Genomic DNA, 56,928 nt, shown 5'->3' with positions numbered 1-56,928 from the left:
AGCGCAAGTTCGAGCGCCGTGCGTACGGAGGGGTCGTCTTCAACGAGGAGAATGCCAGCCACGGGCACATTATTAGTCCATGTCTCATATATCCGGGTTGTGTCACGAAACCGTGACCTGTCGGGGATGGGGCCCTTAAGTCCCTGCGGCAGGCTGGTTACGGCCCTCCCTTCGGTTACGGGAGCCCGAAGGGAGGGTCGTCTCAGTGTGACCAAAATCACAACGATCGGGAAAGTCCGGGCTAACCTGCAGGTTAGCCAACAGAAGGCAAAGTAAATCCCGCGTTTCGGTTGCGGAGTACCCCCCCAGGCAGGGCAAGCTCATGGACCGTGAGCCCAGGCCCGAAGTTGAGTGAGCGCCCAGCGCGCAGCGCCTCCCGCCCGACACGTCGGCGCTCGCGGCTGACCCTGAAGCAGATAGCGATCATCACCGTGTCCTTGGTGGTCGTCTTCGGCGGCGGCGGTTACGTCGCCAACCGCGCGATCCAGAACGCCAACGCCCCGCAGGGCGACGTGCTCTCGCTGGAGGATCTCGGCGCGTTCGCCAGCGGTGACCTCAACGCGCCGGACCCCGAGACCGACGCGCTCAAAGAGGCGGCCACGCAGGCTTACAAGGCCGCCGAGCTCAAGGCCGCGCGCGAGGGCAAGGACGCGCTCGACGTGATCGAGATCAAGAAGAAGGCGCCGGGCGGCGACGGCTTCCCGCCCGCCAACTTCCCGCCCGGCAGCGACCCGTCCCCCGGCAGCAACAAGGCCACGGCCAAGAGCATGCTGGCCTCGGCCGGGTTCGGCCTGGACCAGTGGGGCTGCCTGGAGTCGCTCTGGATGAAGGAGAGCGGCTGGAACGAGCGGGCGATGAACCGCTACTCCGGCGCCTACGGCATCCCCCAGTCCCTGCCCGGCACCAAGATGGCCAGCGCGGGCGCGGACTGGCAGACCAACGCCGCCACCCAGATCAAGTGGGGCTTGGGCTACATCAAGGGCCGTTATGGCACTCCGTGCGCGGCATGGGGGCACTCGCAGGCCAAGGGATGGTACTAGCGGGTCAGCTTTCCTTCTGTAATCGGCAAGCCGTCGCGCCCCTCCATGTATGACCGCGCACGCTGGCGGCATGGGTGTGAAGGTCAGTGTGATCGTCAATGTCCACAACCCGGGGGATCGCGCCGATGCGTGCATCCGCTCCACGCTGGAGCAGACCCTTCCGGCGGACGACTATGAAGTGATCTTCGTCGACGACGGGTCCACCGACGGGGTCGCCGAGCGGCTCGACACCGTCGCGGCCGTCCGCCGCAACGTGCGGGTGCTGCACCTGCCGCACACAGGATCACCGATGCGCGGGCGCAACGTCGGCCTGGCGTCGGCCAGGGGCGACTACGTCTACCTGCTCGACCAGTACGACAGGCTGGAGCGGGACGCGCTGGAGCGGATGCACGAGCGGGCTGCCGAGACCGACGCCGACGTGCTCGTCGGCCGCCTGGCGCGCGACGGCGGCGCGCCGATGACCGCGTTCGACCGCAGCAAGGCCCGCGCCGACATCCTGCGCGACCGGCTGCTCAGCCTGCTCACGCCGCACAAGCTCTACCGCCGCGCTTTCCTTGAGGAGCACGAGCTCGGCTTCGCCGTGCCCGGCGGGCCCATCGCCGAGCAGGACTTCGTGATGCGGGCCTACCTGCAGGCCAAGGTCATCGCCGTGCTGGCCGAGCACGTCTGCTGCCACCTCGGCGAGCGCACCGTGATCGAGGAGAACCCGCGCACCACCGTACGGGAGCTGCGGGCGCTGCTCGGCCACATCGACGCCTACGTCGGGGAGGGCCGCCAGCGCGACCGCATGTACGCCCACTGGCTGCGCACCGCCGTACTGCGGCCCTTCCTCACCACCGCGTTCGCGAGCTCCTCCATCGACCGGGGCGCCTACTTCCGGATGATCCAGGACCTGGTCGGCGAGCGTTTCCCCGACCGGCTCGACCGCTACCTGCCGGTTCAGCTCAGGGCCATCGCCACGCTGATCCGCGCCGGGCGGCTGGACCAGCTCGTCATGCTGGCCAACTCCTCACGGCGGGCGGGGCTGCGCGCCGACCTGACCGAGGTCCGCTGGGACGCGCACGTCCTGGTGCTCGGGCTGGCCGTCGAGGTGCTGGGCGGGGACGGCAGGCCCGACCGGTTCCGCACCGACGGCGAGCGCCTGTACTGGAAGCCGCCGCGGGCCATCGACGCCAAGCTGCTGCCGGACCACGTCACCGACGTCACCGACTCCGTCGAACGCGCCCGCATCGAGGTCTACGTACGGCATGCGGAGACCGGGGACGTGCACTTCCTTCCGGTGGCGTACCAGGTCGAACGGGTGCCGGAGGGACGCCGGCACGCCCGCGTTCGGATCACCGGGGAGGCCAGGATGGACGTGATCGCGGCCGCCCAGGGCGAGCCGCTCAGGCCCGGCCAGTGGGAGGTGCACGTACGCATGTTCGGCGGCGCCTACCAGGCCAGGAGCCGGGTGCGGCGGACGGACGGCCCGCTCAACTGCCTGGGCGTGCTCGCCCAGCGGCCCAGGATGCGGCTGGTGGTGCCGTGCTGGACCGACGACGGTCAGCTCGGCCTGGCCGTCGAGCCGCGCTCGTTCACCGAGTCGATCGCCCTGGTGTCCCCCGGGGTGCGGGCCAAGCTGGTGGAGGAGCACCTGTTCGTGGTGCTGCCCGTGCCGTACGTGCCGCCGAGCGGCGGGCCGCCGCTGGAGCTGGTGCTGCGCGGCGCCGGGCGGCGGCCCCGCGAGGTGTCGGCGCCCGCGCTGGTCGAGGCCGGGGTGCCGGGCAAGATGGCCGGCCAGCTCGTGGCCAAGGTGCCGGTCAAGCGCCGGATGGCGGGCCGCGACACCCTCGGCCCCGGCGCCTGGCTGCCGTCGCTGCGCAGCACGGAGGAGGAGATCGGGCTGCGCTTCGCGCTGGAGATGCGCCGGGGGCGGGTCGAGGTGTGCCCGAGCAGCGCGGTCACCCCGCAGCGGCGCTCGCCCATGGGCCGCGACACCGTCCTGCACCGCCTGGGCCGCCGCCTGCCCGGCGCGCGGCACCTGGTGCGGCTGGCCCGCGCGGGCAAGCATCGTTACCTCAAGGACTGACCCACCCGGGTCTCCCCCTATGGGGCCGGAATCCACACGCTATGGGGAAGCTGTGTGGCCCAGCCGGTGCAGGCGGAGCGCGAGCTGGATCTCCAGCGCCCGCTCGGGCTCCTGCCAGCCGTCGCCGAGCAGCTTGCCGATCCTGTCGAGGCGCTGCGTGACGGTGTTGACGTGGATGTGCATGGCCTCGGCCGTGCGCGACGGCGAGCCTCCGCAGCCGAAGTAGGCGGTCAGCGTCGCGCCCAGCGCGGTGCCCCGCTGGGTGTCGTAGTCGATGACCGGGCCGAGCACCGAGCCGACGAAGCCGCGCACGTCGCGGCCCTCGCCGATGAGCAGGCCGACGAAGCCCAGCTCGGCGGCGCTCGCCCCGTCGCCCGCGCGGCCGAGCGCGATGAGCGCCTCCGCGCAGCGGCGTGCCTCGTGGTAGGCGGTGGCCACGTCGCCGGCCTGCGACGCGCCCGCCGTGGCCGGGGCGCGCAGCGACGCGCTCAGCTCGGCGGCGACCCGGCGGGCGAGGTCGCCGGCGCGCACGCCGGGCAGCAGCAGCACCACCTCACCGGCCCGGCCGGCGGCCAGCCCGTGCCGGACGGCCGCCTCAGAAGAGGCCCAGAACGCCGCCCGCTCGCGCTGCCCGTCGTGCCTGACCACCACCACGACGTGCGGCGCGGACAGGTCGACGCCCAGCCTGCGGGCCCGGTCGTGCAGGCCGGGCGAGTCCGGCCGGGAGATCAGGTCGTCGAGCAGCTCGCCGCGTACCCGTCCCTCCGCCTCCGCGACGCTCCTGCGGAACAGCAGCAGCAGCGCGCACACCAGCGCGGCCCGCTCCAGGATGCGCTCGTCGGCGTCGTCGCTGCGCAGGACCAGCGTGCAGAGCGGCTCCCCGCCGACGTCCACCGACGCGATCCGCAGGTCGCCCTTGCGCACGGTACGGCCCAGCGCCCTGGACGCCTGCGCGGCCTCGGACACGCCGGCGTCCAGCTCGCCCGCGTCGCCGGTGAGCGGCCTGCCGAGGTCGTCGAGGACGGCCAGCGACCCACCGAGCACGTCCGTCACGACGGCGGCCACGTCCTCGATGCCGCCGCCCCGCAGCACCAGCGAGGTCATCCGGTCGTGGGCCGTCGCGGCCCGCTCCACCGCCTCGGCGTGCTCCCGGGCGGTGGAGTGCGCCCGGGAGAGCTCCTCCAGCGCGTTCCTGGTCTCCTGCAGCAGCCGGGCGTTGTCGAGCGCCACGGCGGCGTGCGCGGCCAGGCTCGCCAGCAGCGACACCTCCTCCTGCGCGAAGGGCCTGGCGCTGCGGTTGGCGGCGAACAGCACGCCGATCACCCGCTGGCCCAGCCGCAGCGGCACGCCGAGGATCGCGACCAGGCCCTCCTCGATGACGGCCTCGTCGATGTCGTGCTTGTGGCGGAAGCGCGCGTCGTCGAAGTAGTCGACCGTCGTGTACGGCACCGCCGTCTGCGCGACCAGCCCGCCGAGCCCTGCCCCCATGGCCAGCCTGAGCGACCTGAACTTGGCCGAGATCGAGCCGTCGGTCACCCGCATGTACGTGTCGCCGCGGGCGGGGTCGTGCAGCGTGAGGTAGGCGGTGTCGGTGGCCAGCAGCCGCCGGGCCCGGTGCACGATCGCCTCCAGCACCGCGTCCACGTCGCGCAGCGCCGACAGGTCGCCCGCGGTGTCGTAGAGGGCCGACAGCTCGGCCTCGCGCCTGGCCCGGCGCCGCAGCAGCGCCCGCACCTTGAGCGCCTCGACCTTGGCGAGCTCCAACTCCTCCACGGCCGCCGGATCGGCCCCGGCGGCCCTGGCCTCGATGATGGGCCCCTCGAACTCGACCGCCGAGGCCTGCCGGGCGAGCAGTTCGAGGAAGCGCCTGACCACTATCGAGCCGTCCAGCCGCCGTCGACGGGCAGGGACACGCCGGTGATGAACGAGCCGCTGGGGCCGCACAGATAGGCGACGAGCTCGGCCACCTCCTCGGGCTCGATCAGCCGCTTGATCGCCGCCGGCGCCAGCATGATGTCCGCGACGACCTCGTCCGCGCCGATGCCGTGCATCCTGGCCTGGTCCGCGATCTGCCCCTCGACCAGCGCCGTCCGCACATAGGCGGGGCACACGCAGGTGGAGGTCACGCCGTGCGGTGCCCCTTCGAGCGCCAGCGTCTTGGAGAACCCCTCCAGCGCATGCTTCGCCGTCGTATAAGCCGATTTATACGGCGAAGCGCGCAATCCATGGACGGAGGAGATGTTGACGATCCGTCCCCACCCCCGGGCGTACATCCCCGGCAGCACCCGCCGCGCGATCAGGAACGGAGCCTCCACCATGACCTTGAGGATGGTGGCGAACACCTCCGGCGGGAACTCCTCGATCGGCGCCACATGCTGGAATCCGGCATTGTTCACCACGATGTCCACGGGCTCGTCCGGCAGCCCGTCGGCGAACCCGGGCGCGCTCAGGTCGGTCACCACGGCCAGCCCGCCGACCTCCGCCGCCACCTTCGCCGCCGCCTCGCCCTGCCGGTCGACCACCAGCACCCTGGCCCCGTCCGCGGCCAATCGCCGGGCGCAGGCCGCACCGATGCCGCTCCCCGCCCCCGTCACCAGTGCGGTACGTCCAGTCAGCTCCTTCGCCATGCATCCGACCCTAGGCGCAGGCCGGCCCGTGACGCATGGCTGCCACCGACATAAATCAGCGACGCGCCATGTGTGCCCGACTCCTGGAAGGGGAATCTCCTTGACGCTGATACCGTACGGGGCATGAACGCGTATCCGTCCCGTTGGTGGCCCGCCCTCTAGGCGGTCCCACCAGCGCGCGTACGCATCCTGGCCGCCTCGACGAGGCGGCCGCCGGCATCAGCAGGACGCCCGTCGAGCACTCGACACACCGAAAGGGCGTCACATGACCGGCACGACCACTTGGGCCACCCTGCTCGCCACGCTCCTCGATCGCGAGGCCCTCACCTCCGGCCAGGCGGCCTGGGCCATGTCCCAGATCATGTCGGGCACCGCGACGGACGCCCAGATCGCCGCCTTCGCCGTCGCCCTGCGGGCCAAGGGCGAGACCATCGCCGAGGTCGCGGGCCTGGCCGACGGCCTGCTGGCCGGCACCTCCGCGATCAGGATCCCCGGCGACACCGTGGACCTCGTCGGCACCGGCGGCGACCGCGCGAACACCGTCAACATCTCCACCATGGCCGCCATCGTCGCCGCGGCGGCCGGCGCCAAGGTCGTCAAGCACGGCGGCCGCGCCGCCTCCTCCACCACCGGCGCCGCCGACGTCCTGGAGGAGCTGGGCGTCGCCATCGACCTGCCCCCGGCCGCCGTCGCCCGGGTCGCCGAGGAGGTGGGCATCACCTTCTGCTTCGCCCCCACCTTCCACCCGGCGCTCAAGCACGCCTCCCGCGCCCGGCGCCAGCTCGGCATCCCCACCGTCTTCAACTTCCTGGCCCCGCTCACCAACCCGGCGCTCCCCGCCGCCCAGGCGGTCGGCGTCTACCACGAGACCATGGCGGCCGTGATCGCCGGAGTCCTGGCCGAACGCGGCGCGTCCGCCCTGGTCTTCCGGGGCGACGACGGCCTTGACGAGCTCACCACCTCCGGCCCGTCCACCATCCACGTCGTACGCCGCGGCACGGTCGGGCGCACCCGCCTCGACCCCGCCGACCTCGACATCCCCTACTGCGACCCCGCGGACCTGCGCGGCGGCGACGCCCCGCACAACGCCGCCGTGGCCCGCGCCGTCCTGTCCGGCGAGACCGGCCCGGTCAGGGACATCGTGCTGCTCAACGCCGCCGCCGCCCTGGTGGCCACCGGCGGCGCCCCGCCCGCCGACGAGCTCACCCCCGCCCTGGCCCAGGCCTGCAAGCAGGCGGCGGAGGCCGTCGACACGGGGGCCGCCACGGCACTGCTGGCGCGCTGGATCACCGCCACCCAGCGTGCCCGCGCGGGGCGGGCCTGACCGGGCTCAGGTCCGGCCGGGCTCAGGTCGGCCGGGTCATCGGCAGGAGGTCCAGCAGGGCGTCCAGCTGCTCCTCGGTCAGGGTGCCGTTGCTGACGTGCCCGCGTTCGATGACCACCTCGCGGATGGTCCTGCGCTCGGTCAGGGCCTGCTTGGCGATCTTGGCGGCCTCCTCGTACCCGACGTGCCGGTTGAGCGGGGTCACGATGGACGGGGAGGACTCGGCGTACTCACGCATCCGGTCCTCGTTCGCGGTGATGCCGGTGACGCAGCGGTCGGCGAGCAGCCTGGAGATGTTCGCCAGCAGGCGGATGGACTCCAGGATGTTGCGGGCGATGATCGGCAGCTGCACGTTCAGCTCGAAGCTGCCCGAGGCGCCGGCGAAGGTGATGGCGGCGTCGTTGCCGATCACCTGGGCCGCGACCATGGCGGTGGCCTCGGGGATGACCGGGTTGACCTTGCCGGGCATGATGGACGAGCCCGGCTGCAGGTCGGGCAGGTTGATCTCACCGAGGCCCGCCCTGGGGCCGGAGCCCATCCAGCGCAGATCGTTGGCGATCTTGTTGAGGGAGACGGCCACCACCTTGAGCTGGCCGGAGAGCTCGACGATGGAGTCCTGGGCGCTCTGGGCCTCGAAGTGGTCCATCGCCTCCCGGAAGCCGATGCCGGTCGCCTCCCGCAGCTTGGCGATCGCCAATTCGGCGAAGCCCGGCGGGGTGTTGATGCCGGTGCCCACCGCGGTGCCGCCCAGAGGGAGCTCCAGCACGTGCCCGAGCGCGGACCTGACCCGCACCGCGCCGTGCTCGACCTGCGTGGCGTAGCCGCCGAACTCCTGGCCGAGCGTCACCGGCGTGGCGTCCATCAGGTGGGTCCTGCCGGACTTCACCACCTCCTGGAACTCCAGCTCTTTGGTACGCAGCGCCGTCGCCAGGTGCTCCAGCGAGGGCAGCAGGTGGTAGCTCACCTCGGTCGCCGCCGCGACGTGGATCGAGGTGGGGAAGACGTCGTTGGACGACTGGGAGGCGTTCACGTGGTCGTTCGGGTGCACCGGGCGGCCCAGCCGCTCCTCGGCCAGAGAGGCGATGACCTCGTTGGCGTTCATGTTGGACGAGGTGCCCGAGCCGGTCTGGAACACGTCCACGGGGAAGTGGGCGTCGTGCTCGTTCTCGGCCACGTCCGCCGCCGCCTGGGCGATGGCCTCGGCCAGGTCCTTGTCGAGCACCCCCAGCTCGCCGTTGGCCTCCGCGGCCACCGCCTTGACCAGGCCGAGCGCGGCGATGTGGGACGGCTCGAGCGGTCGCCCCGAGACCGGGAAGTTCTCCACCGCTCGCTGGGTCTGCGCACGCCATTTGGCGCCGGCCGGAACGCGCACTTCGCCCATCGAGTCATGTTCTATACGGAACTCGCTCATGCCTCCCAGTCTGGCTCACGCTTCGCCGATCAGCCGGGAGCGGCCCCAGGTTGAGCTGTCAGCTTGAGAGCAGCGCCACGATCAGGATGGCGATCACCACGGCCGCCGCGGCCGCCACGGCCATGAGGATCAGCATGCCGTTGCGGTTGCCCGTCCCCTGCGGCTCGGGCTGGCTCGCGATGGAGAACAGATCGGTGCCCAACCCGTGCGAGTCGGGCCGCTCCGGCGGGGGGCCCATCGGCGGCGGTCCCTGCTGGAAGGGCATCTGCTGCTCGCCCTGGTAGGGCATCGGGCCGGGCGGCCGGCCCTGCTGTCCCGGGTGCTGGGCGGGCGGATAGACCTGCAGGCCGGGGGAGCCGTTCTGCGGCCTGGACGGGTGGATGCGGGTGGTCGACATCGCGCCCTCGTCGCCTGGCCGCTGCGGGGGCGGGCCCTGCGGCGGCGCCCCCTGCTGGGAGGCGTCCTGCGTGGGCGGCGTCTGGGGGAGCGGGGACTTCGGGCGCATCAGGCTGACCGTCCGCTCCGGGTCCGCGGCCTGCGGCTTCTGGGCCGCGGGGCCCGTACCTTGCGCGGGTGACTCCTGCTGCGGCCACCCCGGCTGCTGCTGAGCGGGCGCGCCGGCAGGAGGGCGGCCCTGCCCGGGCGGCGCGCCGACCGGAGGACGGCCGCCCCGTCCGGGAGCACCGGCTGGGGGACCGGCTTGGCCGGGCGCGCCGGCAGGAGGACCACCGGCTTGTACGGGTGCGCCGGCGGCAGGGCGGCCCCCTCCGGGCGGCGCACCGAGCGGAGGACGTCCGGTCCGTCCGGGCGCGCCGTCAGGGAAATCGGCCCGTCCGGGAGCGCTGTCAGGGAAGCCGGTCCGTCCGGGAGCGGCGGCAGCGGGGCGGCCGGTCTGGCCGGGGGCGCCGGAGGGCGGGCCGCCCGCCTGGCCGGGGGCGCCCACTGGAGGGCGGCCCTGGGGCGGGGCGCCGGGGGCGGCTCCCGGAGGGGTGGCGGGCGGCTTCGGCACAAGGCTCTCCTCGTCGGTCAGGGCCTCAGCCGTGATCACCGGCATCTCGCTGGTAGGCGTGTCCGCGACCATCCTGAGCATGGTCTCCGCCTTAGCGGCGCTGAGCCGCTTCTTGTAGTTCTTGTTGAGCAGCCCGTCGAGCACCGGGCGCAGCTGGCCTGCCTGGGTGGGCACGTCGGCGTTCTCGCTCAGCAGCGCCGCGAGGGTCTCGGCGATCGTGGACCGCTCGTAGGCGGGCCGCCCCTCGACGGCGAAGTAGAGGGTGGCGCCGAGGGACCAGATGTCGGACTCGGGCCCGGTGTACTCGCCCCTGGCCCGCTCGGGGGCGGTGTAGCCGGGGGAGCCGATGACCATGCCGGTCTTGGTGAGCTTAGGGTCGCCCTCGGCCTTGGCGATGCCGAAGTCGGTGAGCACCACGCGGCCGGTCTCGGTGATGAGCACGTTGCCGGGTTTGACGTCACGGTGGGTGATGCCCTGGGAGTGCGCGGCCCGCAGCGCGCCGAGCAGGTCGACGCCGATCTCCGCCACCAGTCGCGGCGGCAGCGGCCCCTCCTCGTCGATCACCTGCTCCAAGGAGCGGGCCTCGATGAGCTCCATGATGATCCATGGGCTGTTGTCGTGGATGAGCACGTCGTGGATGGCGGCGACTGCCGTGTGGTTGATGCGCGCGGCGAGGCGTCCTTCGCGGACCATGCGTTCGCGCAGCTCAGCGCGCTGCTGCTCGGTCAGCCCGGGGTCCTGGCGGATTTCCTTGACCGCCACTTCGCGCCCGAGGGCACGGTCACGGGCTCGCCAGACGGTGCCCATGGTGCCCCGGCCCAGGGGCGAGATGAGCTCGTAGCGCTCCGCTAGCAGGCGTGTCTGGTGTTCCGGCATGAGAAGAAGATATCGATTCTCGGTTGGGAAGTGCTTTACCCTCGCTTGCGAAGTTCTCTTGGCCAGAACCGCCGAGGAAGGAACAACTTTATCACCGTCGCTTTCAAACGGGCATAAGCGGACGGAGCCGGTCGAGGTTCGCCTCGTTTCCGGTGGACTCCCTCACCCGGCCTGCGCTCCTGCCGTTGCATGGGCATGCTGAGCGCCGCCGCGGTGGCCTCGGCCCTGTGCAGCCCTCGATGCGAGGGCCTGCGTGGGAAAGACGGCCCGCCGAACGCCACCGCCGGGCGCTCCGGCCGGCGCTCCAGCCTGCGCGGCGGCATCGGCTCCTCCGCCGAGCCGCCTGCCGCGACCCGGGCGAGCATCAGCGAGGCGCGTACGGAGTCGAGCCTGGTGTGCGGGTCGATGCGCAGCAGGGCGTCCAGCACCGGCGCGATCGGCCCCGCCTTGGTCATCGGGATCGGCTCGCCGCTGGTCAACGCCGCGAGCGCGGCGGCTGCCGTACGGCGTCCGTGCAGGCCTCTGCCCTCGACGGCGGTGTAGAGGGTCGCGCCGAGTGACCACAGGTCGCCGGCGGGGCTGGCCTTCGAGCCGAGCACCCGCTCTGGAGCGATATAACCCGCGGAGCCCAGCACGATGCCCGCCTGGGTGATGGAAACGTCACCTTCGAGTGCGGCGAGGCCGAAGTCGGTGAGGACCGCGCGGTCCTCGGTCACCAGCACGTTGCTGGGCTTGACGTCGCGGTGCAGGATGCCCTTGGCGTGCACGGCGCGCAGCGCGCCCAGGATCTGGCGGCCGATCTCCGCGGCGCGGCGCGGGTGGAGCGGTCCCTCCTCCTGGATGAGCTGCTCCAGGGACTTGGCGCGGAGCAGCTCCATCACGATCCACGGCCGGTCGTCCTCGGTGACCACGTCGAAGACGGTGATCACGGAGGGGTGCGCGACCATCGCGGTCGCCCTGCCCTCGCGCTCGGTACGGGCGCACAGCTCAGCGCGCAGCTCCTCGTCGAGGACGGTCGGCAGGCGGACCTCCTTGACGGCCACCTCGCGGTTGAGCAGCTCGTCATGTGCCCGCCAAACGGTGCCCATGCCGCCGCGTCCGACCGGCTCCACCAGCCGGTAGCGCGCGGCGAGAAGGTAACCGGAGGGCGCACGCATGCCTGGCAGCTTACCTATTTGTGTAAACCGACCAGTAGAGGCGGGGCCGATAAATTGTTGCGAATTCAAGTCAACTGGTCTGACTTCTCGCGTCAGCGATCTCGCTGTGACGCCTCAAGGGCGCTGCGTGGCCGTACGGACGTTCCCGTGGCACGCTCCACCGTACCGTCGCGGCGGGAAAGTCGTCGGCAGGGTTGCAGAAAGGAACTCTGACGGCTGTCAGCGAGTTGTAAGGCTGTGGTAAGGGAGCGAGGGCATGCTGGATTCATCGGGAAGGAATGCTCATGAAGAGGCCGAAACTGTCGGTGCCGGTCATCACAATGAGGACATAACCCGAGGTTGGACCGCAACGGAAACCGTCAAGGACGTGATGAAGATGCGCCAGATCCAGGTTCGCCGCCGGCCCCGCAGGCCGCGCGCGACCGCGCTGGACCTTCGCACGCCGTCAGGGCGACAGCTGCCCTACTAAGATCAATTCCAGGAGCGCCATCTGAGAGGTGCACGATGTGCAGTCACCACCCCGTATGTCCCAGTGCCGATTCGCTCGACCGTGAGGCCGCGCACGTGATGCGCGCCCACCCCGACCAGGGCTGGAGCCTGCTGTGCAACGGCGTGGTCCTGTTCGAGGACACCGGTCTGCTGCTGCCCGACGGCCGGATCGTCGCCCCGCACCGGGTGTCGGTGGCCGCCTGAGCACGCCGGCCACCGCGCCGGAGACCGGGGCGGACCGCCCTGCGGCGATCCCGCCCGGCACTCCCCGGCGTCCGACGCTCTAGCGCCGTCCGACGCTCTAGCGCCGTCCGATCGACAGCACCGGGCCGGTGCTGTCGGTGAAGAAGTCCTCGCCCTTGTCGTCGACGACGATGAACGCGGGGAAGTCCGCCACCTCGATCTTCCAGACCGCCTCCATGCCCAGCTCGGGATACTCGAGCACCTCGACCTTCTTGATGCAGTCCTGCGCCAGCCGGGCCGCGGGACCGCCGATGGAGCCCAGGTAGAAGCCGCCGTGCTGCCGGCAGGCGTCGGTGACCTGCTTGGACCTGTTGCCCTTGGCGAGCATCACCATGGAGCCACCGGCGGCCTGGAAACGCTCGACGTAGGAGTCCATCCGGCCCGCGGTCGTCGGCCCGAACGAGCCGGAGGCGTAGCCCTCGGGCGTCTTGGCCGGGCCCGCGTAGTAGACGGCGTGGTCCTTGAGGTACTGCGGCATCTCGCCGCCCTCGTCCAGCAGCTCGCCGATCTTGGCGTGCGCGATGTCGCGCGCCACCACCAGCGGCCCGGTCAGCGACAGCCGCGTCTTCACCGGATAATTCGACAACTCGGCGAGGATCTCCGGCATCGGCCGGTTGAGGTCGATGGAGACCACGTCGTCCGACAGGTGCTCGTCGGTGGTCTCGGGCAGGAAGCGGGCCGGGTCGGTCTCCAGCTTCTCCAGGAAGACGCCCTCCGGCGTGATCTTGGCCAGCGCCTGGCGGTCGGCCGAGCAGGAGACGGCGATGGCCACCGGGCAGGAGGCGCCGTGCCGGGGCAACCGGATGACGCGCACGTCGTGGCAGAAGTATTTGCCGCCGAACTGGGCGCCGATGCCGAGCTTCTGCGTCAGCTCGAAGACCTTGGCTTCCAACTCCACGTCCCGGAAGCCGTGCCCGGACGCCGAGCCCTCGGTGGGGATCGAGTCGAGGTAGCGGGCGCTGGCGTACTTGGCCGTCTTGAGCGCGTACTCCGCGGACGTGCCACCCACGACCACGGCGAGGTGGTACGGCGGGCAGGCGGCGGTGCCGAGCGAGCGGATCTTCTCCTCCAGGAAGGCCAGCATCCGCTTCTCGTTGAGCACGGCCTTGGTCTCCTGGTACAGGAACGACTTGTTGGCCGAGCCGCCGCCCTTGGCCATGAAGAGCAGTTTGTACTCGTCCGGGTGGCCGTGCGGGTCCTCGGCGTAGAGCTCGATCTGGGCCGGGAGATTGCTGCCGGTGTTCTTCTCCTCCCACATGGTCAGCGGGGCCATCTGGGAGTAGCGCAGGTTGAGCCTGGTGTAGGCGTCGTACACGCCGCGCGAGACGTGCTCGGCGTCGCGGCCGTCGGTGAGCACGTGTCGGCCGCGCTTGCCCATGACGATCGCGGTGCCGGTGTCCTGGCACATGGGCAGCACGCCGCCGGCCGAGATGGAGGCGTTCTTGAGCAGGTCGAGAGCGACGAACCGGTCGTTGCCGCTGGACTCGGGGTCGTCGATGATCTTGCGGAGCTGGGCCAGGTGCGACGGGCGCAGGAAGTGCGAGATGTCGTGAATCGCGGCTTCGGTGAGCTGCCGCAGCGCCTCCGGCTCCACCTCCAGGAAGGTGCGCCCCGCCGCTTCGACCGTCCGCACCCCCTCCGCCGTGATCAACCGATATTCCGTGTCATCGGCACCCAGGGGCAGCAGATCGGTGTAGTCGAAGTCGGCCATAGTCATCCTTTCGATCGCGAAGAAACCTTACGCGCCCGGCGCCGCTCTCCCGCCGTGGGGGATGATTTTTTACGGCTCAGCCCGGGAAGGCCCGACCTCCGTACGTGGCCGGGCTCTGTCCAGGGGAACGCTTCTCCGGTTCACGGGGTCGGCCGCCGTCACGTGCGCCCGCTTGCCCGTCCGGTCGGCGCTGAGTCCCACGAGGATGCCCGCGATCACCAGGGCGGCGCCCAGAAGGTCGTAACCGGACGGGGTGGCGAGGCCGAGGACCAGGCCGGTGACGATGGCGCCGACCGGGATGAGCCCGGCGAACAGGCCCGCGCGGCCGGGGCCGAGCTTCGGCAGCGCGGTGTACCAGAGCAGGAACGCCCCCACGGTCACCACGATCGCGAGGTAGGCGAAGCCCAGCGACTCGGCGAGCGTCGGCACCCGCAGCATGCCGGTGCCCTCCCGGGCGAATCCGATGGCGGCCAGGAGGGGCGTGGCCAGGACCGTGGAGTAGGTGGACACCCTGATGGCGCCCAGCTTGGGCAGCAGGGGAAGGGCCATGAGGGAGAAGGAGATCTCGCCGACGAACGCGCCGAGCGCCCACAGCAGGCCGGTCAGGGTGCCGCTGCCCAGCCCGGCGGCCAGCGTCGCGCCCGCGACCACCACGGTGGCGCCGACGAGCAGACGGGGAGCCGGGCGGCCGCCCGCCAGGGCCAGCGCGAGCGGGACGGCGCCGAGCACGGTGCCCACCAGCGCGGGGCCGGAGGCGCGGGCGGACTCGGTCACGCAGACGTTGAAGATCGCCAGGCCGGTCAGGGCGAGGCCGCCGAGCAGCAGCCACTCGCGCGGTGTCAGGCGGACGAACCGCAGCCCGAGCGCCCTGGTCACGGCCAGCAGGACGACGGCGGCCAGCAGATAGCGCACCGCCTGCCCGCCGTACACGGGATAGTCCTTGACCAGGGCGGACACTCCGGCCAGCGTGCCGACGGTGAACATGGCGGTGGCGGCGCCGGCGGTTCCGTTTCTCATGTGACGGATGTTAGGGAGACAATGGTCCACCTAAACAGTCCAATGGCCCGCGACAAATAAGGACCAATGTGGCCGACCTCCATGTAACGATAAATCGGGAAAAAGGTGGGATCGCCGGACAGGTTGCGTCCGAGCTGCGGGCCTCCATCCGGCAGGGCCGGCTCACGCCCGGCACCCGCCTGCCCGCCAGCCGTGACCTCGCCGCCGACCTCCAGGTCTCCCGGGGCGTCGTGGTGGAGGCGTACGAGCAGCTGGTCGCCGAGGGTTTCCTCATCTCCCGCGTGGGCTCCGGCACCCAGGTGGCCCCCGTCGCCGCCCCGCCCGCCCCGCCCCCGGCGACCGGCCCGGAGCCGCACGCCCCCTTCTACGGGCACCGGCCCACCTCGCCGGATCTCGGCCACTTCCCCAGGCAGCGCTGGCTGGCCTCGGTCAAGCACGTCCTGACCACCATGCCGGGCGACGCCCTCGACTACGGCGACCCCGGCGGTGTGCCGGAGTTGCGCGAGGAGCTGGCCGGATACCTCAGGCGAGTGCGGGCGGCCGACGTGCGGCCGGAGAACCTGGTGATCGTCGGCGGCGTCGCCCAGGGCCTCAGCCTGATCCTGCGCGTGCTGGCCCGCGACAGGCGGGTGCGGCTGGCCGTGGAGGACCCCACCAGCCACCGCCAGGAGCCCCTGCTGCGCCGGGCGGGCGCCGAGCTGTTCCCGGTCCCGGTGGACGACCAGGGGCTGGACGTGGCGCGGCTGCCCGCGGCCGACGCGGTCCTGCTCACGCCGGCCCACCAATACCCGACGGGCGTGGTGCTGTCACCGGCCCGCCGGGCCGCGCTGATGGAATGGGTCCGCCAGGGGGACCGCGTGATCCTGGAGGACGACTACGACGCCGAGTTCCGCTTCGACCGTGACCCGGTGGGCTGCCTGCAGGGGCTGGCGCCGGATCGGGTGATCCTGTCCGGCAGCGTCAGCAAGGCGCTCGCCCCCGGGCTCCGGCTCGGCTGGGTGGTCGCGCCCGCGTCCCTGGCCGAGGCCGTCCGGCGGGCACGCGGCGAGCTGGACCTGGGCTCCCCGGTGGTGGAGCAGTACGCGCTGGCCCACTTCCTGCGTACCGGCGGCTACGACCGGCATCTGCGGCGCATGCGCAGGGAATATCACCGGCGCCGGGACGCCCTGGTCGGGGCGCTGGCCGAAGGGCTGCCCGAAGTCCGGGTGCGGGGCATCGAGGCGGGGCTGCACGTCTACCTGGACCTGCCGGACGGTTGGGACGAGGGGCGGATGGCGGCGGCGGCCGTCGCGCTGGGGCTGTCCGCGGAGCCGGTCGGCATCATGCGCTCGGCCGCCGGGCCGCCCGCTGTCGTGGTGGGCTTCGCCCGGCTGCCCGCACGCAAGGCTGCGGAGGCCGTACAAGGCTTAAAAGACATTATGTCTGGACATAATGTGATGTAGGAACTTGGGAGTCGGGAGTGTCATGCGTGTGGGACTGATGGGGCTCGGCAGGATCGGCGCGTTCCACGCCGCGACGCTGGCCGCGCATCCGCTGGTCGACGAGCTGATCGTGACCGATCCGGTGCGCACCTCGCCGTACGGCCGGCCGGGGGACGCGTTCGAGGCGGACGTCGTGGTGATCGCCACCCCGACCAGCACCCACGCCGAGCTCCTCCTCGAAGCCTGCCGGCGCGGCATCCCGGCCTTCTGCGAGAAGCCGGTGGCCGGCGGCGTCAAGGAGACGATCGAGGTTCTGGAGGCCGCGCGGGGCAACCGGGTGCGGATCGGCTTCCAGCGCAGGTTCGACGCCGGATACGTGGCCGCCGCCGAGGCCCTGCGCGCCGGTGAGCTGGGCGACCTGCACCGCGTCCACCTGATCACCGCCGACCCGTCGCCGCCGCCCGCCGCCTACATCCCGCTGTCCGGCGGCCTCTTCCGCGACTGCCACATCCACGACTTCGACATCCTGCGCTGGGTGACGGGCCGCGAGGTGGTCTCGGTCTACGCGACCGGCGCGAACCGGGGCGCCGCGTTCTTCGGCGAGGCCGGCGACGTCGACACGAGCGCCGCGCTGCTGACGCTCGACGACGGCACGCTCGCCACCGTCCAGGGCTCGCGCTACAACGGCGCGGGGTACGACGTGCGCATGGAACTGGCGGGCACCAAGGCCACCAGGGCCGTCGGCCTCGGCCCGCGCGCCCCGCTGTCCACGACCGAGGGCCTGCAGCCGCCCGGGGAGCCGTGGCCGGACTTCGTGGCCCGCTTCGCCGACGCGTACGCGGCCGAGCTCGACGCGTTCCTGCGCGACGCGCCCGGCCTGTGCTCGATCGAGGACGCGCTGGCCGCGCTGTACGTGGCCGAGGCGGCCGAGCTGTCCCGCCGCGAGAACCGCCTTGTCCAGGTCGCGGAGGTAAGGGGGGCGGTCAGAGCCGTGTCTTGAGGGCGGGCTCGAAGCCCCTGGCCAGGGCCACGATCGCGGCGACCAGCACCAGCGGTACGACGAAACCGGTCCGCATGTCGCCGAGGTCGGCGACCACCCCCACCAGGCCGGAGCCGACGATGAAACCGACGTAGTTGAACAGGTTGACCCAGGCGATGGCCACCCCGGTGCCCGCCGGGTCCAGCCGCCCGGCCGCGGAGAACGACTGCGGCGCCACCACGGCCAGGCCCATGCCGGTCAGCCCGAAGGCGACGATGGCCAGCGGCTGGCTGGGGGCGGCGACGATGCCGAGGAAGCCGAGCGTGGCGATGGCGCCGCCGAGCCTGACGACGGTGGCCGGGCCGTACCTCCTGACCGCCACGTCCCCGCCGAGCCGGACGAGCAGCGTCGTCGCCTGGTAGGCGGCGTAGGCCAGCGGGATCACCCGGGCGTCCGCCGACAGGATGTCCTGCATGAAGACGGTGCTGAAGTTGGAGACGGCCGCGTCCCCGACGTACAGGAAGCCCATCGCCAGACAGAGCGGGACGATCGACCGCCAGGGGAACCCCCGGGCGGCGGTCTTGGCCTCGGTCTCGGCCTTCTCCTCCGCCGCCGTGCACAGCTTGGGCCCCGCGTACAGGGAGCCCGCCACGGCCACGACCATCGGGATCGCCATGACGGCCTCCATCGGCAGGCCGTCACCGACCGCCGCCACCCAGAGCGCCCCGGCCAGGCTGAACACGCTCCACAGGCAGTGGAAGCCGTTCAGCACCGCCCGTCCGTACCTGCGCTCGACCGCGACGCCCTGCATGTTCATGCCCGCGTCCACCGCGCCGACCCCCAGCCCGAACAGCAGCAGCGCCGGCACGAGGGTCGCCACGCTCGGGGCCAGGCCGGCGAGCACCACGGCGAGGGCCACCGCGGGCTGCGCTCCCCGCAGGAGCGTCTTGCTGCCCAGGCGGGCGGCGAACGAGCCGGCGGCGACGCTGCCGATCCCGGCGAAGACCGGCACGATGAGCAGGAGCACGGTGAGCGCCCCGGTGCTGAGCTCGTGTTTGTCCTGGAGGTGGGCGACCTGGGTGAGCAGGGTGGCGAAGGACAGTCCCTGCACCGCGAAGACGACGAACGTCGCATGGCGGGCCTGACGATCACGGGTGGACGGCACGGTGGCCTCCTTGACCGGGGGGAAATCAAAGATGAGGCGGGGTCAGGTTAACCGCCTGCCGGGTGCTCCACCAGTCTTAGGCGAGGTTGTCCTCGGGGGCGCCCAGCCGCTGCCCCGCGGCCCACACGCCGAGCGCCGCCAGCGCCGCCACCTCGATCACCGCCAGACCCCGTTCGACCAGGCCGAGCGGCATCACCCGCCACCACGGCAGCCCGCTCTGCGCGCCGATCGTCATCACGGCGATCATGCTCAGCGCGAACAGCACGGAGAGCAGCCCGAACGCGAAGGCCGCCAGCGACGCGGCCCCCCGTTCCGCCCGCCGCCACGGCCTGGCGATGATCAGCGCGGCCAGCGGGAGGCTGAGGAAGGCGACGACGCTGCCCGCCCGGTGGATGCTGCCGCTGAGGCTGGGCCCCACGGTCCAGTCGTGCTTGGGGAACCACGCGATCACCAGCAGCCCGGCGCTCCACGCCATCAGCGCCACGGTGCCGACGACCCCGGCCAGCCGCCTGCGGGCCAGCGAGACGCCGATGGCCACCGACCCGGCCGCCAGCAGGGCGACGCCCAGCCCGAAGACCCACCCGTACTCGTGCAGGCCGTGCTCGCTGATGGTGCGCCGCAGCGGGTCCAGCTCGCCGAGCGCGGCCAGGTCCAGTCCGAGGATCATGGTGGCGCCGGCGCCCACGGCGCCCAGGCCCCAACGTGCCGACCGATGCACGAACGCCCCTCTCATGTTGTCGGCTTCAACGGCCGCGAACCCCGACAGATTCCGGTTTTCAGTAAACGAGGCAGCGTGACCAATAAAATCGGCTGATGGCAGGCAGACCGCGGAGCGAGGTGGCCAGGCAGGCGATCCTGCGGGCCGCGCTGGAGCTGTGCGAGCGCGACGGGTACGCCTCCGTCACGCTCAAAGGCATCGCCGAGGCGGCGGGCACCGGGCGGCAGACGCTCTACCGATGGTGGCAGACCAAGGCGGAGCTGCTGCTCGAAGCCATGACCGAGGTGGTCGGCGAACAGCTGCCGGTGCCCCCGGAGAGCGGCGACCCGCAGCGGGACCTGGTGGTCTTCCTGCGCGAGTCGTTCGCGGTCGCCCACGGCCTCGCCGGGCGGGTGGTCGTCGGGCTGATGGCCGACGCCCAGAGCGACCCGGGCTTCGCCGCCGAGTTGGACGCCCGGCTCATCGGCCCGCGCCGCCGCGCCCTGCGCGCCGTCCTCGAACGCGGCGCCCTGCCCGTGGGCGTGGACCCCGAGCTCGCGGTGGACATCGCCTTCGGCGTCATGTGGTATCGCCTGCTCAACCGGCACGCCGAGGTCGACGAGCAACTGGCCGAGGACGTCGCCGCCCTCGTCGCCCGGATCCGATGATGTGCCTCCTCAGGGGGAAGCGCTCCGGATCCTGGCGGGATATGGTCTGAACTGTGAACGAACGCCCTGGATCCTGGTTGCCACGCCTGCAGGAAGTCGGGGAGCGGCTGGCCGAAGAGTGGACCTCGGCCCGCCGAGGCGCTCAGGACGACTCGCCCAAGCCGCACGAACTGCGCGCCTCCGACGCCGACCGCGAGCGCGTCGTCCAGGTGCTCCAGGACGCCCACGCCGACGGCCGCCTCATGCTGGACGAGCTCGAGGAACGGCTCACGACGGTGTACGCCGCCCGCACGCTCGGCGAGCTCGCCCAGGTGACCGCCGACCTGCTGCCGCCCGAGGAGCAGCCGATCAACCTGGACGGCAGGCCGGTCTCGGCGATCTTCAAGAAGGAGCACCGCGGCGGTCGCTGGGTGGTGCCGGCCGAGCTGAGCGTGACGGCCATGTTCGGCACCACCAAGCTCGACCTGCGCGACGCGATCCTGCAGAACCGGCGCATCATCATCAACGCCACCCTGGTCCTCGGCGGGCTGGAGATCCACGTCCCCGAAGGGCTCGAGGTCATCCGCGTCACCAAGGACAAGACCGTCCGCCTCACCAAGCAGCCGAGCGAGCCGGACTCACCCGTGGTCGAGGTGCGCACCAGCAACTTCCTCGGCGAGGTCAAGGTCAAGGAGCCACCCCGCCGCAAGCGCCGCCGCTGACCTTCAGCCGCCGCTGTCCTTCAGTCAGCGGTGACCCTCAGCCGCGCTGACCTTCAGCCGCCGCTGACCTTCAGCCGGAGGTGACCTTCAGCCGGCGGTGTCGAAGTTGATCGCGCTGTAGGCGCGCAGCTTCCACAGCTGGTGCTCGCTCTCGACCTTGCGGATCGTTCCAGAGCGCCCGCGCATCACCAGCGACTGCGTCATCGCCACGCCACCCCGGTAGCGCACGCCGTCCATCAGCTCGCCCTGGGTGATGCCCGTCGCCGCGAAGAACACGTCGTCGGACCTGACCAGGTCGTCCGTGGTCAGCACCTGGTCCAGGTCGTGCCCGGCCGCGATGGCCTTGCGCCGCTCGGCCTCGTCCAGCGGCCACAGTTTGCCCTGGATGACACCGCCCAGGCACTTGAGCGCGCAGGCCGCGATGATGCCCTCAGGCGTGCCGCCGATGCCCAGCATCAGGTCGATGCCGGTGCCGCCGCGCGCCGCCATGATGGCGCCCGCCACGTCGCCGTCGGTGATGAACTTGATCCGCGCGCCGCTCTCCCTGATCTCCTTGACCAGCCGCTCGTGCCGGGGCCGGTCGAGGATGACCACCGTCACGTCGGAGGGCGAGCAGTGCTTCGCCTTGGCGACCGCCGCGATGTTCGCCTTCACGGGCGCCTCGATGTCCACCACGTCGGCCGCCTCCGGCCCGGTGACCAGCTTCTCCATGTAGAAAACCGCCGACGGGTCGTACATCGACCCGCGCTCGCTCAACGCGATCACCGAGACCGCGTCGGGCATGCCCAGCGCGGTCAGCCGGGTGCCGTCGATCGGGTCGACCGCCACGTCGCACTCGGGGCCACTGCCGTCGCCGACCTGCTCCCCGTTGAAGAGCATCGGGGCGTGGTCCTTCTCACCCTCCCCGATGACCACCACACCGTTCATGGACACGGTGTTGATCAACTGGCGCATCGCGTTCACGGCCGCGCCGTCGGCGCCGTTCTTGTCGCCTCGTCCCACCCAGCGGGCCGCCGCCATGGCCGCCGCCTCCGTGACCCGGACAAGTTCGAGGGCGAGGTTTCGGTCGGGGGCGCGCTCGCCCGTGGCCAGGGCGGCAGGTACGGACGTCTGATCGGACATGATGAGAGGCCTCCTAGGAACGACTACCTCGATCGTAGTTGTCCCTCTATCCCCGGTCAGCGGGGGTGGTAACTGCTGTGGGTCGTATCAGTGTTCGTCAGTCTTTATCTGGTTTCTCTAGCGCGATCGCGGTGTGTCACGTGGTGATCGGGGGGTGGCTCGGTGGCCTGCTCGCTGGTGGACGGCAGGAAAGGGGCACTGTAGGGGCCTGCGGCTTGGCGCCGTGTCTGGCCGACGCTGCCTGCCCCATCCCTCGATCGTCACGATGTGCATGCAAAGCCTTACCTAGTGTGCAGTCATGCTGCTAGAGTCGTTCGCACACACTCTCGAATACACGAAGGAAGGGTGGTCATGCGGGTCGTGCAGGCCTACCGTTTCGCGCTGGACCCCACCGCACGTCAGGCCGCCGCGCTGGCGTCGCATTGCGGGGCGGTGCGGGTGGCGTTCAACTGGGGCCTGGCGCAGGTGAAGGCGAATCTGGCGCAGCGGGAGGCCGAACGCTCCTACGGCATCCCCGACGACCAGCTCACCCCGGCCCTGTCGTGGTCCATGCCCGCATTGCGGAAACGCTGGAACCAGGTCAAGCACGAGATCGCCCCATGGTGGGCGGGCAACTCCAAGGAGTCCTACGCCTGCGGCCTCGGTCGCCTGGCCGACGCCCTGTCGAACTGGCGCGACTCCCAGAGCGGTAAGCGTCAGGGCCCGAAAGTGGGGTTTCCCCGGTTCAAGACCAAACGCCGCGCGGCCCGGTCGGTGCGGTTCACCACCGGCACGATCCGGCTGGACGGCCACACCCACGTGATCCTGCCGGTGCTGGGCCAGATCAAAACCTGCGAACCGGTCGGCAAACTCGCCCGCCTGCTCACCGAAGGGGCGCGGATCGCCTCGGCGACCGTCCGATGGCAGGAGGGCCGCTGGCACGTCAGCTTCACCGTGCACACCGAACGACCTCCGGCCGCACCTACGCGGCCGGACGCGGTGATCGGCGTGGACCTCGGCATCACGACCCTGGCGGTCTTCTCCGACGACCGCCCTCCGATCGCCAACCCCCGGCACGTGACGACGGCCTTGCGTAAGCTGCGCCGCCTGTCGCGGGCGGCCTCCCGCAAACAAGGCCCGGACCGGCGCACCCGGCAGCAACCGTCGCAGCGGTGGCGGCGCGCGAACGCCGCCCGCAACCGGGCAGAGCATCGGGTGGCTGCGCTGCGCCGCGACGGCATTCACCAACTCACCACCAGCCTGGCACGCACCTACGGCACCATCGTGGTCGAAGACCTCAACGTGGCCGGGATGATCCGCAACCGGCGACTGGCCCAAGCCGTCTCCGACGCGGGCTTCGGGGAGATCCGCCGCCAGCTCACCTACAAGACCACCTGGCACGGCGGACGGTTGCTGGTGGCCGGCCGTTGGTTCCCCTCCTCCAAGACGTGCTCATCCTGCGGTGCGGTGAAAGCCAAACTGCCGTTGCGGGTGCGCACGTATGTCTGTGAGGGGTGCGGGCTGTCGATGGATCGCGATGAGAACGCCGCGCTCAACCTCGCCTCTGTGGTGGAGGGTACGGTCGCCGGGAGTGGCCCGGAGACTCGAAACGGACGTGGAGCCGACCGTAAGACCCCGCCCGGCGGGGCAGGTGGCCGTGAAGCGTCAACCTCGCACCGGGCATCGGCTGCCCGGATCAGACGAGGACCTTCGCCCACACCGGGCGAATCACTGACCATCCTTGAAACTCAGTGAACGGATAATGTGCCACTCATGAGCAGCGATGTGGAACAGCCGGTGGCGGCGCGGACATCAGAGCGCGGAGCGGCCACCCGCACGGCGCTTCTCAAGGCAGCCAGGGACGTCTTCGTCGCCAGGGGATTCGCCGAGGCGGGCGTGACCGAGGTGGTCGCCAGGGCCGATGCCAGCGTCGGCAGCCTCTACCACCACTTCTCGGGCAAGGCCGACCTTTATCTCACCCTGTTCGAGGAGTTCCAGGGCAGGCAGACGCAGCGCACCAAGCAGGCGGCCCGGGAGGCGCGCGGCTCCGGCGAGACCGACCCCATGCGGGTCTTCATCAGCGCCGCCCGCGCCTACCTCGAAGGCTGCCTCACCGAACGCGAGCTCGCCGCGCTGTTCCTGCGCGGTGACGGCCCGCCCGGCTTCGAGGTGGTCATGCGCGATCGCCTGCGCACGTGGGCCAGACGCAACGCCACGCTCTTCGACGACGGCGAGAACGCCCTGGTCGTGGTCGTCACCGGCGCGCTGGCCGCCGCCGTGTCGGAGGTCGTCCAGTCGGGTGACCGGGAGCTGGCCGAGGACGTGCTCGCCATCATCGGGCAGATCCGGCCCGCCGCTTCGGCGACCGGCCCCTCCAGCGGGTAACCTCGCCAACTGTGCGACGGTTCACCGAAGGTTTCTACGGCTACGCGGTAGCCCTGTTCGTCTGTCTCGGGGCGGCCGGGCTCTTCTTGCTGGTCACGCCGCAGAGCAGCGGGGAGCACATCCCCAAGCTGAACTACTCCATCACGGTCGCCAACTTCAGCCGTACGGTGCCGTACCAGGTGTGGGCTCCCAGCAAGGACCCGGCGGGCTGGGTCCCCAACAGCAACAAGATCGCCACAGGGGAGGGCGGCGCCCAGGTCCTCCACCTCGGCTACGCCACCGCCAAGCGGGAGCACGCTGTGATCATCCAGAGCGACGAGAAGCCCGCCGGCGGGTTCGCCAACCGGATGGCCAACTCCGACAAGGTCGTCGGCACGGAGCAGATCAACGGCCGGGCCTGGGAGCGGCGCTTCCGCGAGGACAAGAACCAGCGCACCCTGGTCCTCCCGCTGCCGGACGTGACCGTGGTGGTCACGGGCACGGCGGACTGGCCCGAGCTCACCGAGATCGTCACCGTCCTCCAGCAGCGGCCCAAGCCGACCGACTGACGACCGACCCTGATCGGTGAGGTGGGACGCACTTGTCGGTGGCTGACCCTAAGGTGGGGCGGGTGGCAGACGAGAAGGCACCCTCATATGAGCAGGCCCGCGAGGAGCTGACCGAGGTGGTGCGCCGCCTGGAGACCGGCGGCCTCACCCTGGAGCAGTCCATCGAGCTCTGGGAGCGGGGCGAGAAGCTGGCCGCCATCTGCGAGGAGTGGCTGCAGGGCGCCCGGGTCAAGCTGGCCGCCGCGATGGCGCGCCGATCCGACCCGACCGCCGCCTCGCCGGACGACGCCCCCTTCTGACGCTTCAGCACGGCGGGCGCTTCTGACGCTTCAGCATGGCGGGCGCGCCGTCAGGCTCCGCGGGTGCGGGCCCGCCATCGGGCTTGGGGCACGGGCCCGCCATCGGGCGCGGGGTGCGGGCGCGTGGTCAGACGCGGTGCAGGGCCAGGACCGGGATGCGGCGCGTGGTCTTGGCCTCGTACTCGGCGAACCCCGGTGCGATCTCCACCGCCTTCGCGTAGAGCGTGTCACGCTCCTCGCCCTCGATGACAGTCGCCTTCACCTCGAACGTCTCCGTGCCGATCTCGGCGGTGGCCTGAGGCGTGGCGCGCAGGTTGTGGTACCACGCGGGGTGGTGGTCGGCCCCGCCGTTGGAGGCGATGATGAAGTAGCGGTCGCCGTCCTGGAAATACATCGTCGGGCTGGTGGTGCGCTTGCCGCTCTTGGCGCCGGTCGTGGTGAGCAGGACGAGGGTCGCTCCCTCGAAGGGGCCGCCGACCACGCCCGCGTTGGCCCGGAACTCCTCGATGATCTTCTGGTTGAAGTCCTGCAAGGTATCTCCCTCATTGGAATGATCTCCGTATAACGGGGCAGATTAAGCGGAAATTCCTCCGGTTGCAACGGGGCTATGCTCTGCCTGTGTCCCACCAGTTGCCGATCGTCGGGCAGCCGCAACCTGAGCGTGCCGACGCGGCCCGCAACCGACAGAAGATCATCCAGGTCGCCGCGCGCATGATCGAGCTCAAGGGGGCCGATCAGCTGTCGCTCGACGAGGTGGCCCGCGAGGCCTGCGTGGGGGTGGGCACCGTCTACCGCCGCTTCGGCGACCGGACCGGACTGGTGTTCGCGCTCATCGACGAGCGCGAACGAGTCTTCCAGGAAGCCTTCATGAACGGCCCTCCGCCGCTCGGCCCCGGCGCGGGAGCGGCCGAGCGCGTCGCGGCGTTCCTGACCGCGCTCGTGGACCGCGTCGTCGACCAGCAGGACCTGATGCTGCTGCTGGAGCTCGGCTCACCGAAGGTCAGGTTCCGGGGGCCGTACCGGCTCTACCACACGCACCTGACCAGGCTCCTGGCCGAGGTCCGGCCGGCGGTCGATCCCCGCTTCCTGGCCGACGCCCTGCTCGCGCCGCTCAACGCGCACCTGATCAGCTACCAGCGCGACGAACGCGGCCTGACCGTCGAGGCCATCAAGGCAGGCGCCAGGACCCTGGCCCAGGCGCTCACCCAGCCACGGGCCTGAAGCCGCAGCCACGCGGGGCTCTACGGTCAGGACGTTTCGGGGCTCTCGGGCTTCTTACGGGACTTACGGGGCTTGCTGGACTTGTCCTCGGCTGGCTTCTCAGCCGGTGCAATTTCGGTTGGTTCGTACTCGGCCGGTTCGGTGCGGACGGTCAGGCGGTCGTCGGGGAGGCGGAGGGTGAGCAGGGCGCCGGGTGCGACGTCCTTGGCGCGGCGGACCACCTCGCCCGACGGGCGCTGGACGATGGCGTAGCCGCGCTCCAGTGTGGCCGCCGGGGACAGGGCGACGAGCCGGCCGCGGACGTGCGTGAGGTCGTCGCCGGCCCGGTCGAGCGAGCTCGTCAGCGACCGCCGGGTGCGCTCACGCAGGGCGTCGACCTGCTCGGCGCGGCGTTCGAGCTCCCGCACCGGGTCGGCCAGCGACGGACGTGAGCGGGTCGAGGTGAGCCACGACATCTCCCGGTCGAGCCAGCCGCTCACCACCCTGCGCCCCCTGTCGCGGAGCTGACGGACCAGCGAGAGCTGCTCCCCGACGTCGGGGACGACCTTCTTGGCAGCGTCCGTGGGAGTGGAGGCGCGCACATCGGCCACCAGATCGAGCAGCGGGCTGTCCTGCTCGTGACCGATCGCGCTCACCACGGGGGTGCGGCAGGCGGCCACGGAGCGAACGAGCGTCTCGTCCGAGAACGGCAGCAGGTCCTCCAAGGAGCCGCCACCACGGGCCACGACGATGACCTCGACGTCCCCGTCCGCGTCGAGCTTGGCCAGCGCCTCGGTGACCTCTCCCACGGCGTACGGGCCCTGGACGGCCACTTCCTCGACCTTGAACCGCACGGCGGGCCAGCGGCGCCTGGCATTTTCCAGCACGTCGCGCTCCGCCGCCGAGTCGCGGCCGCAAATCAGCCCCACCGTGCCGGGCAGGAACGGCAGCCGCCGCTTCCTGTCGGCGTTGAACAGCCCTTCGGCCGCCAGCAACTGGCGCAGCCGCTCCAACCGGGCCAGCAGCTCGCCTACGCCGACGGGGCGGATCTCCAGAGCGGTGAACGCGAACGAACCCCTGTTGACCCAGAAGTCCGGCTTGACGTGCACCACCACCCTGGCGCCGTCGGCGGGGCGCGGCACGGTCGCCTCGTAGACGCCGCGTGGAGCGGTGACCCGGGCGGACACATTGGCCACCGGGTCGCGCAGCGTCAGGAAGACCGTGCCGCCGCGCGCGCTCAGATCCGTGATCTGGCCCTCGACCCAGACGGTCCCGAGTTTGCCGATCCAGCCGCCCACCATCTGCAGGACGGTGCGGATCGGCAGCGGAGACTCGGGTGAGGTCTTCGAGGTCATGGCGGAAGACTACGGTGCCGCGGTGACTATTCTCCGGCCTGCAGCTTGGCCAGGCGGTTCTCGTACATCCGCACGACCTCGGGGCGGGCGGCCGTGGCCTGCTCGAAGGCGAGGAACGCGCTGATCTGCTCGGCGGACTTGCCGCGCATTCTGGCGCGCAGCGAGGCGACGGTCAGGTCCGAGTAGCCCGGCAGCGGCTCGGCCAGTCCGACCACGGCGGTAGGAGCCGTCTGGGCGGCGTCGCCCTCAGCGGCGGGCACGGCTTCGACGGCCTCCGCCAGCTTGTCACCCTCCGCGACGGCCTTCGGCTTGGCAGCGGCCTTCGGCTTGGTCGCCTTCGCCTTGGCAGCCTTCGGCTTGGCCTCACCGACCGGCTTCGCCTCGACAGCGGCGTCCACCGTCGGCTTGGCCTCCGCGACGGGCTTGGCTTCCGCGACGGGCTTGGCCTCCGCGACGGGCTTGGCCTCCGCGACGGGCTTGGCCTCCGCGACGGGCTTGGCCTCCGCGACGGGCTTGGCCTCCGCGACGGGCTTGGCTTCTGCGGCCGGCTTGACCTCGGTGACGAGCGGCTTGGCGGTGGCGGCGGGCTCAGGCGCGGCCACGGGCTCCGTCGAGGCGGCGGGAGGCTCGGGAGCGGCTACCGGCTCCGGAGCGGTCACCGGCTCGGGTGCGGCCACCGGGGTGGACGAGGCCGCCGCGGGCTCGGCGGTGGCGGCGGGAGCGGACTCGGTGACGGTCGGGGTCGCCTTGACCGGGGAGGTCTCCGGCTCCACCTCGGTCTTCGCGGCGGACTCCGCAGCCGGCTTGGCGGGGCTGAAGATGACCGGGTCCGGCTTGGTCTTGGCGGTGCCGTTCGGCTCGGCCGTACCGGGGCGCGGTGCGAAGATCACCGGCTCCCTGCGCGCCGGCTTCTCCTCTTCGGTGGTCGCGGCGACCTCCGCGGCCGGGGTGGTCTCGTCCTTCTTCTCCTCCTTCGCGCCCGAGCCCCTGATCGACTTCTTCACGCGGTCGACCAGCCCGAGTGCGTGGCCCGCGGCGCTGAGAGTGCCCTGGACGACAAGGAGCGGCAGGTCTCTCGCCTTCTTGTCGGAAATGGTCTTGGTGATGTTGCGTATCACGTCGCTGAGGGACATGTACGTCTCCCTGGGAGGTCAGTATCGGACGGCCAGCATGGCAAACGGCGGGCAAGTACGCACGTGCGGGCCTGTTGCCGCTCCACGTAGCATAAGAAGTATGGAGCCCCAGACCCCTACTTCCCGCCGAGTCCTCGTAGCCAAGCCCCGTGGTTACTGTGCCGGAGTCGATCGAGCCGTCGTAGCGGTCGAGAAGGCCCTGGAGCAGTACGGCGCGCCCGTCTACGTGCGCAAGCAGATCGTCCACAACACGCACGTGGTCAAGACGCTCGAGGCCAAGGGCGCCATCTTCGTCGAGGAGACGGAGGAGGTGCCCGAGGGAGAGATCGTGGTCTTCTCCGCCCACGGCGTGTCGCCCGCCGTGCACAGCGAAGCCCAACAACGCAAGCTACGCACCATCGACGCGACTTGCCCGCTGGTGACCAAGGTACACAACGAGGCGAAGAGATTCGCCGGTCAGGACTACGGCATCCTGCTCATCGGCCACGAAGGGCACGAGGAGGTCGAGGGCACCGCCGGTGAGGCGCCCGAGCACATCCAGCTCGTCGACGGCCTCGGCTCGGTGGACGGCATCCAGGTGAAGGACCCGGAGAAGCTGGTGTGGCTGTCGCAGACCACGCTGTCGGTGGACGAGACCGTCGAGACGGTCGCCCGGCTCAAGGAGCGCTTCCCCACGCTGATCGACCCGCCCAGCGACGACATCTGCTACGCCACCCAGAACCGGCAGGTCGCCGTCAAGGAGATCGCCGCGCAGTCCCAGCTCGTGATCGTGGTCGGCTCTGAGAACTCCTCCAACTCCAAGCGGCTGGTCGAGGTGGCCAAGGACCACGGCGCCGCCGCCTCCTACCTGGTCGACAACGCCACGTTCATCCAGGACGAGTGGCTCGACGGCGTCACCACGGTCGGCGTGACCAGCGGCGCCTCGGTGCCGGAGGAGCTGGTGGAGCAGGTGCTGGCACGGCTGGCCCAGCACGGCTTCGGCGAGGTGGAGGAGGTCGAGTCGGTGCGGGAGAGCATGCGCTTCTCCCTGCCGCACGAGCTCCGCAAGGACCTGCGAGCCTCTTAGCCGGGGGCCTGGAGGGCTAGTCCTCGGTGCGTGGGGTGCCGTACACCTTGGGCTCGAAGTAGCCCTCCGGCTCGGGGACGAACGGCTGGCGCGGGCGCGGCACTTCCGCGCCCGCCCGCAGCTCGTCGCGCAGCTCACGGACGTTGTCGCGCAGCCCGCGGCCCCAGGCGACGCCGAGCACGACGGCCGACCCCGCGAACAGCCAGGGCGCGCCGTGCGACAGCGAGCCGTAGAGGCCGAGCGCCAGCGACTGGATGATGCCGACCGAGCTGAGCGCCCGCCCGAGCTCCACGAAGAGCGTCGCGACGAAGAACACCAGCGGCGGCGTGACCACCAGCGACAGCAGCTCGCGCGGGTTGACCAGGAGCACGCCGAGCAGGCACGCGGCCACGAACGCCAGCCCGATCAGCGCCTGCAGGTCGAACAGGGCCGCCAGGACGTATCCGGCGAGTGTGGCGAGCAGGATGAGCGCGATGGCGCCGCGAGCGGTCAGCCTGACGGCCGATCGCTTGCCTTTCCCGGTCATATGGCCCCGCCCCCCTTACTGCGACCCGTTGGCCAACTTACCGTTCGCGTGCGAAATGAGAGACGTGGTTTCGAGCAGTTCGGGAGAGGACAGGGGCCTGGGCAGGCTCTCGACCATCTCCGGGGGATCGAGCTCGCCGTCCACCACGCCCAGGTCGCGCAGCTTGCGCGCGCTGACCAGGACGCGGCTCTCAAGAGAGCCGACCGACTTGTTGTACGCCTCCACGGTACGCGTGAGCGCCCTGCCGAGCGACTCCACGTTCCTGCCCAGCGACGACAGTCTTTCGTACAGCTCCTTGCCCAGCTCGAACACGGCCCTGGCGTTTTCGCTCAGCGCCGCCTGCTGCCAGGCGTAGTGGGCGGTGCGCAGCATCGTGATCAGCGTGGTCGGGGTGGCGATGTGCACCCGCCGTGTCATCGCGTACTCCAGCAGGCTCGGATCGCGCTCCAGAGCGGGCGCCAGGAACGCCTCGCCTGGGATGAACAGCACCACGAACTCCGGCGACGGGTTGAACCCCTGCCAGTAGGCCTTGGCGGCGAGCCGGTCGACGTGCTCGCGCACATGCCGGGCGTGCGCGTCGAGCCGTACCGAGGCGAGCGACTCGTCGGCGGCCTCGGCGGCCTCCAGGTAGGCGGCCAGCGAGACCTTGGAGTCGACCACGATGTTCTTGCCGCCGGCCAGCCGCACCACCATGTCGGGCCGCTGGGCGCCCTCGGTCACCTGCTCGTCGAAGTCGCAGTGGTGCTGCATCCCGGCGATCTCGGCGACCCTGCGCAGCTGCATCTCACCCCAGCGCCCGCGCGCCTCCGGCCGCTGCAGCGCGCGGACCAGCGTCATGGTCTGCGCCCGCAGTTGCTCGTGGCTGTGCCGTACGAAATCCATCTCCCTGGCCAGTTCGGCGCGGGCGGCGCGCTGGCCGGACTCGGTGTCGCGCAGCTGCGACTCGACCCGCGCCAGCGCGTCCTTCAGCGGCTCGACCAGGTGCTCGACGGCCTGCCTGCGCTGCTCCAGGTCGCCGGTGGCTTCCGCGCGGCTGGCCGACAGCCGGGTCTCGGCCAGCTCCAGGAAGCGCACGTTGTTGACGTCGAGCGCCCGGGTGGACAGGGCCTGGAAGCGCTCGGCGAGCTGCTCCTCGACGTAGACGAGCTTCTCGGCGGAGGCTTTGGCCCTGGCGTCGGCCTCGGCCACCCGGACCGCCGCTCTCGTTTTGGCCAGCAGGAACCCGATGGCAGCGCCGATGAGCAGGCCGATGAGGAGGGAGACGACGTCCATCCGATCGATGATTGCAGGACAGCGGGCCCGGATCTCAGCCCGACACGCCTGGGCCCGTCGCGGCCGTAACCTGCGGCCTCGCCTGAGCAAGTAAACTCGCTGGGCGTGAGCCTCTCCATCGGCATCGTCGGCCTGCCCAACGTCGGTAAGTCCACGCTGTTCAACGCGCTGACCAAGACCGGCAACGCCCTCGCGGCCAACTATCCGTTCGCCACCATCGAGCCCAACGTGGGCATCGTGGGGGTGCCGGACGAGCGCCTGCCCAAGCTGGCCGAGATCTTCGGCTCGGCCAGGATCCTGCCCGCCAAGGTGGAGTTCGTCGACATCGCGGGCCTGGTCAAGGGCGCTTCGGAGGGGCAGGGCAGAGGCAACCAGTTCCTCGCCAACATCCGCGACACCGACGCGATCTGCCAGGTGATCCGGGTCTTCAACGACCCCGACGTCACGCACGTCGACGGCGACATCTCCCCCAAGCGCGACATCGAGACGATCAACACCGAGCTGATCATGGCGGACCTGCAGACGGTCGAGAAGGCCATCCCGCGCCTGCAGAAGGAGTCGCGCCACAACAAGGACAAGAAGGCCGCCCTGGAGGCCGCCGAGGCCGCCCTCGCGGTCCTGGAGACCGGCAAGACCGTCTTCGAGGCCGGGCTGGACAGCGCCGAGCTGCGCGAGCTCCACCTGCTCACGGCCAAGCCCTTCCTGTACGTGTTCAACCTCGACGCCGACGAGCTGACCGACGACGACCTCCGGACCCAGCTGTCCACCCTGGTGGCCCCCGCCGAGGCCGTCTTCCTCGACGCCAAGATCGAGTCCGAGCTGGTGGAGCTCGACGACGAGGAGGCGCTGGAGCTGCTGCAGTCGGTCGGCCAGCAGGAGTCCGGCCTCTCGCAGCTGGCCAGGGTCGGCTTCGAGACACTCGGCCTGCAGACCTACCTGACGGCCGGCCCCAAGGAGAGCAGGGCCTGGACGATCCCCAAGGGCGCCACCGCGCCCGAGGCGGCCGGCGTGATCCACACCGACTTCCAGCGCGGCTTCATCAAGGCCGAGGTCGTCTCCTTCGAGGACCTGATGGAGATCGGCTCGATCGCCAAGGCCCGCTCCGCCGGCAAGGCCCGCATCGAGGGCAAGGACTACGTCATGCGCGACGGCGACGTGGTCGAGTTCCGCTTCAACGTGTAGTGGGTGACGTGCCGTCACGTCGCTGATCTGGCACATATGCAGATCAGGAGGGGCCCGACTCTGCGGAGTCGGGATCATTCATGTTACTACCCTGAATGTTAGTAACATGAATGTTAGTAACATGGTTGGAGGTCGGCGGACGTGGCTGATTTTGTAGGTCGTCGGCAGGAACTGGCGACGCTGGAGCGAGAGCTGCAGAAGGTGGCGGCGGGGATTGGCGGGGAACGGCCCGGTCGGTGCGTGATGTTGCGTGGGCGGCGCCGAGTGGGCAAGTCGCGACTGGTTGAGCGGTTTGCGGAGCGCTCCGGGGCCCCGTTCTTGTTCTACGCGGCGCTCGGCGCGTCCCCGAAGGATGATCTGGCACGGCTGGCCCGGGACGCTCAGGCATCGACACTGCCACTGGCGCGGCTCGTGGCCGCCGCGCAGCCAGACAGCTGGGATGCCGCGTTCGATGTGCTGGCCGCGGCGCTGCCCGCCGACCGAGCGAGCGTGTTGGTCATCGACGAGGTGCCGTACCTGATGGATGTCGATGGCGCCTTTGAGGGGATGCTGCAACGGGCCTGGGACCGGGTGTTGGAGACCAAGCCAGTGCTGCTGGTCCTCATCGGCTCCGATCTGTCGATGATGGAGGCTCTGAACAGCTACGGGCGCCCCTTCCATCAGCGCGGCCGGGAGATGGTGCTCGGGCCGCTGAACCCTTCCGAGGTGGGGAGGATGCTCGGGCTGGATCCGGCAGAAGCCTTCGATGCCGCGCTGGTCACCGGCGGGCTGCCGCTGATCTGCGCGGAGTGGCCGCGGGGTGCGGGACTGTGGGACTTCCTCGGCGAGGCGCTGAGCGACCCGGTCTCGGCTCTGCTGGTGTCGGCCGAGCGCTCGCTGGCTGCCGAATTCCCCCCGCAGGCTCAGGCGCGTACGGTGCTGGCGGCTATCGGCAGTGGCGAGCGGACCTTCACCAGCATCGCCCGTGCGACCGGCGGAATCGGGGCCACGTCGCTGCAGCGAGCACTGGAGCTGCTTACGGAGAAGCGGATCGTCGTGGCGGAGCTGCCCGTATCGGTGCGTCCGTCGAAGGATCGCCGCTATCGGGTGACAGATCCCTACTTGCGGTTCTGGCTGTACCTGCTTGGCCCGTCCATGGAGGAGATCGAGCGTGGGCGGGGCGATCTGACCTTGGCGCGGATCCGGAAGAACTGGACCAGTTGGCGCGGCCGGGCGATCGAGCCGCTCATCCGCGAGGCGCTCGCGCGGATGCTGCCCGACGACCGGCTGCCGGCGGCCCCCGTGGTAGGCGGCTACTGGACCCGGACCAACGACATCGAGATCGACATCGTCGGGGCGGACCGCGCCCCCATCGCCAGGGAGTTGCTCTTCGTCGGCTCCATCAAGTGGTTGGAGCGATCGCCCTTCGACCGGCACGACCTGGCGGCTCTCCATCGGCATCGGGCCGCCCTCACCGACGATCCTGTTCCGGTCGTGGCGGTCTCGCGCAGCGGAGTCGACTGTCCGGGGCTCGATGCCGCCTATAGTCCCGGCGATTTGCTGACCGCCTGGCCGCTGTGAGCGGCTGATGGCAGGCGAATGGCAACCTGGGCCGACGAGCTGATCGGCGACGGCCTCCGGACTCAGTTGTCCGCCCTGCCGCTTGGTTCGCCGACTGTTCGGCCCGACCTTCGTAGACTTTGATCATGCGACTTCAGGCGTCCTCACTGATCGATCCGGCACTTCTGCCGCTCGTCGACGAGTCCCGTGCGTTCTATGCGTCCCGACGCGCCGGCCGCGGACCGAAAAGCAGATCCGAGCTCATGGCTGTCCGAGAAGCGATGCCTGCGCCTGCCGAATGCCGACCGTCCCCGTCGGTGGAGACGGTGAGTTCTGGCGGGCGAAGTGTGCCCGTGCGGATCCACACGCCGACGGACGGTGCCGCCACGGGAGTGCTGCTGGAGATGCACACCGGTGGCTTCTATCTGGGTTCGGCCGCGGGAAGCGACGTTCGGAATCGGCGACTTGTCGACGCGCTGGGCATCGCCGTAGTGAGCGTGGACTATCGACTCGCCCCGGAGAACCCCTGGCCCGCAGCGCCCGACGACTGCGAGACGGCGGCGTTGTGGCTTGCCGAGAACGCCGAAGCTCGGTTCGGCACGACGCGGCTGGCCATGAGCGGATTCTCCGCAGGCTCCACGCTGGTGACCGTGACGTTGCTACGGCTACGCGATCGTGGAATCCATGCGTTCGGCGGCGCGGTCGTTCAATGCGGAACGTATGACCTCTCCGCGCAGACACCGGCAGGACGCCTCATCGCCGACGAGTACTTCCTTGCCGCGTATGCGGGTAACGCGCCGGATCGCACTGACCCGGACATTTCTCCCGTCTTCGCGGAGTTGGAGAACCTCCCGCCGATCCTGATGGTGGTCGGCGCGGAAGATGTGCTCCTGGAGGATAATCTCGCGATGGCGGCGAGGCTCCTCGCGTCTGGTGTCGAGGTCGACCTACGCGTCTATCCCGCGTCGCCGCACGCGTTCACGGGGCATGCGACCTCGATGGCGCGAACCGCGCTGGAGACCATCGACGAGTGGCTCCGAGGGCAGATCGGACGCCAGTCGCCTCACCTATGACGACCATGCTCGCCGTATCTGCCTCATGCGGCGACTCCAGTCGTCAGAGTGAAAGAGGTGAGCATGGCCGGCTACCGGATCGATCGCCAGATCGCGGACTTCGGCGAGCACATGCGCGGGTGGCGCATGGTGTTCGGCCTGACGGCGCAGCAGGTTGCCGAGCGTGCCGACATCACGCGCGACACACTGCGCCGTCGAAGTCCTCGTCGAAGACGCGGGTCGCACCCGTCTGGTCGGCCAGGCCCATCATGGGAGCCGACGCGCTGCCCGACGAGATCGAAGGACTCCTCGCTCTGGCCGAGGACTGCAGCCTGACTCCGGAGGCTGCACGGGAGCGGATGCGCCGCGTCGCTGCGTCTCCGGCCGGCTGGCGCGATCGGGCACGGGAGAACCAGATCGCCGATCGTGAGATCGCCATGATGGCTGAGTCGATGGAAATCTGTCGTTGAGGCGGGTCGGCGCACAGCCTGACCCGGTGCGCCCCGAGAGCCGTGTTACTAACATCCCTCGCCGGGATCCGGGCCGTTTTGCAGCCGTCGGGCGTGCTGGGCTTCGAGACCCGCGACCCGGCCCGATCTATTTTACCGAGAGCCAGGTGCACGCTGCCGCAGGACGGACCGAGGATACGGCTAGGGCCGTGGAGAGCATCGTCACCGACAGCACGATCATCGACTATCTCGTTCCGGTGAACGCCCGGCTTCTCCTTGCTCAGTGCGCCGTGGTGAACGGAGACATCGATGGCGGGGCCGACATGGCGGCTGCCGTGCTGCAGGATCTCGGCGTAAGGCGTAAAAGACCTCAGTCACGTCCGTCACGCGTCGGACATGACGGCGCGGCCGGATAATGCGTTGAGGCGGCCTTCGCCGGTCGCCTAGCGTGAGCCGTGTGCCCGATCCGATCTTCAGCGACCCCCGGCTGGCCAAGATCTACGATCCGCTCGATCCCGACCGGAGTGACCTCGACGTCTATGTCGCGATGGTGGACGAGTTCGGCGCGCGTCGGGTGCTCGACGTGGGCTGCGGCACCGGTACGTTCGCGTGTCTGCTGGCGGAGCGCGGGGTCGAGGTGGTCGGGATGGATCCGGCCGGGGCCTCGCTCGACGTCGCGCGTGCCAAGCCCGGTGCGGATCGGGTGCGGTGGATCCTGGGCGACGCCACGACGCTGCCGCCCCTCCAGGCCGATCTGGCCATCATGACCGGCAACGTGGCCCAGGTCTTCCTCACGGACGAGGATTGGGCCGCCGCCCTGGCCGGGATCCGGGCCGCCCTGCGACCGGCCGGCACGCTGGTCTTCGAGATCCGCGACCCGTCCCGCCGGGCCTGGCGGGAGTGGGACCGGGCGCGGACGTACGCCGTCACCGACGTCCCCGGGGCGGGCGTCGTGGAGTCGTGGAGCGACGTGCTGGAGGTGGCCGGGCCGCTGGTCACCTTCCGCCACACGTACGTCTTCGCCTCGGACGGCGCGGCGCTCACGTCGGACTCCACGCTGCGGTTCCGGAGCCGCGAGGAGGTCGAGCGGTCGCTGCGCGAGGCTGGGTTCGGGTGCCGGGAGGTGCGGGACGCGCCGGACCGGCCGGGGCGTGAGCTTGTCTTCGTCGCCAACAAAGTTGATTGAGGGACAATAGAGACGTCAACCATCTGGGGCACCCGCGCGTCGAATGCACACGGCGGTCACGCTGACTCGGGAGGCCCTCATGATCCGACGCATCATCCACAAGCACAGCCCGGCGCCCAAGCTCGCGGGCATCAGTATGGAAGAGGAACTGGCCCTGCTGAGGGTCGAGCTGATGTACGGCCTGCGCGTCAACCGCGAGGACTACCTGCGCAGGAAGGTGGACGAGCGCGAGGAGCTCGCCGCCCAGTTGCGCGCCCGCGACACCACGAGCATGCTCGCGGGGCTGCGCGGATCGCTGGAGCGGGCGGTGCAGCCCACCGTGGTGGACCTGCGCACCAGAAGGCGTCCGGTCGGCAACCAGGATCCCGAGCCCGCCTGACGGCGAACCTCCTTGCGGATGAGCCGCCTGCCCGGTATCGGGCAAGCGGCCGTTCCTCTTTTCGCGGTACGTCTCCGCAGGTCAACGCCACCCGGCCCGATGAGGACAGGATTTCGTGGCGGCCGGGCTATGCGAATTTAGGTCTCTGGCCTGGTCAAATGCCCATTCGATAGGGAACCCTCACAAGTTGGGCACTCCGATGCGTCCTATGCGCACTCGGTTTGCTACCGGACGGCGATGCCTGCAGCATGGACGTGGCTTTCCTGGAACAATGGCGGAGACCGGATAAGGTGACTGCTTCACCGCGGATGATGGGGATCGGCAACGGACGACACCGCGCCAGCCGGGGCGATTGGCGCGAGCGGAGGCGTGATGGCTCGTAGGTCAACCGTCCAGCACGGTCCTCGGATCGCTGGCGACCCCGAGCTTTCCGTACGCCCAGACACCGCCGACTTCGACGCGCCTCCGCCGCGCAGGCCGCGGCGTGGCGGTTGGTCGGGCGGCGGCGGGCGTTGGCTGGTGTGGACCGGCCGCATCATTCTCTGGGCGCTTATCGTGGTTATCGTGGTTAATGGGATCCGTGCACCTTTTGAGCGGTTTACCGGGCAGAACGCCGCCGCGCCGAATGCGACCGCGCAGCCGGAGAGTGACTTCCCGACGGCGCGCGGGATGGCATTCGCCGCCCAGTTCGCCGGCGTTTACCTGAATTTCAGTCCTGAGGACGCCGTGAGCAGGTCCGGCAAGCTGGCCGCGTTCATGGCCGACGGCATGGATCAGCAGCTGGGCTGGGACGGCAACGGCAAGCTGGGCGCCGTCGCCATCCAGCCGTACGACATCGAGGTCACCGACGACGCCAACGCCATCGTCACGGTCGCCTTCCAGACGGGCAGCCGCAGGCTGCACCTGTCCGTGCCCATCTACTACTCGGGTGACGCCGACGGCAACAGGTTCGTCGTCTCGGGCTGGCCCGCGATCCTGCCCGCGCCCGGCCCCGCCGATCTGCCGCAGGTGGCGGAGCCGGAGAGTGACGACGCGGCGGCGACCGAACTCAAGCCGCAGCTCGAAGGCTTCTTCCGCAACTACGCCTCGGGCAACGGCGCGGAGTTGCAGCGCTACGTCACCGCCGGCACGAGCCTGCCGAGCTTCGCGGGCGCCTTCACCTTCGCGGAGCTCAAGAGCGTCGTGGTGCCTGTAGGGGGTGCCACCCGAGAGATTCAGGCGGTCGTGGTGTGGGTCCTGCCTGACGCCGTGGCCACCGACGCCGGCGCCGCCGTCGCGAGCACCGGAACCGGCCGCCTCCAGCAGGCTTATCGCCTCACGGTCGTGAAGCAGGGCGACAAATGGTACGTCGACGACATCCGCGGCGCCGGTCGGGCCGTTGGATAGACGCACGACCGCGCTGCTGATCGGCACCCCCGGGAGGACAAGAAGTGATCGTGAAATCGATAGTGCTCAACCTGATCGAGCTGACGCCGACCCCCGCACCCACCGGCGTCAACACCGAAGGACTCGCCGACTTCCTGCGCGCGTTCTTCGCCCCGCTGTTCCTTGTGGTGGTCTCCGTGGTCGCGCTGTTCTTCCTCTTCACCCGCGAGATCACGAGGTTCGTACAGTTCCTCATCCTGGCCGTGGCCATCGGCGTGATCTTCTACGTGCCCAACATCATCGAAGTGACGGCCAAAGCGATCGCGGGAGCCCTGGGCATCCAGTAAGGGTTGAGACCGCTCCGTGGCGGTCATGAACGAGCGGGTGGAGAGGAGGACCGCGTGGACCTGCCTACGTATACGAACATCTGGCGCATCGAGAAGCGGCTCTACAAGCTGTACGATCTACGGCTGCCCATGCCGCTGCCCATCGTCTGGATCGGCGTGTTCGTCGGCGTCGTCGTGCCGTGGTCGCTTCTGCTCTGGCTGGTCGGCGTGCCGGTGGAGATGCCCTGGCACGTGCTCTACCTGGTGCCCCCCGGGATCGTGACGTGGCTGTCCACCCGCCCCGTCATCGAGGGCAAGCGGCTCACCGAGCTGCTCGAATCCCAGCTCCGCTACCTCGGACAGCCGCGCGCCTGGTATCGCCTCGCGCCCGGGGCCGAGCCCGAGACGATCAGCTTCTCCGGCCGCGTCTGGCGCGTCTCCCCGGCCCGGGTCCGCGTCAAGTCGACGCGCAAGGCCCGCCAGACCCAGCGCAAGCGCTCCGCCGCCCAGCGCATCAACGGCCCGCGCCAGGTCCGTCCCGCCGTGGCGGCCGCCGCTGTGGCCGCCGCACAGGCCCCGGTCGCCGAGTCGGCGACCACCCGCACGGGCTGGGGCTCCCGGACCCGCCCCGGCGCCGCCGCCCCCTCCCTCGGCACCACCGCCCTCGCCCTGCCGCCCGCACGCCAGGACCAGGCCCACGAGCCCGTACGTGAGAGCCGCGCCGAGGCGAGAGGCACGACGGAGACGCCGGCCGAGCCCAGGACCGCGACCGACCCGAGGAGCGGCCAGGAGACACCGGCCCGTTCGAGGGCCGGGCGGGACTCTCAGGACGCGGCGCGGAGCTCTCACGGCGCGGTGCGCGACGGCAGGGACACGCCGGCCGCGCTTCGGCTGGTACGTGGCGCCTCGGAGGACGCGCCCACCGGCCGTGACGACGCCCGGCATGAGCCGGCGGGCGACTCGGCTGAGCGGGCAGGGGGGCGGACCTCGCGTCAGGCCGCGTCGGGTAAGCCGATCGACACGGAGGCGCTGCGGCGGTTGCGCAAGCTCGCCGCGAGCGCTGACGCGCCGTCGGAGTCCTCGGCCCTGCCGGGCGGCGAGGACGAGCAGGCCGTGGATGAGCACGGCCGGGACGCGGAAGTCGCCAGGAACCAGCACAGGAAGGGGCGGCCGCCCAGGCTGGGGCCCGCCCTGCTGCTGTCGGACGCTCAGGGGGGCTGGTCGCCGCTGAACCCCGACTCGACGCCGATGAAGCTGTCGCGCCCGTTGCGGGGCAGGGGTCCGGACTCGGAGTTGCCCGCGCTGCCGGTCCACCATGACGACGCGGTTCCCTCGGCGTCTGCTCGGTCCGAGCAGGTGGATCCCGCTCACCACGACGATCCCGTACGTCCCGAGCAGGTGGATCCCGCCCAGCACGACGATCCCGTACGTCCCGAGCAGGTGGATCCCGGTCAGTACGACGATCCCATCCGTCCCGAGCCGAATGACGAGGGTGTCCCCACGGGCTCCGCACGCGGGGACGACGCGGGATCTGCCCCTAACACCCAGGAGGAGGACGCCGCGGAGCGTCCCCAGGGCGTAGCGGAAGGGCCTGTGGGCGCCCCAGAGGACGAGGAAGCCCCGCCCACGTCGTCGGCACGCCAGGAGGTCCCGCCGGAGGCGCTGCGGCCACTGGAGAGCCTGCCGTCCACGACCCGACAGCCATCCGCAGGACCCGAGCAGCCCGAGTCCGCCGGGCATGAGCCGTCTGAGTCCGTACGACGCGGGCTGTCCGAGCGCGTGGACCTTCGGCGGGCCGAGGGCGCGGGGGCCGGGGAGTCTGTGGACGCTGAGCGCGGGGAGCCTCAGCAGGCTGAGCGTGCCGAGCGGGAGTCGTCCGAGCGGGAGTTGTCCGAGCGGGAGTCGTCCGAGCGGGAGTCGTTCGAGCGGGAGTTGCCCGAGCGGGAGTTGCCCGAGCGGGCAGGGCCTGAGCAGTCGGTGGAGGAGCCGCCGCAGGCGGCGGGGCGTCGCCAGTCCGTGCAGCGCCTGCGTTCGGTGGAGCCGCTGCGGCCGGCCCAGGAGCGGGAGTCCGACGAGCACGCCGGGTCCGACGAGGACCGTCAGTCCGACGAGGACCGTCGTGCTGAGAGGCGTCGGCAATCTGCGGAGCAGCAGCAGGCGGAGCGGGAGCACGAGCGGGAGCGGTCCGTGATCGGGCTGGAGGCTCGGGAGGGGGCTGCCGCGGGCTCGGCGGTGGAGCAGGCGGGTGAGCGGTTGCGGTCGGTGGGGCAGCCGCAGGCTCCGGAGCGGCGGGAGGTCGCGGCCGGGGTGCCGGTGCCGAGGACCGGGGAACGGGAGCCGCGGGTACGCCGGGTGGAGTCCGTCGTGGGGCGGGACTCCGGCGGCTGGCGGCGGATCGCCCAGGTGGTGGTCGGCGGCAGCGGCGTGCGGACCGATGGCTCGGAGATCGACGAGGCCCGGGCCAGGGGCGTGTTCGGCGGCAGCCGCAGGATCGTGGTGCTGGGATGTACGGGCGGCGCCGGGCAGAGCACGACGGCGTTGATGCTGGGCCACACCCTGGCCCGCTACCGCGACGACCGGGTGGTGGCGGTCGACGCCGCGCCGGGCGGCGGGAGCCTGACCAGCCGGGTCGAGCAGGAGACGCCCGAGACGCTGACGTCGCTGCTCGCGGGCCTGCACGGGGTGAGCGGCTATCTGACGATGCGCGGCTACACCACCCGTACGGCGTCGGGTCTGGAGGTGGTCGGGGCCGACGGCGACGCGGAGGCCGAGCAGCGGCTGGCCGATCGTGACCTCTTCTCCGACCGCCGGCTGGGTGAGGCGCTGAGCCTGCTCGACCGGCACTACAAGCTGTCCGTCATCGACCCGGCGGCTTCGCTGGCGGCGCGCGTGCTGCCGTACGCCGACCAGCTTGTCCTGGTGCTCCCCGCGAGCGAGGAGGCCCCGGAGGCGGTGGCGATGACGTACGAGTGGCTGGACGGCCACGGCTGCGCGGACCTGAGGCGGCGGGCGGTCATGGTGGTCAACGGGGTGAGCAGGCGTTCGATGGCGGATGTCGAGCAGGCGGAGGCGGTGGCCAGCGGCAGGTGCCGGGCCATCGTCCGGGTCCCCTGGGAGGACGGGCTGGCGCCGGGCGGCGACAAGGTCGTCGATCCGGGGCAGTTGCGCGCGGCCGGGCGGCGGGCGTACCTCGCCCTTGCCGGGGTCGTGGTCGCGGGCTTCACGGCACAGCGGATCCGACCGAGCGAAGAGGAGTTGGCGAGTGACCCCCCGGGCACGAGAATCGGTGAGCGATAAGTGAACATGCGAGCAGGTATGGCCAGTTCATGCGCCGAGGGGGCGGCATGAGCAGGGCGTCCCGGGCGCACCAGCGTCTGGCGGTCCGCTACTTCGACGACCGCATCCTGCTCACAGACTCCTCCGCATGGGCATATTTCCGTCTTCCCACGGTCAGCTACGAGTTCGTCACGCCGGAGGAGCGGGAGTCGCTGGCGACCAACATCACGATCGCGCTGGCGGCGATCAGGATGCCGGACGCCGAGGTTCATCTGCGGGTGGCGCATCGTGCCTATCCGGCGGCCGAGTGGGCGATGGCGCTCAACGCCACCTCCGACGAGGGTCCTGGCTGGCGCGACTATCTGGAGGAGATGTACCGGCACGTCTGGGCGAAGGACTTCTGGTCCAAGGAGGTCTATCTCGGCGTACGGATCGGTCCCCGGGGCAAGCAGCTCGGCAGCGGGGTGCTCGCGCAGCTGTTCGGCTTCTACCAGCGGACCGAGAAGGCGCTCGGCCTCGACGACGACCACGTGCCCGACGGCGAGATCCGCCGCTGGACCGAGCAGGCCGAACGGCTGGGCCGGGCGCTGGCCTCCAGCGCCCTGTACGCCCGGCACGCCACCTCGGTCGAGGTGGCGTGGCTGTTCCAGCACGCGGCGGCGGGGGCGCTGGCGGACGCGCCGCCGTCGGCCAGCCCGAAGCGGCGCTGGGGCAGGGGCGAGATCGAGTCGCTGGTGGAGGGCGAGATTCACAACGGCAGGTCGCTGCTGCGCATCGTGCAACCGCAAGGTGACTCTTATGTGGCCCACCTGTCGTTCGCCCGGTTCCCGGACATCATGCCGTTCCCGGACGGCGAGCCGTGGATGCACTTCACCGACCAGCTGCCCTTCCCCGTGGAGATCTCCTCGCGGATGCGGCTGATCCCGCCGGTCAAGGCGTCCAGGGACGTGGCGCGCAAGCTGGCGCACGCCCGCGACATGGACATCCACATCCGGGAGGCCGGCGCGGAGGCGCCGCTGGCGCTGGCCGAGCAGATCGACGCGGCCCGCATGCTGGAGCACGGCATCACCAAGGAACGACTGCCCTTCGTGTACGGGTGGCACCGGCTGATCGTGTCGGCCCCCACCGAGGACATCTGCGTGCAGCGGGTGGAGGCGGTCGTCGAGCACTACCGCGACATGGGCATCGACGTGGTCAACTCCACCGGCGACCAGTTCTCGCTGTTCCGCGAGGCGCTGCCGGGGGAGAAGGTGGGCGTCAACGCCTACGCTCAGCGTCAGCCGCTGCGGACGATCGCGGGCGGCATGGCGACGGCCACCGTGGACCTCGGCGACCGGCTGGAGGACGCCGGTGAGGGCTGGCTGGGCCCGTATATCGGTGAGACCGTCGGCAGGGCGCGCAGCATCGTCCACTTCGACCCGCTGCTCGCGGCCAGCCGCAACCGCCCGACCGCCATCGCGATCACCGGCGAGCCGGGCGGCGGCAAGACGACGCTCGCGCTGCTGATGATCTACCAGATGGCGTTGCGCGGGGTCACGGTCGCGGTGATCGACCCCAAGGGCGACGCCGAGTCGCTCGTGCAGCTGCTGCAGAAGCGCGAGCGCAAGGCGCGGATCATCCCGCTCGGCTCGGCCGCGCCGGGGCTGCTGGACCCGTTCTCGTTCGGGGATGACATCGCGGCCAAGAAGACGATGGCCACCGAGACGCTGCGGCTGCTGCTGCCGAGGATGTCGGAGGAGCGCGAGTCGGCGATGATCCAGGCGGTGGCGGCGGTGTCGAACGCGCCCGACCCCTCGCTCGGCAAGGTCGTCGACCATCTGGAGCAGACCGAGGACGCCGCGTCGAAGAACCTGGGCGCGGTGCTGCGCTCGATGTCGGAGATGCACCTGGCCACGCTCTGCTTCGACCCCTCCGGCGGCGACCAGATCGACTCGGAGGGGTGGACCACCGTGTTCACCCTGGGCGGCCTGACGCTGCCGGACGTGGCCACCACCAGGGACGACTACTCCTACGAGCAGCGGCTGTCGGTGGCGCTGCTCTATCTCGTCTCCCAGTTCGCCCGGCGGCTGATGAACGGGCTGGACCGGCGCGCGCCCAAGGCGATCTTCCTCGACGAGGCGTGGGCGATCACGTCCACGCCGGAGGGCGCCAAGCTGGTGCCCGAGGTGAGCCGGATGGGCCGCTCCCGTAACACCGCGCTCGTCCTGGTGTCGCAGAACGCCGGCGACCTGCTCAACGAACAGGTGACCAACTGCCTGTCCTCCGTCTTCGCCTTCCGGTCCACCGAACGCGTGGAGGTCGACCACGTCATGTCACTGCTCGGGGTGGAACCATCTGAGGAGCACAAGGCCGTCTTGCGCTCGCTCGGCAACGGGGAATGCATTTTCCGTGATCTGGATGGCAGGGCAGGGCGGATCGGAGTGGATCTGATCTCCGATGAGCTGCTTCGCTGGCTCGACACGAACCCGACACACGACAAACCCGACGGCAACGGGCATGATCTTCAAGGGGGAGTGGTCCGGGCGCAGGAGGTGCGGTCATGAGGATCCGACTATCCAGGCGGTTGACGCTTGCCCTGGTGGTGCTGCTGGGCATCCTGGTGGTGCCGTTCGCCGTGGGGAGCATGTCGCCCGCCGCGGCGGCGCCCTGCGACCTCTCGGGCGAGCTCGCCCCCGAGGTGATCGGCAGCGGCACCGACGGCATGATGCAGGCGCCGGTGCCGGAGGGCGGCGTACAACCACCCACCACCAACTACGGCCAGTTCGGCATGAGCGGCCAGTTCTGGCACACGCACGAGCTCGGCTGCTCCGACATCACCGCGGTCCTCGGCAACTCCTGGGCCAACACGATCTTCCTGTGGGCCAAGGCCGTCGACCGGCTCACGATCACCACCTACCAGGCGGCGGCCACCGAGGGACCGCTCCAGTCCATCAAGGACGTCGTCGACGACATTGTCACGAACCTGGCGCAGGCCATGTACTGGCCGTACCTCCAGCCCATCGTGATCCTCGGCGCGATCTGGCTGGCGTGGTACGGCCTGATCCGCAAGCGGGCCACCACCACCGCCGAAGGCGTGATCTGGATGGTGCTCGCCGTCACGGTGGCGACCTGGTTCCTCAGCCGGCCGCAGGACTTCACCGGGCTCGGCAAGGTCGTCACCGACAAGACCGGCGAAGTGGTCAACTCCGCCTTCTCCGGGCTGCCCGGCGCGGGCGGCGCCTCCTGTCTGCCGGCGCCCGGCGACACCAGCCCCGAGGTCAAGGCCGGCGGCTACGGCCAGAACGGCACGCCCGGCGTCGACCAGAACGCCGACGCCCTGTGGTCCACGCTGGTGTGCAAGCCCTGGCTGATGGGCCAGTTCGGCACCGCGGACCCCAACCAGCCCATCGTGCGCGACTTCGGCCGCGTCATGCTGGAGACCCAGTCGATCCCGGCGGCCACCGCGGCCAATCCCGCGCCCGACCGGGCCGCCCACCAGGCGAAGTACGTCGAGATCGCCGACAAGCTGAAAAACGACTCGCGCTACTTCATCTTCTCCGGCCGGGACTGGACGAGCCGGCTCGGCGTGGCCATCGCCGCGCTCATCGCCGCCCTGGTGGCGGGGGTGCTCATCTTCCTGGTGGCGGTCTCGCTGCTGGTGCTCAAGGTGGGTTTCCTGCTGTTGCTGATCCTCGGGCCGGTGTTCCTGCTGATCGGCGTCCATCCGGGCAGCGGGCGGATCATCGCCATGCGCTGGGTGGAGATGCTGATCGGCACCCTGCTCAGACAGGCCGTGCTCGCGCTGGTGCTCGGCGTGCTCGTGTACGGCTACGCGCTGATCATCTCCACGGCGATGCCCTGGGGGTTGCAGATCCTGTTCATGGCGTTGCTGACGATCGCGGTGTTCTTCTACCGGCGGCCGTTCCAGCATCTGTTCGCCTCGATGGGCGGGCACACGCTCACCACCCGCATGCTCGGCGAGGCGGCGAGTTCGCCGGTGCTGGAGCGGGCCTCGAACGTGCTGCCCCCGGTCGCCTCGGCCAGGATCGGACGCTGGGGCGCGCGGAAGGCCGAGCCGCTCATCCACGCGGCCACCGGCGGCGTGGCGAGCGGGGTCGCCGCCACCGTCGCCCAGGGCCGGGCCAGGGGCGAGGAGTCGGAGGGCGCCGCGACGCCGTCGGGCGTCCGGGTGCCCGCACCGCTCGACACCGACCAGCAGGGCGGCAAGGCGGGCGGCAGGCAGGGTCCGGCGCCGCGCCAGGGTGACGCGCCGCCGCTCAACCTGGGAGGCACGCCCACCCGCAGCCGTGGCGCCTCGCCCGGGGCGGGGCCGCGCGGTCCGGGCGGCGGGTCGAGCGCGTCCGGCGCGTCCGGCGCTTCCGCCGCGTCCGGTGGCGGCTCGGGTGGCGGAGGCTGGTTCGGCGGACGGTCCGGCGGCGGCTGGGCGCCTCGCGGCGGCTCCGGCGGCTCCGGCGGCTCGCGGAGCTCGGGCGGTTCCAGCGGCTCCCGATCGGGTGGCTCGCGGTCGGGCGGTACGCGGTCCGGCGGCTCGGGAGGCTCCCGGTCCGGTGGGTCGGGAAGCTCTCGGTCCGGCGGGTCCCGGTTCAGTGGGTCCGGTGGTTCGCGACCCTCCCGCTGGAGCGGCGACCGGTCGAACGGCTCCTCGGGCGGCGGCATCTTCGGCCGCAACCCTGACGGGCGGGTCTTCGGCGGCGGCGGATCCGGTGGCGGCGGCATGTTCGGCGGCTCCTCCGGCTCCTCCGACCGGCGCGCCTCCGAGCCGCCACCGCTGTGGGGCAGCTCCCGCAAGGATGAGCCCCCGGTGCCGTTCTGGCTCAACCCGTCCAACCCCGACAAGGATTGATCATGGCCCAGCCTGGTGACAGGCGCGGGGTGGCCTTCGCCGCCGTCGTGGTGATCATCGCCGCCGTGGGGCTCTACCTGGCGCTGTGGCCGGACTCCGAGGAGCCGGCCGCAGAACAGGCGCCGCGCGGCGTCACCACGAGCTCGCCTGTCGTCGAGAGCACGCCGCTGGCCACGGCCAGCGACGCGCCCTTCGACGTCTACGCGTACCTGCCGATGTCGAAGGAGCAGCTCGCCGCCGCCGCCGACCTGGCCGAGCGGTTCACCGCCGAGTACGGCACGTTCCGGCACGACGAGGACCCGGCGGCCTACGCGGCCAGGGTGAAGCAGTACACCACGGCCGAGCTGGGCGACATCCTCGCCAGGACCCTGACCTCGCCCGGTACGGTGGAGCGCAACCGCGCCGACGAGGTGGTCTCCACGACGACGGCCGCGCTCAAGGAGATCCGGCAGATCGACAGGACCTCCGTCGTGTTCGTCGTGACCGGCACGCAGCGGCTCGCCACGAAGAGCGGCACCAAACAACTGGTCGAGCAGTACGCGGTCACGGTCAGCCAGCTCGGCGCCGACTGGCGGGTCTTCGAGCTGCGGCCCGCCGGCGAAGGTCAGGACGGGGACCCGGAAGGGTGAACGTCTCACGTCCTCGCGTCCTCCTGGCGGTCGTGGTCGCCGGGATGCTGCTGCTGGCCCTGGTCATCATGTCGCCGATGATGATGACGTCGATCCCCTCCTTCATCGGCAACGGCGGCACTCAGCCCGACTGCACCGACGACGGCACCCGGGTGCAGGAGGCCTCCGACTCGGCCGCCGCCGACATCCCGGCCGACTACCTGGAGCTCTACCGCGAGCACGGCGAGAAGATCGGCGTCCAGTGGAGCATCCTGGCCGCCGTCGGCAAGCGGGAGACCAACCACGGCCGCTCCGACCTGCCCGGCGTGAAGAGCGGCACCAACTCCGCCGGCGCGGCCGGGCCGATGCAGTTCCTGATCAGCACGTGGGGCGGCAAGGCTAGGATCCCGATGTCGTCGCAGTTCAACGGCTACGCCTCCGACGGCGACGGTGACGGCGTCGGCGACGTCTACAACCCCGCCGACGCGATCCTCGGCGCGGCCAAGATGCTCAAGCGCAACGGCGCCCCCGAGAACGTGCGGGGGGCGTTGTTCGTCTACAACCGGGCCTGGTGGTACGTCGACCAGGTCCAGGAGATCGCCAAGGGGTACGCCAAGTCCGGCGAGGTGGAGGTGCCGCCGGAGGCGGACGACGCCTGTGACGAGCCGCTGGTCGAGGCCGCGCCCAGCGACGTGGTCGCGAAGATCCTCGCGTACGCGCTGGACCAGCGTGGCAAGCCGTACGTGTGGGGCGGGACCGGGCCGGACTCGTTCGACTGCTCGGGCATCATCTTCGCCGCCTACCGGGCCGCGGGCCTGTCGATCCCGCGCACCACGTTCACGCAGTGGCCGTTCGGGGTGAAGATCGAACAGGGCAAGGAGGAGGCGGGGGACTTAGTGTTCTTCAACGCGGGTCCCGGCACCTCGCCCAACAATCCGGGGCATGTGGGGATGGTCGTGTCGAAGGGGAAGATGGTGGAGGCGCGCTGCCGCCTGTGCGGGCCGATCAAGGTGACGACCTACGGCACCCGGGACACGATCGTGGGCTTCACCCGGCCGCTGCGGAACCCTGACGTGATCGCCCAGTTGGAGAAGCTGGAGAACGCCTGATGACGGTGATCGTGGTCGCCGCGGTGATCCTCGACGCGGCCGGCCGGGTGCTGGCCGCACAGCGCGCCGACCCGCCTGAGCTGGCGGGCGGGTGGGAGTTCCCCGGCGGGAAGGTCGACCCCGGGGAGGGCGAGATCGACGCCCTGGTGCGGGAGTGCCGCGAAGAGCTCGGGGTGGAGGTCAGCGTCGGGGAGCGGGTCGGCGGTGACTGGCCGCTGAGTGAGGGGTACGTGCTGCGCGTCTGGTTCGCCATGGTGACGGCGGGGATCCCGGAGGCCAAGGAGCACCTGGCGCTGCGGTGGCTGGAGCCTGGTGGATACTTCGACGTGGCGTGGCTGGGGGCCGATCTGCCCGTCATGGAAGCGGTGGAGAAACTGCTGTCACAAGGGTTGAATGGTCGCTCTGTGTGACATAAGTATTACAGTGAGTAATCTGTCGCATCGGGGGAGGCGGCTTCATGAATCGGGGCTGGATCGTGGGCGGAGCCCTGGTTCTGGTGGCGGTGCCGGCGGCGCCCGCGGCGGCGGCCGGGGTGACCATGGTGCTCGGCCGGGTGGACGACTCCGCCGGTTCGCGGGCCGGCGCGGGGGACGTGCTGCGATATCGGGTGCGTTTCGACGGTACGGCACGCGACGCCCGGCTGGCTGTGGCCACCACACCGCCCCACGCCCTCACCGCCCTGACCTGCACGTCGCCCGTCCAGGCAGAGCCTGCGGAGCCGCGGGCATCGACCACGCGGTTGCCGCTCGCCGCGCGGGGGGCCACGTCGGCCGAGTCGCCCACCTCGCGGGAGCGTCCTTCCGACGGCGAGCCGTATGCGGCCGCGCAGGGGTTGGACGCCGAGGGCGACGGTCTTCCCGCGTCCTCTTCTGAGCTCAGTGAAGACGCCTCTCCTCAGGGGATCTCGGCGGGATCGTCTGACGGCGTGTCCGCTGCCGCCGCGCTCGCCGCTCGGACGCTCGTCAAGCTGGAGACTTCAGGGTCGAGTACGGCGGTCGTGTCCGGAGCGCAGGCGTGCGCGCTGGGGGAGCTGGCCGGCAGGCGGGCCGTGGACGTGGAGCTCACCGTCCCGGAGGGGACGGGCGAAGTGGCGCTCGCGGCCGTGGCCAGGATGCGGCAGGGGACCGGGCTGACGACCATGACGGAGGCCACCGGCGTACCGGTGCGGGCCCCAGAGCCGGTACGCCCCGCCGGCGCCGCGGCGGACGCCGAAGCCAGGACGAACAAGCCTTCGACCGTACGGCAACGCGACGCGGAGGCGACCGGGACGACTCGACGCCGGCTCCGGGAGCCCGGGATGGGAGTGGAGGCCCCTCGGCCCAAGGCGTGGGCGCGGGAAGTGGATGAAGGCACCCGACTGCCGGAGGGATCGGAGCCGTCGGAGGTTACCGAGCGGCCCGAGGCGCGTGGGCGGGAAGTGGATGAAGGCACCCGGCAGTCAGAGGGGTCGGAGCCAACGGAGGTTAACCAGCGGTCCGAGGCGCCGGAGATGGCCGAGGCCGCCCCGCAATCAGAGGGATCGGAGCCGTCGGAGGGTGCCGAGCGGCCCGAGGCGCCGGAGATGGCCGCCCAGGAGCCGGGGGACCCGGCTCAGCCCGAGGTCTCCGCAAAGCAGGGCAAGAAGGATAAGGCCGGGATCGTTCGGCAGTCGGGCAAGGCCGAGGCTGCGGGAGAGCGTAATAAGGCTGGGGGCGTGCGCCCGGGTGCGCGGTCTGCCGAGGGGGTGCGGCCGGGTGGGCTGGTCGGTGGGGTTGCGCGGCCGGAGCCGGTCGGTGGGGGCTTGCCGCCGGGTGTGCGGGGTGGTGTGGACATGGGGATGGCCGGGGATCTGTGGCGGGAGCCGGCGGTCGGGGGGACGGCTGAGGGGAAAGGGAAGAGGGCGGCCGAGCTGCCTTTGGCGGCTGTTCCCACTGCCGCCGCGGCGTCTTCCGTGACCGGCGTGTCAATGGATGGCCAGGGGGCGCCGCTGCCTCGGGCGGTGGCCGCTCCGCGGGTGCGGTTGCAGGCCGCCGAAGTGGTGAATCCGCTGGCAGGGGGCCGTGGGCTGGTCGCGGCGGCAGGCGGGATCGGGGCGTTGATGGCGGGGCTGTGGGCCATCAGCAGGACGCATCGGACGCGTACTCGGAGAAAGCTGTTGTAAATTCGTCTTTACTGTTACTTTTACCCGACTAGTATTCCCTTGACCATGGTTGCGGGATTGCGCGGAGGGCACTGGTGGCACGTAGCGGAGCGACGGCCGTGTCCGCGGTGCTGCTCTCGCTGGCCTTGACCGGCGTAGGAGCCAGCGTTTTCGTCGGCCAGAGCGCCACGGCCTCGGCCACCGCCTACGATCCTGTCGAGCCGTGCGAAGCCGGCCAGGAGTGCCCGCCGGAGACCACGGTCACGGTCACCACCACCTTGCCGACTCCGAGCAGCGAGCAGGAAGCGCCGGAGACGACGGTCACCAAGACCGTCACGTCGACGCCGAAGACCAAGTCGACCCCCACTCCCAAGGCGACGAAGACCACGAAGGCGCCGGAACCGACGCCGGTCGTCCAGAGCAGCGCGCCGCAGCCCCAGCCACTGCCGACGCAGAGCGCGGAGGTGCCGAGCGTCTCGCCGAGCACTGAGCAGTCCGACGTCGTGCTGCCGCCGGTGACCGGCACGGAGACGCCGAACACGCCGCCCCCGACCGAGGCGCAGTCCGCGGAGACCGACGAGATCCCGCTCGAGATGCGCAACGCCGCCCCGGAGTTCGACCAGCGCAGCCTGACGCAGCAGCTCAGCATCCCCGCGCTGGTCCTGGTGCTGCTCGTGCTGTTCGCGGTGCTCATCTTCGAGGGACGGCTGCGTCGCATGGCCCACGCCGCGGCGATCCGCAAGGCGGGGCCCCTGGCCGGTCACCCCGACCCGCACACGGGCTATCCGGCGGGCCCCGGCTACGCCACGGCCGCCATGCCCGCGCCCGGCTATCCGGGCGGTACGGCGTACGCGCCGATCATCAGTTTTGTCCCGGTGCAGACCTATCCGGGCGGTCAGGTGCAGTACGGCGCGGTCTATCAGGATCCGAACGCCTACACCCAGCCTGGCTACGTTCCCGAGCAGGCGCCGGCCCAGCCGGAGCCCGTGGTGCTGCAGCCGGACCAGTTCGACTCCTACAGTCACCAGCCCGCGCCCGGTCACCAGCCCGCGCCGGAGCCGGAGCGGGAGGTGTACCGGTCGCCGTTCGAGCCGGTGATCCCGCCGGAGGCGCCGCCCGCCGACATCCCGCCCGGCGGCGCGAAGCCGTACGAGGACTCGCCGGACAGGCCGCTGCCCTCCGCCTCGGCCGCCGAGCCGGGCGACTCCGAGCCGTGGGGCGGCGGGCTACCGCTGCCGGGCCACGGCCCCGCGCCCATGGGGGTGTCGGACGCGACGGTCATCCAGCCCCTGCCCGCGCAACCGCCGGCGCCCGAGGAGACGACGGTCGCCGAGCCGCTGCCCCAGCAGGGCAAGCGCAAGCGCGGCCTCGGCCGCCGCCGGAAGTGACCTGACCCCACGGCCACCGCCAGAAGGCCGGAAGTGACTTGATCCTGACGGCTGCCGCCAGAAGCGACCTGGTCCGGACATGCGACGTGGCGGGACCCTGAGGGCCCCGCCACGTCAGCGGCCTACTTCGAGCGCTTGAAGATCTTGTTGCCCAGCCACACCAGCGGGTCGTACTTGGTGTCGACGACGCGCTCCTTCATCGGGATGATCGCGTTGTCGGTGATCTTGATGTGTTCGGGGCAGACCTCGGTGCAGCACTTGGTGATGTTGCAGTAGCCGAGGCCGTGCTCCCCCTGGGCCGTCTCCTTGCGGTCCGGCGCCACGTCGTACGGGTGCATGTCCAGCTCGGCGATCCGGATGAAGAACCGCGGCCCGGAGAAGGCCGGCTTGTTCTCCTCGTGGTCACGGATGACGTGGCACACGTTGTTGCACATGAAACACTCGATGCACTTGCGGAACTCCTGGCCCCGCTGGACATCGACCTGCTGCATCCGGTATTCGCCCGGCCGCACCCCCTCCGGCGGGGTGAAGGAGGGCACCTCCCGGGCCTTCTCGTAGTTGTAGGAGACGTCGGTGACGAGGTCCTTGATGACGGGGAACGTCCGCATCGGCGTGACGGTGATCGTCTCGTCCTCGCTGAACGTGGACATCCGCGTCATACAGCCCAGCCGGGGCTTGCCGTTGATCTCCATGGAGCAGGAGCCGCACTTGCCCGCCTTGCAGTTCCAGCGGACCGCGAGATCGGGCGCCTGGGTGGCCTGGAGGCGGTGGATGATGTCGAGGACGACCTCGCCCTCGTTCACCTCGATGGTGAAGTCCTCGAGTTTGCCCTCGCCGCCTTCACCGCGCCAGACCTTGAACTTTGCCTTGTAGCTCATGACTTCGCGATCCTGTCGAACTCGGCCATCTCTTCGTCGGTGAGGTACTTGGACAGCTCGTCCCGGTCGAAGAGCGAAATCAGGTCGTCCCGCATCGCGGGCTGGGCCTTCTCTTCGATGGTGATCGACGTGCCGTCCTCGGTGGAGCAGGCGAGCAGCTTCTGGCGCCACTCGGGCCGCATGCCGGGGAAGTCGTCGCGGGTGTGCCCGCCACGGCTCTCCTGGCGCAGCAGCGCGGCGCGGGCCACGCACTCCGACACCAGGACCATGTTGCGCAGGTCCAGCGCGAGGTGCCAGCCGGGGTTGTAGATGCGCGTCCCGGCCGCGCCGACAAGCTGGACACGCTCCTTGAGCTTCTCCACGACCTCCAGCGCCTCGGACACCTCCTCGGCCTTGCGGATGATGCCGACGAGCTCGTTCATCGTCCGCTGGAGCTCCTGATGCACTTCGTACGGGTTCTCGCCGGCGCGCTGCAGCGGCGCCTCGGCCTCCGCGCGGGCGGCGTCCACCTGCACCTGGTCCACCTTGGGCCGGGCGGGGAGCCCGTCGAGGTAGGCCGCCGCGCCCGCGCCCGCCCGCCGGCCGAACACCAGCAGGTCGGACAGCGAGTTGCCGCCCAGCCGGTTGGAGCCGTGCATGCCGCCGGAGACCTCGCCCGCCGCGAACAGGCCGGGCACGGAGGCCGCGCCGGAGTCGGCGTCCACCTCGATGCCGCCCATGATGTAGTGGCAGGTCGGGCCCACCTGCATGGGCTCGGCGGTGATGTCGACGTCGGCCAGCTCCTTGAACTGGTGGTGCATCGACGGCAGCCGCCTCTTGATCTCCTCGGCGGGCAGCCGGGTGGAGACGTCGAGGTAGACGCCGCCCTGGGGTGAGCCGCGACCGGCCTTCACCTCGGCGTTGATGGCGCGGGCCACCTCGTCACGCGGCAGCAGCTCCGGAGGGCGGCGGTTGTTGGCCTGGTCGGTGTACCAGCGGTCGCCCTCCTCCTCGGAGGTGGCGTACTTGTCCTTGAAGACGTCCGGGACGTAGTTGAACATGAACCGCTCGCCCTCGGAGTTGCGCAGCACACCGCCGTCGCCGCGCACCGACTCGGTGACGAGGATGCCGCGCACGGAGGGCGGCCAGACCATCCCGGTGGGGTGGAACTGGATGAACTCCATGTTGATCAGGTTCGCGCCGGCGAGCAGGGCCAGGGCGTGGCCGTCTCCGGTGTACTCCCAGGAGTTGGAGGTGACCACGTAGGACTTGCCGATGCCGCCGGTGGCCAGGACCACGGCCGGGGCGTCGAAGAGGACGAAGTTGCCGCTCTCGCGCCAGTAGCCGAAGCCGCCGGAGATCCGGTCACCGTCCTTGAGCAGGCGGGTGATCGTACATTCCTGGAAGACCTTGATGTAGGCCTCGTAGTCGCCGTGCGTCTCGTAGTCCTCCTGCTGCAGCGCGACCACGCGCTGCTGGAGGGTACGGATCAGCTCCAGGCCGGTGCGGTCGCCCACGTGCGCGAGGCGGGGGTACTCGTGGCCGCCGAAGTTACGCTGGCTGATCTTGCCGTCCTTGGTGCGGTCGAACAGCGCACCCCAGGCCTCCAGCTCCCAGACCCGGTCCGGGGCCTCCTTGGCGTGCAGTTCGGCCATCCGCCAGTTGTTGAGGAACTTGCCGCCCCGCATGGTGTCACGGAAGTGCACCATCCAGTTGTCGTCGGAGTTGACGTTGCCCATCGCGGCCGCCGCGCCGCCTTCGGCCATGACCGTGTGGGCCTTGCCGAACAGCGACTTGCAGACGATCGCGGTGCGCTTGCCCTGCTGGCGCGCCTCGATGGCCGCCCGCAGCCCGGCGCCTCCTGCGCCGATGACGATGACGTCGTATTCGTGACGCTCGATTTCCACTGAGAGATCCTTACGCGAACGGGAAGGCGATGATGCCCTTGGCCACCAGGCGGACATAGAGGTCGGCGCCCATGACGGAGAACATCGAGGCCCATGCCAACTGCTGGTGCCTGGCGTTCAGCTTGGAGACGAACGTCCAGGCCCGGTAGCGGACGGGATGGCGGGAGAAGTGGTTGAGCCGGCCCGCGGTGATGTGACGGCAGGAGTGGCAGCCGAACGTGTAGCCGAGAATGAGGACGGCGTTGAGCACCAGGATCCAGGTGCCGAGGCCGATCGGCTTGTGGATGAGCGCCAGGATCGCGTCATAGGTGAGCACTCCACCGATGAGGATGGCGAAGTAGAAGAAGTAGCGGTGCACGTTCTGGACGATCAGCGGGAAGCGCGTCTCGCCGGTGTACTTGCCGTGCGGCTCCTGCACCGCGCACGCGGCCGGCGACAGCCAGAAGGAGCGGTAGTAGGACTTGCGGTAGTAGTAGCACGTCAACCGGAACCCGCCCGGCAGGCCGAGGATGAGCAGCCCCGGCGGCAGGGTGTACCAGTCACCGAACGGCGCCCAGCCCAGGAACCGGGCTCCCTCGGGACACGAGGTCGCCAGACACGGGGACGAGAACGGGGCTATGTACGGGTCGACGAAGTAGCTGGTGTCGAGGATCGCCCACACACCGTAGACAAGGAATGAACTGAGCCCGAGGAACGTCAGCAGCGGGGCGAGCCACCATCGGTCGGTGCGCAGCGTGCGCACCTTGACTTGGGCACGCTGCCTTCTCACTGGATCGGGCGTCGTCTGGGTCATCGCGGACCTCTCCACCTCCCGCGGACCCCGCACGCCTGGGGTCCGGGTCGTTCGTTGTGGCGCGTATGCGGTCGGGCTGAGCCGTACCGGCGCGCGTTGGTGTGGGATACGTTACGACGACCGCATGCGGATTTGTGAGGAGCGTCACTCACTTTTTCAATGACCTGCTGTGATTCCTGTCACGTACCCCCGTCAGGAGTACTTCCCAGGTGGGGCAACTACCCCACAGTCGCGAAAAAGTTATCGATTTGGCGGACAACTCTTATGAGTTGCGCAAAATCCGGCATTCGTCAGTCGCCGGCCGCGGGGAGCGTCCAGCGGAACGTGGTGCCCTGGTCCTCGCCGCTCGCGTCGAGCCAGAGCTGCCCGCCGTGGAACTCCACGATCTTGCGGCAGAGGGCGAGCCCGATCCCGGTGCCCGGATAGACGTCGCGCGGGTGCAGGCGCTGGAAGATGAGGAAGATCCGGTCGGCGTACTGAGGCTCGACCCCGATCCCGTTGTCGGAGCAGCTGAACTCCCACAGGTCGCCGGACCTGATGGCGCCGATGTGGACGCGGGGCGGCGACTCGGAGCGGAACTTGATCGCGTTCTCGATCAGGTTCTGGAAGAGCTGGGTGAGCTGGGCGCGGTTGCCCAGCACCGTGGGCAGCTCGTCCGCGGTGACCGTGGCCTCGGCGTCCTCGATCGCCGCCGACAGGTTCTCCAGCGCCGAGTCCAGCGACGGCCGGGTCGTCACCGCTTCGCGCCCGCTGGTGACCCGGCCGACCCTGGAGAAGTCGAGCAGGTCGTTGATCAGGAGCTGCATTCGCTTGGCGCCGTCGACCGCGTAGTGGATGTACTGCTTGGCCCGGTCGTCGAGCTGATCGCCGTAGCGCTGTTCGAGCATCTGGCTGAAGCTGGACACCTTGCGCAGCGGCTCCTGCAGGTCGTGGCTGGCCACGTACGCGAACTGCTCCAGCTCGCCGTTGGAGCGCCGCAGCTCGTCGGCCTGGTCGGAGGCGGTGCGCCAGGCCGACACGATGCGCCTGCGCATCGAGTCGACGTGGCTGGACAGCTCCGCG

The 56,928-nt window shown here is 70.6% G+C and carries 51 protein-coding genes (2 of these 51 running past the window's edge); 31 read left to right on the top strand and 20 right to left on the bottom strand.

The genetic code is table 11. The features are described from left to right. A protein-coding gene (locus IEY87_RS28640; RefSeq protein WP_189141900.1) for a response regulator crosses the window boundary here: on the bottom strand, positions 1 to 62 show its start. 613 nt of this gene lie to the left of the window's left edge; only the first 62 of its 675 coding nucleotides appear in the window; it begins with the start codon at positions 60 to 62; its stop codon lies beyond the left edge, outside the window. A gap of 369 nt (positions 63 to 431) precedes the next feature. Between IEY87_RS28640 and IEY87_RS28635 the strand changes: the two genes are divergently transcribed. Then, entirely contained in the window at positions 432 to 1,040 is a 609-nt protein-coding gene (locus IEY87_RS28635; RefSeq protein WP_504822944.1) for an aggregation-promoting factor C-terminal-like domain-containing protein, read from the top strand. Positions 1,041 to 1,110: 70 nt separating this feature from the next. Further along, a complete protein-coding gene (locus tag IEY87_RS28630) occupies positions 1,111 to 3,108 on the top strand; it encodes a glycosyltransferase family 2 protein (RefSeq protein ID WP_189141899.1) in 1,998 nt (665 codons plus the stop codon). 39 nt (positions 3,109 to 3,147) lie between these two features. Here the strand turns inward: IEY87_RS28630 and IEY87_RS28625 are convergent, their stop codons facing one another. Together IEY87_RS28625 and IEY87_RS28620 are read right to left on the bottom strand one after the other, a co-directional pair. Next, positions 3,148 to 4,983, bottom strand: a complete 1,836-nt coding sequence (locus IEY87_RS28625) for a helix-turn-helix domain-containing protein (RefSeq protein WP_225277753.1) — start codon at positions 4,981 to 4,983, stop codon at positions 3,148 to 3,150. After that, positions 4,983 to 5,735 (bottom strand): SDR family oxidoreductase, encoded by a 753-nt coding sequence (locus IEY87_RS28620; RefSeq protein ID WP_189141898.1) that lies wholly within the window; start codon positions 5,733 to 5,735, stop codon positions 4,983 to 4,985. The genes IEY87_RS28625 and IEY87_RS28620 overlap by 1 nt, the downstream gene beginning before the upstream one ends. Before the next feature lie 265 nt (positions 5,736 to 6,000). Here IEY87_RS28620 and trpD point away from each other — a divergent pair, with 265 nt between their 5' ends. Next, on the top strand, positions 6,001 to 7,059 hold the full coding sequence (gene trpD / locus IEY87_RS28615) for an anthranilate phosphoribosyltransferase (protein ID WP_189141897.1): 1,059 nt from the start codon (positions 6,001 to 6,003) through the stop codon (positions 7,057 to 7,059). A 22-nt stretch (positions 7,060 to 7,081) separates the two neighbouring features. On the opposite strand, the gene IEY87_RS28610 is transcribed toward trpD, so the two are convergent. The 3 genes from IEY87_RS28610 to IEY87_RS28600 are packed head-to-tail and all read right to left on the bottom strand — an operon-like array spanning position 7,082 to position 11,512. Next, positions 7,082 to 8,470: a class II fumarate hydratase gene (locus tag IEY87_RS28610; RefSeq protein WP_189141896.1), complete on the bottom strand. Its 1,389-nt coding sequence runs from the start codon at positions 8,468 to 8,470 to the stop codon at positions 7,082 to 7,084. A 58-nt stretch (positions 8,471 to 8,528) separates the two neighbouring features. Next, a complete protein-coding gene (locus IEY87_RS28605; RefSeq protein ID WP_189141895.1) occupies positions 8,529 to 10,355 on the bottom strand; it encodes a serine/threonine protein kinase in 1,827 nt (608 codons plus the stop codon). A 35-nt stretch (positions 10,356 to 10,390) separates the two neighbouring features. Further along, positions 10,391 to 11,512: a serine/threonine-protein kinase gene (locus IEY87_RS28600; protein WP_189141894.1), complete on the bottom strand. Its 1,122-nt coding sequence runs from the start codon at positions 11,510 to 11,512 to the stop codon at positions 10,391 to 10,393. Between the two features lie 504 nt (positions 11,513 to 12,016). Here IEY87_RS28600 and IEY87_RS28595 point away from each other — a divergent pair. Then, a complete protein-coding gene (locus tag IEY87_RS28595; RefSeq protein WP_189141893.1) occupies positions 12,017 to 12,205 on the top strand; it encodes a DUF5999 family protein in 189 nt (62 codons plus the stop codon). A 97-nt stretch (positions 12,206 to 12,302) separates the two neighbouring features. Here the strand turns inward: IEY87_RS28595 and IEY87_RS28590 are convergent, their stop codons facing one another. Further along, on the bottom strand, positions 12,303 to 13,955 hold the full coding sequence (locus IEY87_RS28590) for a fumarate hydratase (protein ID WP_189141892.1): 1,653 nt from the start codon (positions 13,953 to 13,955) through the stop codon (positions 12,303 to 12,305). A gap of 69 nt (positions 13,956 to 14,024) precedes the next feature. Further along, positions 14,025 to 14,972 carry a DMT family transporter gene (locus IEY87_RS28585; protein WP_189141891.1) on the bottom strand — a complete coding sequence of 316 codons (948 nt, stop codon included), beginning with the start codon at positions 14,970 to 14,972 and terminating at the stop codon, positions 14,025 to 14,027. 68 nt (positions 14,973 to 15,040) lie between these two features. Here IEY87_RS28585 and pdxR point away from each other — a divergent pair, with 68 nt between their 5' ends. Next, positions 15,041 to 16,414: a MocR-like pyridoxine biosynthesis transcription factor PdxR gene (gene pdxR, locus IEY87_RS28580; protein WP_189141890.1), complete on the top strand. Its 1,374-nt coding sequence runs from the start codon at positions 15,041 to 15,043 to the stop codon at positions 16,412 to 16,414. A gap of 22 nt (positions 16,415 to 16,436) precedes the next feature. Beyond that, positions 16,437 to 17,393: a Gfo/Idh/MocA family protein gene (locus IEY87_RS28575; protein WP_189141889.1), complete on the top strand. Its 957-nt coding sequence runs from the start codon at positions 16,437 to 16,439 to the stop codon at positions 17,391 to 17,393. Here IEY87_RS28575 and IEY87_RS28570 read toward each other — a convergent pair. Both IEY87_RS28570 and IEY87_RS28565 read right to left on the bottom strand, forming a co-directional pair. Next, entirely contained in the window at positions 17,377 to 18,537 is a 1,161-nt protein-coding gene (locus tag IEY87_RS28570) for an MFS transporter (RefSeq protein ID WP_189141888.1), read from the bottom strand. The two genes, IEY87_RS28575 and IEY87_RS28570, sit on opposite strands and share 17 nt — an antisense overlap. Before the next feature lie 76 nt (positions 18,538 to 18,613). Further along, on the bottom strand, positions 18,614 to 19,255 hold the full coding sequence (locus IEY87_RS28565; RefSeq protein WP_225277754.1) for a DUF998 domain-containing protein: 642 nt from the start codon (positions 19,253 to 19,255) through the stop codon (positions 18,614 to 18,616). Positions 19,256 to 19,350: 95 nt separating this feature from the next. Between IEY87_RS28565 and IEY87_RS28560 the strand changes: the two genes are divergently transcribed. Together IEY87_RS28560 and IEY87_RS28555 are read left to right on the top strand one after the other, a co-directional pair. Continuing rightward, positions 19,351 to 19,902 carry a TetR/AcrR family transcriptional regulator gene (locus IEY87_RS28560; protein WP_189141886.1) on the top strand — a complete coding sequence of 184 codons (552 nt, stop codon included), beginning with the start codon at positions 19,351 to 19,353 and terminating at the stop codon, positions 19,900 to 19,902. A 53-nt stretch (positions 19,903 to 19,955) separates the two neighbouring features. Further along, entirely contained in the window at positions 19,956 to 20,603 is a 648-nt protein-coding gene (locus tag IEY87_RS28555; RefSeq protein ID WP_189141885.1) for a DUF1707 SHOCT-like domain-containing protein, read from the top strand. An 87-nt stretch (positions 20,604 to 20,690) separates the two neighbouring features. Here IEY87_RS28555 and glpX read toward each other — a convergent pair whose 3' ends face one another. Then, positions 20,691 to 21,725, bottom strand: a complete 1,035-nt coding sequence (gene glpX, locus IEY87_RS28550; protein WP_189141884.1) for a class II fructose-bisphosphatase — start codon at positions 21,723 to 21,725, stop codon at positions 20,691 to 20,693. Between the two features lie 351 nt (positions 21,726 to 22,076). Between glpX and tnpB the strand changes: the two genes are divergently transcribed. The 4 genes from tnpB (at position 22,077) to IEY87_RS28530 (ending at position 24,936) form a co-directional block, all read left to right on the top strand. Then, positions 22,077 to 23,459, top strand: a complete 1,383-nt coding sequence (gene tnpB / locus IEY87_RS28545; protein WP_189141883.1) for an IS607 family element RNA-guided endonuclease TnpB — start codon at positions 22,077 to 22,079, stop codon at positions 23,457 to 23,459. Between the two features lie 18 nt (positions 23,460 to 23,477). Further along, positions 23,478 to 24,089: a TetR/AcrR family transcriptional regulator gene (locus tag IEY87_RS28540; RefSeq protein ID WP_189141882.1), complete on the top strand. Its 612-nt coding sequence runs from the start codon at positions 23,478 to 23,480 to the stop codon at positions 24,087 to 24,089. Between the two features lie 11 nt (positions 24,090 to 24,100). Continuing rightward, complete coding sequence (locus IEY87_RS28535; RefSeq protein WP_189141881.1) at positions 24,101 to 24,637, top strand: DUF4245 domain-containing protein; 537 nt, start codon at positions 24,101 to 24,103, stop codon at positions 24,635 to 24,637. A 62-nt stretch (positions 24,638 to 24,699) separates the two neighbouring features. Continuing rightward, positions 24,700 to 24,936: an exodeoxyribonuclease VII small subunit gene (locus IEY87_RS28530; RefSeq protein WP_189141880.1), complete on the top strand. Its 237-nt coding sequence runs from the start codon at positions 24,700 to 24,702 to the stop codon at positions 24,934 to 24,936. Positions 24,937 to 25,063: 127 nt separating this feature from the next. Here the strand turns inward: IEY87_RS28530 and IEY87_RS28525 are convergent, their stop codons facing one another. Further along, entirely contained in the window at positions 25,064 to 25,468 is a 405-nt protein-coding gene (locus IEY87_RS28525) for a nitroreductase family deazaflavin-dependent oxidoreductase (protein WP_189141879.1), read from the bottom strand. Between the two features lie 86 nt (positions 25,469 to 25,554). On the opposite strand from IEY87_RS28525, the gene IEY87_RS28520 reads away from it, so the two are divergent. Beyond that, positions 25,555 to 26,157, top strand: a complete 603-nt coding sequence (locus IEY87_RS28520) for a TetR/AcrR family transcriptional regulator (protein WP_225277755.1) — start codon at positions 25,555 to 25,557, stop codon at positions 26,155 to 26,157. Positions 26,158 to 26,183: 26 nt separating this feature from the next. On the opposite strand, the gene xseA is transcribed toward IEY87_RS28520, so the two are convergent. Both xseA and IEY87_RS46780 read right to left on the bottom strand, forming a co-directional pair. Then, positions 26,184 to 27,491, bottom strand: coding sequence for an exodeoxyribonuclease VII large subunit (xseA, locus tag IEY87_RS28515; protein ID WP_189141878.1), 1,308 nt, complete (start codon positions 27,489 to 27,491; stop codon positions 26,184 to 26,186). 26 nt (positions 27,492 to 27,517) lie between these two features. Further along, a complete protein-coding gene (locus tag IEY87_RS46780; protein ID WP_263652778.1) occupies positions 27,518 to 28,624 on the bottom strand; it encodes a hypothetical protein in 1,107 nt (368 codons plus the stop codon). A gap of 100 nt (positions 28,625 to 28,724) precedes the next feature. Here IEY87_RS46780 and IEY87_RS28505 point away from each other — a divergent pair, with 100 nt between their 5' ends. Then, positions 28,725 to 29,690, top strand: a complete 966-nt coding sequence (locus IEY87_RS28505; protein ID WP_189141877.1) for a 4-hydroxy-3-methylbut-2-enyl diphosphate reductase — start codon at positions 28,725 to 28,727, stop codon at positions 29,688 to 29,690. 16 nt (positions 29,691 to 29,706) lie between these two features. Here the strand turns inward: IEY87_RS28505 and IEY87_RS28500 are convergent, their stop codons facing one another. Together IEY87_RS28500 and IEY87_RS28495 are read right to left on the bottom strand one after the other, a co-directional pair. Then, positions 29,707 to 30,216 carry a DUF6542 domain-containing protein gene (locus IEY87_RS28500; protein ID WP_189141876.1) on the bottom strand — a complete coding sequence of 170 codons (510 nt, stop codon included), beginning with the start codon at positions 30,214 to 30,216 and terminating at the stop codon, positions 29,707 to 29,709. Positions 30,217 to 30,231: 15 nt separating this feature from the next. Continuing rightward, entirely contained in the window at positions 30,232 to 31,488 is a 1,257-nt protein-coding gene (locus IEY87_RS28495; RefSeq protein ID WP_189141875.1) for a DNA recombination protein RmuC, read from the bottom strand. 105 nt (positions 31,489 to 31,593) lie between these two features. On the opposite strand from IEY87_RS28495, the gene ychF reads away from it, so the two are divergent. The 17 genes from ychF (at position 31,594) to IEY87_RS28410 (ending at position 52,309) form a co-directional block, all read left to right on the top strand. Continuing rightward, on the top strand, positions 31,594 to 32,670 hold the full coding sequence (ychF, locus tag IEY87_RS28490; RefSeq protein WP_189141874.1) for a redox-regulated ATPase YchF: 1,077 nt from the start codon (positions 31,594 to 31,596) through the stop codon (positions 32,668 to 32,670). Between the two features lie 141 nt (positions 32,671 to 32,811). Further along, positions 32,812 to 34,230 carry an ATP-binding protein gene (locus IEY87_RS28485; protein ID WP_189141873.1) on the top strand — a complete coding sequence of 473 codons (1,419 nt, stop codon included), beginning with the start codon at positions 32,812 to 32,814 and terminating at the stop codon, positions 34,228 to 34,230. A 125-nt stretch (positions 34,231 to 34,355) separates the two neighbouring features. Next, positions 34,356 to 35,282 carry an alpha/beta hydrolase gene (locus IEY87_RS28480; RefSeq protein WP_189141872.1) on the top strand — a complete coding sequence of 309 codons (927 nt, stop codon included), beginning with the start codon at positions 34,356 to 34,358 and terminating at the stop codon, positions 35,280 to 35,282. A 248-nt stretch (positions 35,283 to 35,530) separates the two neighbouring features. Beyond that, positions 35,531 to 35,731 (top strand): hypothetical protein, encoded by a 201-nt coding sequence (locus IEY87_RS28475; RefSeq protein WP_189141871.1) that lies wholly within the window; start codon positions 35,531 to 35,533, stop codon positions 35,729 to 35,731. A 188-nt stretch (positions 35,732 to 35,919) separates the two neighbouring features. Next, positions 35,920 to 36,126, top strand: coding sequence for a hypothetical protein (locus IEY87_RS28470; RefSeq protein WP_189141870.1), 207 nt, complete (start codon positions 35,920 to 35,922; stop codon positions 36,124 to 36,126). A gap of 41 nt (positions 36,127 to 36,167) precedes the next feature. Next, a complete protein-coding gene (locus IEY87_RS28465) occupies positions 36,168 to 36,896 on the top strand; it encodes a class I SAM-dependent methyltransferase (protein WP_189141869.1) in 729 nt (242 codons plus the stop codon). 79 nt (positions 36,897 to 36,975) lie between these two features. After that, entirely contained in the window at positions 36,976 to 37,275 is a 300-nt protein-coding gene (locus tag IEY87_RS28460; RefSeq protein ID WP_189141868.1) for a hypothetical protein, read from the top strand. Between the two features lie 669 nt (positions 37,276 to 37,944). Beyond that, positions 37,945 to 38,661 (top strand): conjugal transfer protein, encoded by a 717-nt coding sequence (locus IEY87_RS28455; protein WP_225277756.1) that lies wholly within the window; start codon positions 37,945 to 37,947, stop codon positions 38,659 to 38,661. A 59-nt stretch (positions 38,662 to 38,720) separates the two neighbouring features. Next, complete coding sequence (locus tag IEY87_RS28450; protein WP_225277783.1) at positions 38,721 to 38,987, top strand: hypothetical protein; 267 nt, start codon at positions 38,721 to 38,723, stop codon at positions 38,985 to 38,987. A gap of 54 nt (positions 38,988 to 39,041) precedes the next feature. Then, positions 39,042 to 42,263 carry a TcpE family conjugal transfer membrane protein gene (locus IEY87_RS28445; RefSeq protein WP_189141866.1) on the top strand — a complete coding sequence of 1,074 codons (3,222 nt, stop codon included), beginning with the start codon at positions 39,042 to 39,044 and terminating at the stop codon, positions 42,261 to 42,263. A 47-nt stretch (positions 42,264 to 42,310) separates the two neighbouring features. Beyond that, positions 42,311 to 44,785, top strand: a complete 2,475-nt coding sequence (locus tag IEY87_RS28440; RefSeq protein WP_189141865.1) for an ATP-binding protein — start codon at positions 42,311 to 42,313, stop codon at positions 44,783 to 44,785. Next, positions 44,782 to 47,085, top strand: a complete 2,304-nt coding sequence (locus tag IEY87_RS28435; RefSeq protein ID WP_189141864.1) for a type IV secretion system protein — start codon at positions 44,782 to 44,784, stop codon at positions 47,083 to 47,085. The genes IEY87_RS28440 and IEY87_RS28435 overlap by 4 nt, the downstream gene beginning before the upstream one ends. A gap of 2 nt (positions 47,086 to 47,087) precedes the next feature. Further along, the gene (locus IEY87_RS28430) at positions 47,088 to 47,714 is read left to right on the top strand and encodes a hypothetical protein (protein ID WP_189141863.1); all 627 of its coding nucleotides are present in this window, start codon (positions 47,088 to 47,090) and stop codon (positions 47,712 to 47,714) included. Beyond that, positions 47,711 to 48,802, top strand: a complete 1,092-nt coding sequence (locus IEY87_RS28425) for a C40 family peptidase (protein WP_225277757.1) — start codon at positions 47,711 to 47,713, stop codon at positions 48,800 to 48,802. Before IEY87_RS28430 ends, IEY87_RS28425 begins: the two co-directional genes overlap by 4 nt. Beyond that, positions 48,802 to 49,212, top strand: a complete 411-nt coding sequence (locus IEY87_RS28420; protein ID WP_189141862.1) for a (deoxy)nucleoside triphosphate pyrophosphohydrolase — start codon at positions 48,802 to 48,804, stop codon at positions 49,210 to 49,212. The genes IEY87_RS28425 and IEY87_RS28420 overlap by 1 nt, the downstream gene beginning before the upstream one ends. Positions 49,213 to 49,259: 47 nt before the next feature. Continuing rightward, the gene (locus tag IEY87_RS28415) at positions 49,260 to 50,942 is read left to right on the top strand and encodes a hypothetical protein (RefSeq protein WP_189141861.1); all 1,683 of its coding nucleotides are present in this window, start codon (positions 49,260 to 49,262) and stop codon (positions 50,940 to 50,942) included. Between the two features lie 74 nt (positions 50,943 to 51,016). After that, complete coding sequence (locus tag IEY87_RS28410) at positions 51,017 to 52,309, top strand: hypothetical protein (protein WP_189141860.1); 1,293 nt, start codon at positions 51,017 to 51,019, stop codon at positions 52,307 to 52,309. Between the two features lie 122 nt (positions 52,310 to 52,431). Here the strand turns inward: IEY87_RS28410 and IEY87_RS28405 are convergent, their stop codons facing one another. The 4 genes from IEY87_RS28405 to IEY87_RS28390 form a co-directional block, all read right to left on the bottom strand. Then, the gene (locus IEY87_RS28405) at positions 52,432 to 53,187 is read right to left on the bottom strand and encodes a succinate dehydrogenase/fumarate reductase iron-sulfur subunit (RefSeq protein ID WP_189141859.1); all 756 of its coding nucleotides are present in this window, start codon (positions 53,185 to 53,187) and stop codon (positions 52,432 to 52,434) included. Further along, the gene (locus IEY87_RS28400) at positions 53,184 to 55,130 is read right to left on the bottom strand and encodes a fumarate reductase/succinate dehydrogenase flavoprotein subunit (protein WP_189141858.1); all 1,947 of its coding nucleotides are present in this window, start codon (positions 55,128 to 55,130) and stop codon (positions 53,184 to 53,186) included. Before IEY87_RS28400 ends, IEY87_RS28405 begins: the two co-directional genes overlap by 4 nt. Further along, positions 55,084 to 55,866: a succinate dehydrogenase subunit SdhC gene (gene sdhC / locus IEY87_RS28395; protein ID WP_189141857.1), complete on the bottom strand. Its 783-nt coding sequence runs from the start codon at positions 55,864 to 55,866 to the stop codon at positions 55,084 to 55,086. The genes IEY87_RS28400 and sdhC overlap by 47 nt, the downstream gene beginning before the upstream one ends. A 290-nt stretch (positions 55,867 to 56,156) precedes the next feature. Beyond that, positions 56,157 to 56,928, bottom strand: the 3' portion of a protein-coding gene (locus IEY87_RS28390; RefSeq protein ID WP_189141856.1) for a sensor histidine kinase. Its footprint extends 365 nt past the window's final position; 772 of the gene's 1,137 nt are visible here — the last part of the coding sequence; the start codon falls outside the window, past its right edge; it ends in the stop codon at positions 56,157 to 56,159.

The sequence above is a fragment of the Nonomuraea glycinis genome, from assembly GCF_014646515.1.
GTDB lineage: Bacteria > Actinomycetota > Actinomycetes > Streptosporangiales > Streptosporangiaceae > Nonomuraea > Nonomuraea glycinis.
Note: the sequence above shows the minus strand (reverse complement) of the source record. Positions and strands in the feature narration are given on the sequence as shown.

What these genes read in the sequence shown, in the direction of transcription:
- IEY87_RS28475 (WP_189141871.1), top strand. Translation starts at nt 35,531, where the DNA reads ATGGGAGCCGACGCGCTGCCCGACGAGATCGAAGGACTCCTCGCTCTG.
- IEY87_RS28595 (WP_189141893.1), top strand. Translation starts at nt 12,017, where the DNA reads ATGTGCAGTCACCACCCCGTATGTCCCAGTGCCGATTCGCTCGACCGT.
- IEY87_RS28560 (WP_189141886.1), top strand. Translation starts at nt 19,351, where the DNA reads ATGGCAGGCAGACCGCGGAGCGAGGTGGCCAGGCAGGCGATCCTGCGG.
- IEY87_RS28405 (WP_189141859.1), bottom strand. Translation starts at nt 53,187, where the DNA reads ATGAGCTACAAGGCAAAGTTCAAGGTCTGGCGCGGTGAAGGCGGCGAG.
- IEY87_RS28480 (WP_189141872.1), top strand. Translation starts at nt 34,356, where the DNA reads ATGCGACTTCAGGCGTCCTCACTGATCGATCCGGCACTTCTGCCGCTC.
- IEY87_RS28455 (WP_225277756.1), top strand. Translation starts at nt 37,945, where the DNA reads ATGGCATTCGCCGCCCAGTTCGCCGGCGTTTACCTGAATTTCAGTCCT.
- IEY87_RS28540 (WP_189141882.1), top strand. Translation starts at nt 23,478, where the DNA reads ATGAGCAGCGATGTGGAACAGCCGGTGGCGGCGCGGACATCAGAGCGC.
- IEY87_RS28415 (WP_189141861.1), top strand. Translation starts at nt 49,260, where the DNA reads ATGAATCGGGGCTGGATCGTGGGCGGAGCCCTGGTTCTGGTGGCGGTG.
- IEY87_RS28435 (WP_189141864.1), top strand. Translation starts at nt 44,782, where the DNA reads ATGAGGATCCGACTATCCAGGCGGTTGACGCTTGCCCTGGTGGTGCTG.
- glpX (WP_189141884.1), bottom strand. Translation starts at nt 21,725, where the DNA reads ATGTCCGATCAGACGTCCGTACCTGCCGCCCTGGCCACGGGCGAGCGC.
- IEY87_RS28400 (WP_189141858.1), bottom strand. Translation starts at nt 55,130, where the DNA reads ATGTCCGCCTGGTGGCCAAGGGCATCATCGCCTTCCCGTTCGCGTAAG.
- IEY87_RS28630 (WP_189141899.1), top strand. Translation starts at nt 1,111, where the DNA reads ATGGGTGTGAAGGTCAGTGTGATCGTCAATGTCCACAACCCGGGGGAT.
- IEY87_RS28460 (WP_189141868.1), top strand. Translation starts at nt 36,976, where the DNA reads ATGATCCGACGCATCATCCACAAGCACAGCCCGGCGCCCAAGCTCGCG.
- xseA (WP_189141878.1), bottom strand. Translation starts at nt 27,491, where the DNA reads ATGACCTCGAAGACCTCACCCGAGTCTCCGCTGCCGATCCGCACCGTC.
- IEY87_RS28590 (WP_189141892.1), bottom strand. Translation starts at nt 13,955, where the DNA reads ATGGCCGACTTCGACTACACCGATCTGCTGCCCCTGGGTGCCGATGAC.
- IEY87_RS28600 (WP_189141894.1), bottom strand. Translation starts at nt 11,512, where the DNA reads ATGCGTGCGCCCTCCGGTTACCTTCTCGCCGCGCGCTACCGGCTGGTG.
- trpD (WP_189141897.1), top strand. Translation starts at nt 6,001, where the DNA reads ATGACCGGCACGACCACTTGGGCCACCCTGCTCGCCACGCTCCTCGAT.
- IEY87_RS28620 (WP_189141898.1), bottom strand. Translation starts at nt 5,735, where the DNA reads ATGGCGAAGGAGCTGACTGGACGTACCGCACTGGTGACGGGGGCGGGG.
- IEY87_RS28575 (WP_189141889.1), top strand. Translation starts at nt 16,437, where the DNA reads ATGCGTGTGGGACTGATGGGGCTCGGCAGGATCGGCGCGTTCCACGCC.
- IEY87_RS28585 (WP_189141891.1), bottom strand. Translation starts at nt 14,972, where the DNA reads ATGAGAAACGGAACCGCCGGCGCCGCCACCGCCATGTTCACCGTCGGC.
- IEY87_RS28500 (WP_189141876.1), bottom strand. Translation starts at nt 30,216, where the DNA reads ATGACCGGGAAAGGCAAGCGATCGGCCGTCAGGCTGACCGCTCGCGGC.
- IEY87_RS28430 (WP_189141863.1), top strand. Translation starts at nt 47,088, where the DNA reads ATGGCCCAGCCTGGTGACAGGCGCGGGGTGGCCTTCGCCGCCGTCGTG.
- IEY87_RS28420 (WP_189141862.1), top strand. Translation starts at nt 48,802, where the DNA reads ATGACGGTGATCGTGGTCGCCGCGGTGATCCTCGACGCGGCCGGCCGG.
- IEY87_RS28495 (WP_189141875.1), bottom strand. Translation starts at nt 31,488, where the DNA reads ATGGACGTCGTCTCCCTCCTCATCGGCCTGCTCATCGGCGCTGCCATC.
- IEY87_RS28505 (WP_189141877.1), top strand. Translation starts at nt 28,725, where the DNA reads ATGGAGCCCCAGACCCCTACTTCCCGCCGAGTCCTCGTAGCCAAGCCC.
- IEY87_RS46780 (WP_263652778.1), bottom strand. Translation starts at nt 28,624, where the DNA reads ATGTCCCTCAGCGACGTGATACGCAACATCACCAAGACCATTTCCGAC.
- IEY87_RS28440 (WP_189141865.1), top strand. Translation starts at nt 42,311, where the DNA reads ATGAGCAGGGCGTCCCGGGCGCACCAGCGTCTGGCGGTCCGCTACTTC.
- IEY87_RS28610 (WP_189141896.1), bottom strand. Translation starts at nt 8,470, where the DNA reads ATGAGCGAGTTCCGTATAGAACATGACTCGATGGGCGAAGTGCGCGTT.
- sdhC (WP_189141857.1), bottom strand. Translation starts at nt 55,866, where the DNA reads ATGACCCAGACGACGCCCGATCCAGTGAGAAGGCAGCGTGCCCAAGTC.
- tnpB (WP_189141883.1), top strand. Translation starts at nt 22,077, where the DNA reads ATGCGGGTCGTGCAGGCCTACCGTTTCGCGCTGGACCCCACCGCACGT.
- IEY87_RS28605 (WP_189141895.1), bottom strand. Translation starts at nt 10,355, where the DNA reads ATGCCGGAACACCAGACACGCCTGCTAGCGGAGCGCTACGAGCTCATC.